Origin of the sequence: Amycolatopsis sp. MtRt-6, from assembly GCF_017308975.1 — a bacterium.
Taxonomy (GTDB): Bacteria; Actinomycetota; Actinomycetes; order Mycobacteriales; family Pseudonocardiaceae; genus Amycolatopsis.
On sequence record NZ_JADWPD010000001.1, the window covers coordinates 342,129 to 398,234 of the forward strand.

Annotated in this window: 56 protein-coding genes, 1 tRNA gene and 1 pseudogene (2 of these 58 running past the window's edge); 30 read left to right on the plus strand and 28 right to left on the minus strand. The window is 69.7% G+C overall.

Annotated elements, in window-relative coordinates:
- On the minus strand, positions 1 to 488 hold the beginning of the coding sequence (locus tag I4Q55_RS01775) for a hypothetical protein (RefSeq protein ID WP_242545109.1). It extends 883 nt beyond the left edge of the window; the window shows 488 of its 1,371 coding nt (coding positions 1-488); it begins with the start codon at positions 486 to 488; its stop codon lies beyond the left edge, outside the window.
- Between the two features lie 230 nt (positions 489 to 718).
- On the opposite strand from I4Q55_RS01775, the gene I4Q55_RS01780 reads away from it, so the two are divergent.
- On the plus strand, positions 719 to 919 hold the full coding sequence (locus I4Q55_RS01780; protein WP_206784216.1) for a hypothetical protein: 201 nt from the start codon (positions 719 to 721) through the stop codon (positions 917 to 919).
- On the opposite strand, the gene I4Q55_RS01785 is transcribed toward I4Q55_RS01780, so the two are convergent.
- Positions 916 to 1,269 (minus strand): GntR family transcriptional regulator, encoded by a 354-nt coding sequence (locus tag I4Q55_RS01785; protein WP_206784217.1) that lies wholly within the window; start codon positions 1,267 to 1,269, stop codon positions 916 to 918. The two genes, I4Q55_RS01780 and I4Q55_RS01785, sit on opposite strands and share 4 nt — an antisense overlap.
- Positions 1,270 to 1,412: 143 nt before the next feature.
- On the opposite strand from I4Q55_RS01785, the gene I4Q55_RS01790 reads away from it, so the two are divergent.
- From I4Q55_RS01790 to xerC, 8 genes are all read left to right on the plus strand, one after another.
- Positions 1,413 to 1,646 (plus strand): hypothetical protein, encoded by a 234-nt coding sequence (locus tag I4Q55_RS01790; RefSeq protein ID WP_206784218.1) that lies wholly within the window; start codon positions 1,413 to 1,415, stop codon positions 1,644 to 1,646.
- Between the two features lie 91 nt (positions 1,647 to 1,737).
- On the plus strand, positions 1,738 to 2,526 hold the full coding sequence (locus tag I4Q55_RS01795; RefSeq protein WP_206784219.1) for an ABC transporter permease: 789 nt from the start codon (positions 1,738 to 1,740) through the stop codon (positions 2,524 to 2,526).
- On the plus strand, positions 2,526 to 4,697 hold the full coding sequence (locus I4Q55_RS01800; protein WP_206784220.1) for a cell division protein FtsK: 2,172 nt from the start codon (positions 2,526 to 2,528) through the stop codon (positions 4,695 to 4,697). The genes I4Q55_RS01795 and I4Q55_RS01800 overlap by 1 nt, the downstream gene beginning before the upstream one ends.
- A gap of 138 nt (positions 4,698 to 4,835) precedes the next feature.
- Entirely contained in the window at positions 4,836 to 5,120 is a 285-nt protein-coding gene (locus tag I4Q55_RS01805; RefSeq protein WP_206784221.1) for a hypothetical protein, read from the plus strand.
- Between the two features lie 27 nt (positions 5,121 to 5,147).
- A complete protein-coding gene (locus tag I4Q55_RS01810) occupies positions 5,148 to 5,678 on the plus strand; it encodes a hypothetical protein (RefSeq protein ID WP_206784222.1) in 531 nt (176 codons plus the stop codon).
- Positions 5,678 to 7,234 (plus strand): DUF3631 domain-containing protein, encoded by a 1,557-nt coding sequence (locus I4Q55_RS01815; protein ID WP_206784223.1) that lies wholly within the window; start codon positions 5,678 to 5,680, stop codon positions 7,232 to 7,234. Before I4Q55_RS01810 ends, I4Q55_RS01815 begins: the two co-directional genes overlap by 1 nt.
- Positions 7,231 to 7,461: a helix-turn-helix domain-containing protein gene (locus I4Q55_RS01820; protein ID WP_242545110.1), complete on the plus strand. Its 231-nt coding sequence runs from the start codon at positions 7,231 to 7,233 to the stop codon at positions 7,459 to 7,461. The genes I4Q55_RS01815 and I4Q55_RS01820 overlap by 4 nt, the downstream gene beginning before the upstream one ends.
- Positions 7,445 to 8,632, plus strand: a complete 1,188-nt coding sequence (gene xerC / locus I4Q55_RS01825; protein WP_206784224.1) for a tyrosine recombinase XerC — start codon at positions 7,445 to 7,447, stop codon at positions 8,630 to 8,632. Before I4Q55_RS01820 ends, xerC begins: the two co-directional genes overlap by 17 nt.
- A 75-nt stretch (positions 8,633 to 8,707) precedes the next feature.
- Here the strand turns inward: xerC and I4Q55_RS01830 are convergent, their stop codons facing one another.
- From I4Q55_RS01830 to I4Q55_RS01855, 6 genes are all read right to left on the minus strand, one after another.
- On the minus strand, positions 8,708 to 9,343 hold the full coding sequence (locus I4Q55_RS01830) for a hypothetical protein (protein ID WP_206784225.1): 636 nt from the start codon (positions 9,341 to 9,343) through the stop codon (positions 8,708 to 8,710).
- The gene (locus tag I4Q55_RS01835) at positions 9,340 to 9,540 is read right to left on the minus strand and encodes a hypothetical protein (RefSeq protein WP_206784226.1); all 201 of its coding nucleotides are present in this window, start codon (positions 9,538 to 9,540) and stop codon (positions 9,340 to 9,342) included. The genes I4Q55_RS01830 and I4Q55_RS01835 overlap by 4 nt, the downstream gene beginning before the upstream one ends.
- Positions 9,541 to 9,681: 141 nt before the next feature.
- Positions 9,682 to 10,818: an ImmA/IrrE family metallo-endopeptidase gene (locus tag I4Q55_RS01840; protein ID WP_206784227.1), complete on the minus strand. Its 1,137-nt coding sequence runs from the start codon at positions 10,816 to 10,818 to the stop codon at positions 9,682 to 9,684.
- Positions 10,796 to 11,470 carry a hypothetical protein gene (locus I4Q55_RS01845; RefSeq protein ID WP_206784228.1) on the minus strand — a complete coding sequence of 225 codons (675 nt, stop codon included), beginning with the start codon at positions 11,468 to 11,470 and terminating at the stop codon, positions 10,796 to 10,798. The genes I4Q55_RS01840 and I4Q55_RS01845 overlap by 23 nt, the downstream gene beginning before the upstream one ends.
- Before the next feature lie 842 nt (positions 11,471 to 12,312).
- Positions 12,313 to 13,515, minus strand: a complete 1,203-nt coding sequence (locus I4Q55_RS01850) for a helix-turn-helix transcriptional regulator (protein WP_206784229.1) — start codon at positions 13,513 to 13,515, stop codon at positions 12,313 to 12,315.
- A complete protein-coding gene (locus I4Q55_RS01855; protein ID WP_206784230.1) occupies positions 13,508 to 13,822 on the minus strand; it encodes a putative quinol monooxygenase in 315 nt (104 codons plus the stop codon). Before I4Q55_RS01855 ends, I4Q55_RS01850 begins: the two co-directional genes overlap by 8 nt.
- 199 nt (positions 13,823 to 14,021) lie before the next feature.
- On the opposite strand from I4Q55_RS01855, the gene I4Q55_RS01860 reads away from it, so the two are divergent.
- Genes I4Q55_RS01860 through I4Q55_RS01885 form a run of 6 tightly spaced genes read left to right on the plus strand, consistent with a single transcriptional unit; the run spans position 14,022 to position 18,115 of the window.
- Positions 14,022 to 14,570, plus strand: a complete 549-nt coding sequence (locus I4Q55_RS01860) for a hypothetical protein (RefSeq protein ID WP_206784231.1) — start codon at positions 14,022 to 14,024, stop codon at positions 14,568 to 14,570.
- Positions 14,567 to 14,833, plus strand: a complete 267-nt coding sequence (locus I4Q55_RS01865) for a hypothetical protein (protein WP_206784232.1) — start codon at positions 14,567 to 14,569, stop codon at positions 14,831 to 14,833. Before I4Q55_RS01860 ends, I4Q55_RS01865 begins: the two co-directional genes overlap by 4 nt.
- Positions 14,833 to 15,156: a hypothetical protein gene (locus I4Q55_RS01870; RefSeq protein ID WP_206784233.1), complete on the plus strand. Its 324-nt coding sequence runs from the start codon at positions 14,833 to 14,835 to the stop codon at positions 15,154 to 15,156. The genes I4Q55_RS01865 and I4Q55_RS01870 overlap by 1 nt, the downstream gene beginning before the upstream one ends.
- Positions 15,156 to 16,544 (plus strand): replication initiator, encoded by a 1,389-nt coding sequence (locus I4Q55_RS01875; RefSeq protein WP_242545111.1) that lies wholly within the window; start codon positions 15,156 to 15,158, stop codon positions 16,542 to 16,544. The genes I4Q55_RS01870 and I4Q55_RS01875 overlap by 1 nt, the downstream gene beginning before the upstream one ends.
- A 42-nt stretch (positions 16,545 to 16,586) precedes the next feature.
- Positions 16,587 to 16,883: a helix-turn-helix domain-containing protein gene (locus I4Q55_RS48910; protein ID WP_242545112.1), complete on the plus strand. Its 297-nt coding sequence runs from the start codon at positions 16,587 to 16,589 to the stop codon at positions 16,881 to 16,883.
- Complete coding sequence (locus I4Q55_RS01885) at positions 16,850 to 18,115, plus strand: site-specific integrase (RefSeq protein ID WP_206784234.1); 1,266 nt, start codon at positions 16,850 to 16,852, stop codon at positions 18,113 to 18,115. The genes I4Q55_RS48910 and I4Q55_RS01885 overlap by 34 nt, the downstream gene beginning before the upstream one ends.
- Before the next feature lie 115 nt (positions 18,116 to 18,230).
- Here I4Q55_RS01885 and I4Q55_RS01890 read toward each other — a convergent pair.
- From I4Q55_RS01890 to dnaA, 9 genes are all read right to left on the minus strand, one after another.
- Positions 18,231 to 18,304, minus strand: a tRNA-Ile gene (locus tag I4Q55_RS01890).
- 49 nt (positions 18,305 to 18,353) lie between these two features.
- Entirely contained in the window at positions 18,354 to 18,995 is a 642-nt protein-coding gene (locus tag I4Q55_RS01895; RefSeq protein ID WP_206784235.1) for a DUF3566 domain-containing protein, read from the minus strand.
- Between the two features lie 48 nt (positions 18,996 to 19,043).
- Positions 19,044 to 21,581 carry a DNA gyrase subunit A gene (gyrA, locus tag I4Q55_RS01900; protein WP_206784236.1) on the minus strand — a complete coding sequence of 846 codons (2,538 nt, stop codon included), beginning with the start codon at positions 21,579 to 21,581 and terminating at the stop codon, positions 19,044 to 19,046.
- A 46-nt stretch (positions 21,582 to 21,627) separates the two neighbouring features.
- Positions 21,628 to 23,595: a DNA topoisomerase (ATP-hydrolyzing) subunit B gene (gene gyrB, locus I4Q55_RS01905; protein WP_206784237.1), complete on the minus strand. Its 1,968-nt coding sequence runs from the start codon at positions 23,593 to 23,595 to the stop codon at positions 21,628 to 21,630.
- A gap of 197 nt (positions 23,596 to 23,792) precedes the next feature.
- A complete protein-coding gene (locus tag I4Q55_RS01910) occupies positions 23,793 to 24,341 on the minus strand; it encodes a DciA family protein (protein ID WP_206784238.1) in 549 nt (182 codons plus the stop codon).
- Positions 24,342 to 24,504: 163 nt separating this feature from the next.
- Positions 24,505 to 25,659, minus strand: coding sequence for a DNA replication/repair protein RecF (gene recF, locus I4Q55_RS01915; RefSeq protein ID WP_206784239.1), 1,155 nt, complete (start codon positions 25,657 to 25,659; stop codon positions 24,505 to 24,507).
- A gap of 10 nt (positions 25,660 to 25,669) precedes the next feature.
- On the minus strand, positions 25,670 to 26,560 hold the full coding sequence (gene gnd, locus I4Q55_RS01920) for a phosphogluconate dehydrogenase (NAD(+)-dependent, decarboxylating) (RefSeq protein ID WP_206784240.1): 891 nt from the start codon (positions 26,558 to 26,560) through the stop codon (positions 25,670 to 25,672).
- Between the two features lie 33 nt (positions 26,561 to 26,593).
- On the minus strand, positions 26,594 to 27,727 hold the full coding sequence (dnaN, locus tag I4Q55_RS01925; RefSeq protein ID WP_072475326.1) for a DNA polymerase III subunit beta: 1,134 nt from the start codon (positions 27,725 to 27,727) through the stop codon (positions 26,594 to 26,596).
- Positions 27,728 to 28,573: 846 nt separating this feature from the next.
- Positions 28,574 to 30,193 carry a chromosomal replication initiator protein DnaA gene (gene dnaA / locus I4Q55_RS01930; RefSeq protein ID WP_206784241.1) on the minus strand — a complete coding sequence of 540 codons (1,620 nt, stop codon included), beginning with the start codon at positions 30,191 to 30,193 and terminating at the stop codon, positions 28,574 to 28,576.
- Positions 30,194 to 30,779: 586 nt separating this feature from the next.
- On the opposite strand from dnaA, the gene rpmH reads away from it, so the two are divergent.
- The 10 genes from rpmH to I4Q55_RS01980 all read left to right on the plus strand — a co-directional run bounded on the left by rpmH (position 30,780) and on the right by I4Q55_RS01980 (position 37,585).
- Positions 30,780 to 30,923: a 50S ribosomal protein L34 gene (gene rpmH, locus I4Q55_RS01935; protein WP_091288857.1), complete on the plus strand. Its 144-nt coding sequence runs from the start codon at positions 30,780 to 30,782 to the stop codon at positions 30,921 to 30,923.
- Between the two features lie 21 nt (positions 30,924 to 30,944).
- On the plus strand, positions 30,945 to 31,394 hold the full coding sequence (rnpA, locus tag I4Q55_RS01940) for a ribonuclease P protein component (RefSeq protein WP_206784242.1): 450 nt from the start codon (positions 30,945 to 30,947) through the stop codon (positions 31,392 to 31,394).
- A gap of 5 nt (positions 31,395 to 31,399) precedes the next feature.
- Complete coding sequence (yidD, locus tag I4Q55_RS01945; protein WP_206784243.1) at positions 31,400 to 31,723, plus strand: membrane protein insertion efficiency factor YidD; 324 nt, start codon at positions 31,400 to 31,402, stop codon at positions 31,721 to 31,723.
- Between the two features lie 5 nt (positions 31,724 to 31,728).
- A complete protein-coding gene (gene yidC, locus I4Q55_RS01950) occupies positions 31,729 to 32,859 on the plus strand; it encodes a membrane protein insertase YidC (protein WP_206784244.1) in 1,131 nt (376 codons plus the stop codon).
- A 27-nt stretch (positions 32,860 to 32,886) separates the two neighbouring features.
- Entirely contained in the window at positions 32,887 to 33,453 is a 567-nt protein-coding gene (locus I4Q55_RS01955) for a protein jag (protein ID WP_374194435.1), read from the plus strand.
- Positions 33,454 to 33,517: 64 nt separating this feature from the next.
- Positions 33,518 to 34,054: a DUF6886 family protein gene (locus I4Q55_RS01960; protein ID WP_206784246.1), complete on the plus strand. Its 537-nt coding sequence runs from the start codon at positions 33,518 to 33,520 to the stop codon at positions 34,052 to 34,054.
- A gap of 145 nt (positions 34,055 to 34,199) precedes the next feature.
- Complete coding sequence (gene rsmG / locus I4Q55_RS01965; protein WP_206784247.1) at positions 34,200 to 34,883, plus strand: 16S rRNA (guanine(527)-N(7))-methyltransferase RsmG; 684 nt, start codon at positions 34,200 to 34,202, stop codon at positions 34,881 to 34,883.
- A 77-nt stretch (positions 34,884 to 34,960) separates the two neighbouring features.
- Positions 34,961 to 35,887 carry a ParA family protein gene (locus I4Q55_RS01970; RefSeq protein WP_374194436.1) on the plus strand — a complete coding sequence of 309 codons (927 nt, stop codon included), beginning with the start codon at positions 34,961 to 34,963 and terminating at the stop codon, positions 35,885 to 35,887.
- Positions 35,884 to 36,885, plus strand: coding sequence for a ParB/RepB/Spo0J family partition protein (locus tag I4Q55_RS01975; RefSeq protein ID WP_206784248.1), 1,002 nt, complete (start codon positions 35,884 to 35,886; stop codon positions 36,883 to 36,885). The genes I4Q55_RS01970 and I4Q55_RS01975 overlap by 4 nt, the downstream gene beginning before the upstream one ends.
- Before the next feature lie 79 nt (positions 36,886 to 36,964).
- Positions 36,965 to 37,585, plus strand: coding sequence for a hypothetical protein (locus I4Q55_RS01980; RefSeq protein ID WP_206784249.1), 621 nt, complete (start codon positions 36,965 to 36,967; stop codon positions 37,583 to 37,585).
- Here the strand turns inward: I4Q55_RS01980 and I4Q55_RS01985 are convergent.
- Both I4Q55_RS01985 and I4Q55_RS01990 read right to left on the minus strand, forming a co-directional pair.
- Complete coding sequence (locus tag I4Q55_RS01985) at positions 37,582 to 38,526, minus strand: D-alanine--D-alanine ligase (protein ID WP_206784250.1); 945 nt, start codon at positions 38,524 to 38,526, stop codon at positions 37,582 to 37,584. The two genes, I4Q55_RS01980 and I4Q55_RS01985, sit on opposite strands and share 4 nt — an antisense overlap.
- A 28-nt stretch (positions 38,527 to 38,554) precedes the next feature.
- Positions 38,555 to 39,889, minus strand: a complete 1,335-nt coding sequence (locus tag I4Q55_RS01990) for a PLP-dependent aminotransferase family protein (protein ID WP_206784251.1) — start codon at positions 39,887 to 39,889, stop codon at positions 38,555 to 38,557.
- A 213-nt stretch (positions 39,890 to 40,102) separates the two neighbouring features.
- Between I4Q55_RS01990 and I4Q55_RS01995 the strand changes: the two genes are divergently transcribed.
- Positions 40,103 to 40,747: a GNAT family N-acetyltransferase gene (locus I4Q55_RS01995; protein WP_206784252.1), complete on the plus strand. Its 645-nt coding sequence runs from the start codon at positions 40,103 to 40,105 to the stop codon at positions 40,745 to 40,747.
- 210 nt (positions 40,748 to 40,957) lie between these two features.
- On the opposite strand, the gene I4Q55_RS02000 is transcribed toward I4Q55_RS01995, so the two are convergent.
- The 7 genes from I4Q55_RS02000 to murJ all read right to left on the minus strand — a co-directional run bounded on the left by I4Q55_RS02000 (position 40,958) and on the right by murJ (position 48,724).
- Positions 40,958 to 42,106, minus strand: a complete 1,149-nt coding sequence (locus I4Q55_RS02000; protein ID WP_206784253.1) for an N-acetylmuramoyl-L-alanine amidase — start codon at positions 42,104 to 42,106, stop codon at positions 40,958 to 40,960.
- Positions 42,107 to 42,387: 281 nt separating this feature from the next.
- A complete protein-coding gene (trxA, locus tag I4Q55_RS02005; RefSeq protein WP_003082899.1) occupies positions 42,388 to 42,711 on the minus strand; it encodes a thioredoxin in 324 nt (107 codons plus the stop codon).
- A gap of 34 nt (positions 42,712 to 42,745) precedes the next feature.
- Complete coding sequence (gene trxB, locus I4Q55_RS02010) at positions 42,746 to 43,738, minus strand: thioredoxin-disulfide reductase (RefSeq protein WP_206784254.1); 993 nt, start codon at positions 43,736 to 43,738, stop codon at positions 42,746 to 42,748.
- A 140-nt stretch (positions 43,739 to 43,878) separates the two neighbouring features.
- A complete protein-coding gene (locus I4Q55_RS02015; protein ID WP_206784255.1) occupies positions 43,879 to 44,673 on the minus strand; it encodes a hypothetical protein in 795 nt (264 codons plus the stop codon).
- Positions 44,670 to 45,293 carry an RNA polymerase sigma factor SigM gene (sigM, locus tag I4Q55_RS02020; protein ID WP_206784256.1) on the minus strand — a complete coding sequence of 208 codons (624 nt, stop codon included), beginning with the start codon at positions 45,291 to 45,293 and terminating at the stop codon, positions 44,670 to 44,672. Before sigM ends, I4Q55_RS02015 begins: the two co-directional genes overlap by 4 nt.
- A 31-nt stretch (positions 45,294 to 45,324) precedes the next feature.
- Entirely contained in the window at positions 45,325 to 46,917 is a 1,593-nt protein-coding gene (locus I4Q55_RS02025; RefSeq protein WP_206784257.1) for a protein kinase family protein, read from the minus strand.
- 79 nt (positions 46,918 to 46,996) lie between these two features.
- Positions 46,997 to 48,724 carry a murein biosynthesis integral membrane protein MurJ gene (gene murJ / locus I4Q55_RS02030; protein WP_242545211.1) on the minus strand — a complete coding sequence of 576 codons (1,728 nt, stop codon included), beginning with the start codon at positions 48,722 to 48,724 and terminating at the stop codon, positions 46,997 to 46,999.
- A gap of 429 nt (positions 48,725 to 49,153) precedes the next feature.
- Between murJ and I4Q55_RS02035 the strand changes: the two genes are divergently transcribed.
- Positions 49,154 to 50,002 carry a hypothetical protein gene (locus I4Q55_RS02035; RefSeq protein ID WP_206784258.1) on the plus strand — a complete coding sequence of 283 codons (849 nt, stop codon included), beginning with the start codon at positions 49,154 to 49,156 and terminating at the stop codon, positions 50,000 to 50,002.
- Between the two features lie 124 nt (positions 50,003 to 50,126).
- On the opposite strand, the gene I4Q55_RS02040 is transcribed toward I4Q55_RS02035, so the two are convergent.
- Positions 50,127 to 52,286, minus strand: a complete 2,160-nt coding sequence (locus I4Q55_RS02040) for a DUF6049 family protein (RefSeq protein WP_206784259.1) — start codon at positions 52,284 to 52,286, stop codon at positions 50,127 to 50,129.
- On the minus strand, positions 52,283 to 52,825 hold the full coding sequence (locus I4Q55_RS02045) for an NUDIX hydrolase (RefSeq protein WP_206784260.1): 543 nt from the start codon (positions 52,823 to 52,825) through the stop codon (positions 52,283 to 52,285). The genes I4Q55_RS02040 and I4Q55_RS02045 overlap by 4 nt, the downstream gene beginning before the upstream one ends.
- Positions 52,826 to 52,926: 101 nt before the next feature.
- Between I4Q55_RS02045 and I4Q55_RS02050 the strand changes: the two genes are divergently transcribed.
- From I4Q55_RS02050 to I4Q55_RS02060, 3 genes and pseudogenes are all read left to right on the plus strand, one after another.
- Positions 52,927 to 54,363: a CCA tRNA nucleotidyltransferase gene (locus tag I4Q55_RS02050; protein ID WP_206784261.1), complete on the plus strand. Its 1,437-nt coding sequence runs from the start codon at positions 52,927 to 52,929 to the stop codon at positions 54,361 to 54,363.
- 3 nt (positions 54,364 to 54,366) lie between these two features.
- Positions 54,367 to 55,673 (plus strand): annotated as a pseudogene (locus I4Q55_RS02055) (sensor histidine kinase).
- A 12-nt stretch (positions 55,674 to 55,685) separates the two neighbouring features.
- On the plus strand, positions 55,686 to 56,106 hold the beginning of the coding sequence (locus tag I4Q55_RS02060) for a class I SAM-dependent methyltransferase (protein ID WP_206784262.1). It continues 431 nt past the right edge of the window; only the first 421 of its 852 coding nucleotides appear in the window; the start codon lies at positions 55,686 to 55,688; its stop codon lies off the right edge, out of view.

Sequence of the window (56,106 nt, forward strand, 5' to 3'; positions counted from 1 at the left end):
AAGCTGCTGAACATGGCGGTTGCCTCGCGGACCGCTTCGACGTCCACGAGGGTGATCGAGCGCGGCTCGGACGGCGGCCGCGAGCCTTCGTCGTCGGAGTCGGTCAGCCACCGGACGAGCAGGCCGCTCCAGGCCTCCGGCACGACAGCCAGCGGACCGACCCGCTTCGGCGTCCGCAACTCGAGTTCGGTGATCGCGCCCAGCGCGACCAGGCTGTGGGCGACCTCCTCCGGGTACTCCAGGCCGACGTCATCCGAGGTGGTCTCGGACGCTGCTGCGAAGCCGATCTCATCGAGGCCGACAGGCCGGCCGAGCAATTCGCCGAGGACGGCGGCGATCAGCTGGCAGGTGCGCGGGTGCGGCTTCGTGCCGTCGAGCCAGCGCTTGACCGGCACGTGGTCCGCGCTGACCAGCTCACCGCCGTCTCTCTGGCTGCGTTCGCGCACCCGGCGGGCGAACCCCTTGTTCGTCGCCCCCGCCTGTCGCATAACCGCAGCTAGAAGTGCGTTCGGCTGCTTCCCCTTGTCGACCACCGGTACCTCCGAAGGTCATTAAAGCCCCCCCCGTGCACCCCCCACGTGCAGAAATGCACCCCCGCGTGCACACTGCTGCACCCCCGCCCCCGCGCGGTTTCCTGAATTCATCAGCGACAACGCCGGATCGAAAGCCCCGATCCGGACCGGCCTCCCGGCCCGTCGCAGAGCGAAAGGAGACCGCGATGGCGAAGAACAACTTCCCGGTTATGAAGAGCGGGGGCGGCCTGGTCGGCAAGGCGATCGGCCTGGTCGTCGGGCTCGCGATCGTCGTGCTGATCGTCAAGTACCCGGCCGACTCGGCGACGTGGGCCAGCGGAGCCGCACACGGAATCGGCGCGGTGATCGACGGCGTCGTGCAGTTCCTCCGCGCCCTGTTCGGCTAGTTCTCCCCCAGCTTCCGCTCGATCTCGCCGAGACGCTTCCTGATCTCGGCAATGGCCTGCCAGACCCGCTCGTCCCCTGAGGCCTCGGGACGAGTCACGGAGTCGCCTTCGGCCGGCTGGGTGCGGACGAACGAGCCCTTGCCGTGCCGGATCACCACCAGGCCCTCTTCCCTGAGGTGGGCAACGGCGCTCTTGGCCGTGTTCACCGCCACCCCCCAGGAATCGGCCAGTTCCTGGTAGGTCGGCAGCTGCGCCCCGGGGGCGTACTCCCCCGAGAGGATCGCGGCCCGGAGACCGCCGGCTACTTGCAAGAACGGCGCACGCGGGTCGTCCGGGTTCAGGGATGCCATACCACCAGCGTAGGCCAAGTCAGTTGGCTAAGTCAGTTCTCCCATGTCAGTTGACAGAGTTAATAGACAGGACTTACGTTGTGTTCCGGCCGACACCGGCCGCTCCCGAGCGGGAGACCTACAAGTCGTTGGAGTTCACACCAATGGATGACCTCATCCCTTTGCCCAGCTATGCCCCGGACGGACTGACCGAGTCGGACATCGACGCGATGATCGCCGAGTACTTCGTGACGGCTCACGACCAGGAAGCGGCGAGCACCAGCCTGGCGCCGAGCACGGACCGGACCGCGACGCATCGACACGTCCGGCGCATCAGCCGCCAGAACGTCAGCTCGGCCCTTCGGGGCCGGTCGGACAGTCCCGGCGCGGCCGCTTGAAGCCGCCCCGGCCCGGCGCACGGAACCGCCAAGAACCACCCGCCGGACCGGGCTTCTCCCAACCACTTCCAAGCCAGTCAGGAGAACACCCATGGTAGGGCTCGACACGCCTACGAACACCCGAAGCGCGTACCCGCCTTCGGTCGCCGACCTGCTGCCCCGTGTCCGTGAGTTCGCCGCGGACCTGGGCGAGTGCCCCTCCCGAAATCGGATCATGACCGAGTTCAAGGTGGGTGCGCCGAAGGCCCGCGCCATCCTCGCCGCGCTGAACGAGGAGGCCGACACCAAGCCCGTGCGGAAGCTGCACGCGGTGACGGAACCCGCCGAGGTCGCGGAACCGGATCAGGAGTCCGAGACCTCGGACGAACCGGCCTCGGAGGACGCAGAGCCGCAGGTCAACGTCACCGCAGACCCGGGCGCGACGCCGGAGAAGGTGCGGCGGATCAAGCTGTGGCCGGTGCTCCTCCTGGCACTGCCGGCGTTCGTCGCCGTCTGGAGCGGCTGGGTCGGTCTCGGCAGGCTGACCGGGTTCGGCCCGATCCAGCTCCTGCCGGGAATCTGGGACCACCTGACGATCAACTCGGCGATCACGCTCCCGATCGGGGTCGAGACGTACGCGGCGTTCGCCCTGCGGGTCTGGCTGTCCCCGGCGACCCGGACCCACCGGGTTCGCAGCTTCGCGAAGTGGTCGGCCCTGGGCTCGCTCGTCCTCGGGATGGTGGGCCAGGTCGCCTATCACCTGATGTCCGCCGCGGACGTCGAACGCGCTCCCTGGCCGGTGACCACGCTCGTCTCCTGCTTGCCGGTGGTCGTCCTCGGCTGCGGCGCAGCCCTCGCACACCTCGTACGCGACACCACCGACCAGGAGGTGAACGACTGATGAGCACCACCAACGAACCGCAGAGCGGCCGCGTGATCGCGTTCCCCAGCACGGCACCCGTCGAGGCCGACCCGTTCGTCATCGACACCGACTCCGTCGACGAGGCCGCGGAGCAGTCGCCGGCCGTACCGGTCGACCGCCCGGTCACGGACGGCTCGTCCTGGCTGGACCGACTCCGCTCGCAGAACCGCCAGGCGATCATCCCCAGCTACCTCAAGTCCACAGCCGACGCGAAGGACGCCGCGAAGTGGGTGGGGAAGCACTACGCGCATAAGGCCGGCTACCACGCGGCCCGGTCGCCGCTCTACGCGCTTCGGCTCGCGGTGCGTTCCCCTCGGGGCCTTTTCCTCCTGCTGGCAGCGACCGGCCGGTACGTGACCGACGCCGAAGGGCGCCCGGCCCGGTCGGAGACGGCCACGGCCGATAAGGCCGACCTGTACCTGAAGCTGTCGCAGCAGCGTGACCGGCGAGTCGTCCTCCGGCTGATTCAGCTCGGTCTCGTGTCGACGGTCGGCCTGGTCCTGGTGTTCACGCTGCCGAACGTCCTGCCGGAGTGGGTGATCTGGACCTGCGGCGCTATCGCGATTGGACTGCTCGGAAGGCTCGGGTCCACCCGGGACAACCCGGTGGTGTCCTCTCGCGCCGTCCTGTCCACGCAGGTCCAGAAGCTCACGAGTGACAACGTCGTTCAGGCGCTGTCGGTGCTCGGCGTCGCCGGCATCAACCAGGCCCTTGCCAAGAACCCGAACGCGATCGGGTTCACGGCGCCGATCACCCGCGACGGCCCCGGCTGGCGTGCCGACGTCGACCTTCCGCCGGGCGTAACGGTGTCCGAAGTGGTCGAGCGGCGCGCGAAGCTCGCGTCCGGCCTCGGTCGTCCCCTCGGGTGCGTCTGGCCGGAGGGCAACGCCGAGGTTCACCCCGGGCGGATGGTCCTGTGGGTCGGCGATCAGGACCTGTCCAAGTCGCGCCAGGCCGCATGGCCGCTGCGCAAGCCCGGCACCGTGGACCTGTTCAAGCCCCAGCCGTTCGGCACCGACCAGCGCGGCCGGTGGGTGGACATCACCCTGATGTTCATCTCGATGGTCATCGGCGCGATCCCGCGGATGGGAAAGACGTTCACGCTGCGAGAGCTGCTGCTGATCGCCGCACTTGACCCGCGGGCCGAGCTGCACTCGTTCGACCTCAAGGGAACCGGCGACCTCTCGCCGCTGGCGCCCGTGTCGCACCGGTACCGCGCCGGCGACGAGCCGGAGGACATCGTTTACGCCGTCGCCGACCTGCGAGCGCTCGCCGGTGAGCTGCGGCGGCGCGCGAAGGTGATCCGGGAGCTGCCGAAGGACCTGTGCCCGGAGAACAAGGTCACGCCGGAGTTGGCCGACAAGAAATCCCTTGGCCTGCACCCGATTGTGATCGGCGTCGACGAGTGTCAGAAGTGGTTCGAGCACCCGGAGTACGGCGCGGAGATCGAGGAGGTCTGCACCGACCTCGTGAAGCGCGGCCCGGCACTGGGCATCGTCATCATCCTCGCGACGCAGCGGCCGGACGCGAAGAGCATCCCGACCGCGATCAGCGACAACGCGGTGATGCGGTTCTGCCTCAAGGTCACCGGCCAGCAGGCCAACGACATGGTTCTCGGCACTTCGTCGTACCGGAACGGCATCCGCGCCACCACGCTGTCCTTTCGGGACAAGGGCATCGGATACCTGGCCGGCGAAGGCGACGAGCCGCGCATCACCCGCGGCGTGTACATCGACGGCCCGGACGCCGAGAAGATCGCCGCCCGCGCACGAACAGCGCGGCTGGCGGCCGGACGGCTGACCGGCTACGCCGCCGGCCTCGACCTCACGCCCGAGGAAGACGAGGACACAAGCACCTTGCTCGCCGACGTGCTGACCGCGATCGGCGACGCCGAAAAGGCGTGGTCGGAGCAGATCGTCGACCGGCTCGCCGAGCTGCGGCCGGCGGTCTACGGCCCGTGGGCCGAACTGCCGACCGGCGCGGCGAAGGCAACCCAGCTCTCCACCGCGCTGAAGCCGCTCGGGATCACCACCAAGCAGGTGTGGGGCAACGACGCCGACACCGGCAAGGGCGCCAACCGGATGGGCGTCAAGCGCGAATGGATCGCGGACGCGCTGACCGAACGTGATCAGAATCGCAAGAGCGGCTAGCTCCCGCAGGGCTCTAGGTCTAGAGCCTCGTCCCTCTAGACCTAGAGCCCTCCCTAGACCACTACAACACCGCTGATCAGCGCCCTAGCACCTAGAGGCGCGGGCCGAGTGCGGCCAAAAACAGCCCCGGAGGCTCCGTTGAACCCCCTCAGCAACCCGACCGTCCTGCTCCTGATCCTTCTGGCGATCGTCACTCTCGGCTACTCCTGGTCGTGCGCGGTCTACCCGTATAAGCCGTGCCGTTCCTGCCGAGGCTTCGGCTCTTTCCGCTCGCCGTTGCTCCGCGCGATCCGGCTCTGCCGCCGGTGCGGCGGCACCGGCCGCACGCTCCGCGCCGGCCGCCGCGCCTACAACTCCTGCCTCCGTGCTCGCCGGTCGTACCGCGATCTCCGCGACCGCGACCGCCGCGACAACAGCCGCTGACGCGCAGCTCAACTGAAAGGCCACCCCATGAAGACCACACTGCTCGACCCCGAGCGTCAGTTCCTGGGCTGCGTGATGCAGGTCCGGCTGACCGGAGCCCGCCGGCTGCTCGCCGGCATGCGCGCCGACGACTTCGGCTCGCCGATCGCCGCCCGCGTTCTCCAGCTGGTCATCGAGCTGACCGGCGCGGGCCAGGCCCCGACCCCGATGGCCGTGATGGACCACGCCCGGGAGCGGACGGCGACCGAACCGCGGTCCGGCGGCGCGCACCGCCTGCATAGCCTCGGCCTCTGGATCGCCGAGACCTACACCGACGGCCCGATCCTGCCGCCGCCGTACTACGGCGCCTGGCTGAAAGCCCTCGTGCTGAAGAACGCGTATCGCCGCGCCGTCCGAGAGCACGCGGCTCGACTGGTGCAGGCCGCCGAAGACGACTCGCCGACGGAGGTCCTTCGCCACCAGCTCGACGACACCGAGCGCCTTGACGACCTGTGGCGGCGCTACCGGGAGGCCGGAGGCGACGACGAACCGACCGCCCGCCTGGAGGTGGCTGCCTGATGTCCGGATTCGACGACACCCTGTCCGTGATCGACTTCGTGATCTCCGACGAGCCTGCACCGAACTGCCAGCAGTGCGGCCGGCCGCGCGGTGACTCGCCGTCCGGCGACTTCTGCTCCGAGAACTGCCAGCGCGTCTGGCGCGGCCGCCACATCGCGGCCACACCGGCAGAGGATGGCGGCGCCCACCCGAGCGAGCTGCCGGAGACCGCGCCGGTCACGCCGCTCAGCTGGCTCGGACCGGCCCCGGTCGGTGCCTTCGCGAAGCCGGGTCACGAGGTCCTCGACGCGGTCGTGACGTTCGTGTCGCGCTTCTCCGCCTTCGCCAACGAGCACGCCGCGCCGACGCTGGCGCTCTGGTACGCCCACACCCACGTGGCCGAGCGCCTGTACGTCACGCCGAGGCTGATCCTCGACTCGGCGGAGCCGGGGAGCGGCAAGACGCGTGTGCTGGAAGTCGCGCAGTACCTCGTGGCCAAGCCGGAGATGACGATCAGCATCACCCCGGCCGCGATCTTCCGGATGCTCGCCGACGGGCCGATGACGCTGTTATTCGACGAGATCGACGCCGTGTTCAACCCCAAGACGGGCGGTAACAACGAGGACCTTCGCGCGCTGCTGAACGCGGGCTACAAGCGGTCGGCGACGGTTACGCGGTGCGTCGGCGACGCCAAGAGCATGAACGTCACGCGGTTCCCGGTCTACGCGCCGGTCGCGCTCGCCGGGATCGCCGGCGGCATGCCGGACACGATCACGACGCGGGCGATCACCGTGCACATGCGCAAGCGCCGGTTTGACGAGGTGGTCGAGGAGTTCATCGAAGAGGACGTCGAACGCGAGTCGGCGCCGTTGCGCGCCGAGCTGGCGGAATGGGTCGGTCGCGTCGGCGACGACGTGAGCCGCGCCCGGCCGGAACGCCCGGACGGCGTCCGCGACCGTGCGGCCGAGATCTGGCGGCCGCTGCTCGCCATCGCGGACGCGGCCGGCGGGCACTGGCCGGAGACGGCTCGTCGGGCTTGCCGTCACTTCGTGCTCGAAGCCACCGCCCAACCCGTCTCGATCGGCGTGCGGCTGCTGGCCGACGTCCGGCAGATCTTCGCCGCGGAGAACACCGACCGGATGGTGACGGCCGAGCTGATCCGCGAGCTGCACGCCATCGAAGACGGCCCGTGGACTGACGTCCAAGGCAAGCCACTCGACAGCCGCCGCCTGGCGAAAGAACTGGACAGGTACCTGGTCCGGCCGAAGGACCTCAAGGTCAGCGGCAAGACGCTCAAGGGCTACCGCATCGACGGCGACGGCGGTCTGGCCGACGCCTGGAGCCGCTACCTCCCACCACCCGAAACGGGCGCGACCTCCGCGACAAACGCGACCCCGCAGGTCACCGCCACATCCGGCGCCGCGGAGGCGCCGGGCTCGTCCGCGACCTCCGCAACCCGGGTCGCGGACGGTCGCGGCACTCAACAGCCGCTCGCACCCGTGCTGACCAGGCCGGTCGCGGAGGTCGCGGACGTCGCCCCTGCCAAGCCGGATCACGACCACGAGGGGGATCGATGAACGCCGTACCCATGCCGGTCGCCGTGCCCGAACGGCACCTCTACCGGATCACCGAAGCGATGCGCCTGCTCTCGATGAGCCGCTCGGTCATCTACGAGCAGTTGCGCTCGGGGCGCTTGCGCTCGGTCAAGCAGGGCCGCGCCCGACTCGTGCCGGCCGTCGCCATCCAGCAGTACGTCGAGTTGCTCATCCAGGAAGCGGAGGTCAGCTATGGCGAGTCGGCGTAGCCGTGGCGACGGCGGCCTGTACTGGTCCGAGGACCGACAGCGCTGGATCGCGGAACTGACGATCGGCTACCGGCCGAATGGGAAGCGCATCACGCGCAAGGCCAGCGGCAAGACGAAGACGGAGGCGAAGGCTGCCCTCGACCGGCTCGTGGAGCGCAAGAAGGAAGGCACCGCTACGGCGGTCCGCGGGCTCACGGTCGAAAAGGCCGTTCGAGACTGGCTGCGGCACGGCCTCAACGGTCGCAGCGTCGCGACCGTCGAGAAGCTGACCATCCTGGCCGAGACGCACATCGTCCCCTCGCTCGGTGCGCGTGTGCTGCTGGACCCGAAGCAGTCGAAGGAACTAACCGCTGATGATGTTGATGCCTGGATGGAGGAGAAGGCAGAGGTTCTCGCCACGCGCACGCTCCAGGACCTCCGCTCGATTCTCCGGCGCGCGATCAACCGAGCGGCGAAACGGACCAAGGGCATCCGGAACGTGGTGCTGCTGTGCGACGAGTTGCCGGTTGGCCGCGACGGCCGGCCGTCGAAGTCGTTGACCTTCGCCCAGGCGGTATCGGTGCTCGCCGCCGCGGAGGCGGAAGACTCCACGTACGGCGACTACACGGTGGTTTCGCTCCTGACCGGCGCACGGACCGAGGAGGCGCGCCCACTGGCTTGGGCGGAGGTGGACGTGGTCGGGAAGCTGGAGGCGAAGCCGCCGGTTCCTCCGCACGTGAACGTGTGGCGATCGGTACGGGCGGGCGGGGACACGAAGACCAAGAAGTCGCGTCGTTCGCTCGCGCTTCCTGGTCGGGCGGTCGACGCGCTGGAGCGCCAGAAGCTCCGTCAAGAGCGTCAGCGCGAGTCGGCCGGCGACCGATGGCAAGAACTCGGGATCGTGTTCGGGTCGGACGTCGGGACGCAGCTCGACGCGGCCAACGTCCGGCGCGGCTTCCGGCGAATCCTCAAGCTCGCCGGCCTCGAACCGAAGGACTGGACGCCGCGCGAGTTGCGACACAGCTTCGTGTCGCTGCTCTCCGACAACGGACTCACCATCGAGGAGATCTCGCGGCTGGTGGGGCACTCGGACTCGAAGGTGACCGAGCTCGTCTACCGCCACCAGTTGCGGCCGGTGATCCAAGATGGAGCGAAAGCGATGGACTCGATCTTCCCAGATTCGGCGGCGTAGAAGGTCAATTGGCGACCGGTCTCAGGGCTGGTTCGCGGTTCGCGAACCAGCCCTGGCTCCGCCACGGCGATCGCTTCACTCGGAAACAGCGCCGGGCGGGAGCGGCTGGTGCGCTATCCGTTGAAACTCCTGCTCGCTCTCGGCGAGCACGGGCTCCCACACGTCTCTGGGCTTCGCAGCAGGTACGCCGAAATCAACTATCAGGAGCCGCAGGACGGCTTCCAGAGACACTCGTGCGGTCGGAAAATGAACTCGGGCCAGCGTTCGACCAGGTGCAAGGACTTCGCTGTGGTCAAGGGTGCCGTGCACGTTGATGTGCGCCGCTGGGTGCCCTGAGCTGTCGTGACGGAGATAGTCGTAGCGGAATACTTCCTGTTGCCCAGCCTCGTCACACTGATACTGGAGCGAAGTCTGGTCCACCTTGAGCCGCGACGAGCCGCCCTCATGAGGTGTCAGGCGAAGGGTCATCGCCAGGCGAAGCCATCGGTTGTTCCGCAGGCGAACAGGCGACGTAGGTCCTCCGATGCCTCCGAGCACCCTCGTAGCCTGGTCCGTGTACTGCCGCAGAGTGACGAACTGGTTATCTGCAAGAACCGTCACGCCCAAGAGCAGTTGAACCAGCTCTCGAAAGCTATCGAACGACCCGGCGCCGCCGGCCATGTACTGGCGTGTCAGGTCGCGCGCACTGGCGCGAAGTTGCTCTGTTGTCACGTAGCGGGCAGGAGCGAGTCATCAGGGTCAAGAAGGTCTGCCAGCACCAGCGCGTCGCCCACGGCACCAGGATCGGCCAGACGCCCCTCTCGATACGACGTGATCACCTCGGCAGCAGACTTGCCCAGCCGTGCCCGAGTCACCTTCTCGATCTCGGCCACAATCTCGTTCCGCGTCATCTGCACCGTGGTCGTCATCCGTCAGCCCTCCCGAGAGTCGATGACAGGTTCACCGACCGACCTCCCCATGGTAACTGGTCGGTACGACAAAACCCTCTCTCAAGGCTACGACCTGCGCAGATCGTGCCCCGCTGCTCCTTGCTTGCGGATCGGAACGCCCTAGTTCGTCAAGCCGATCCGGCGGACAGCTACCGAGGACGGCTCAGGAGGTTCCTGGCGACTCGGCTTGGACGTTTCGACCGGCGTCGGCGCGATCGACCGGAGCATCGTCGGCGGCACTGCAAGCGACTCCGCCGCCGGGCGATACGGACGCTGCCCGAACTTCCGACTTAGCAGCGTCCACAACAGCAATGGGGCCTCCCGTCCTACGTTGACCGGTTCTTGCTTGCGCCAGCCTTTCGATGACAGCTGGACGAACAGAGAGCGCCGGCGGGTTTCGCCGAGGAGGTCGAGACCATAGCCACGCTGGATCAAAGCCTGCATGGACACTCCCCAGGTGGCCTTCAGTCGCGCGTACTCCCGCAGTGTGGCGCGCTCGGAAATGTTCTCCTCAGCTCGCTCACGTGGCATCAGCAGCGCACCGGCGAATCGATCGGCTTCCCGCTCGGCGTCCGCGGCTCGGGGCCGGAATGTGTGCAGCACGAGATGGCCGACTTCGTGCGCGAGGGTGAACCGTTCCCGGTCGCCCTGGCTGCCCGGGAAATACCCGATCAGTGCAGGCTCACCGACTCCGCCCCAATAGGACACGCCGAAGTGTCCGCCCGCGACCGGCTGTTCTTCCGGGTCATCGGTCAGCACGAACGGCGCCACAGCGACACCGGATCGCTCCAAGGCCCTCGTCAAGTGCGGGATCGGCTTGTCCGGTGCGAGCCGCAGAGCTTCTCGGGTTTGGGCGGCTAACTCCTCGATGTCATCAGGTGACAGGTCCTCGGCTGTGGCATAGGGCAGTGGTGGCGTTGGGTAGCTTTCCGCTGTGACCAATGCTTCGTTGATCCGGTAGCTCTCGGCGTAGAAAGTGCGCACCCGCCGGGTCAGCACCTTGCTGGCCGAGGCACGCTTGCGAAACCTGAGCGAGTCCAGCGGCACCGTGGTTGGCTGGACGGCGAAGAACCCGAACGGCGTGTCGGTGGCCTCGGCGATCGCCCGTAGTCCGTCTTCGGTCGCGTCGCGAGACGCGGTCTCTACCTGAGAGATCCACGACTGCTTCACGCCAGAGATGTTCTCCAGCTGCTCCTGGGTGAGGCCAAGCAGATCCCGCAGGGTCCGCAGTCGCTCACCCGGTGATGCCGCCAGCATCGGAATCGCCCTCTTCTTGTTGGTCGTCGAGGGGCAGGTCCAGCCCCAAGCCTTCGTCTGTCGGTTCGAACGACAGGTCAGCCAGCTCGTCCGCTGTAGCGGGCAGCGGGAAGTCCAGGTCGGTCTTCTGGTGCTTTCCCCACTTCCACTCTCCGATCGTGCGCACGATCCGGAAGACCGGCGCAGCAGTCTCCGGGTCGATGCGCCACAAACCAAGCAGCTTGTCGCCCAAGTCGCCGAACATCGGGATCATGCCAGTTAACGGAGGGTTGCAGTAGAAGGCCCTCCGCGCGAGGTTGGACCCAGGCGGGGGAACCACGCCGCCATTAGGGCTGTGCAGCATCCGGACGCCGTAGTGGTCGTCAGTCAGCCACAGCTCGCCGTTGCGTGCGTGGTTGCCGCTCAGCTTCCAGTTGCCGAGTTCGTTTTTGAGCTGACGAAGACGGTGATGCGCGAAGGCGCGGACCGTATGCGTTCCGAACCACACGTAGTCAGGACCGTCGTCAAGGTGAGCGAGCAACTCCTGACGGCGCTGCTCCGCGAACGTAAAGGCGTCATGCAGCGGCTCGCAGAGGCCGAGCATCGCGGACCGGATCCGCTCCACATGGTCTTGAACCATGGGCGTGATAATATCACGCAGATAGTTAAACATCTCAGCTCACGGCCGCTCTACCTCGACGTGATCTGACTGTCCGACGTCCCAAGCTCGCGCGACAACGCAGCAGAGGAGACAGGCCAGACACGCGAGACTGGGAAGTCAAAACTTGCGCCGATCGGCGATCGACCGCTGAAACGAAGACACGGCAGTGCCGGCGACAAACGCGTCAGAACGAGATCTTCGAGAGCTGACAGTCACCCAGTTTGTCACCCAGGTCATGCAAAAAGCCCGGCTCGCGAGACGCGAACCGGGCTTGACCTGCGTGGGCCTACCAGGACTTGAACCTGGGACCTCTTCGTTATCAGTGATGATCCAGACTGCTGGGCCGTACCGTTCAGTGCCCCTGAGCTGCGGTGATGTGCTTTTGCGGATCATGGAAGACCGGTGAGTGACGTTGCGTTCGCTGCCTCTCCGCTGCCTGATCTCCCCCTACAAGTGGGTGGCCTCTTCGCCATCTCGTCGACCTGGCAACGCCCGATCGTGCCGGGTCAAGGGGGCACCTTCCGCCCGGCTGAGCGTACCCCTGCGAGTCGCCCCCTTGACGCGGTGCGATAGCCCTCCGGGAGGTCGACGAGATGGCGACAGGCCAGTCACGGACGCGACCGGTGCTCCCCCGCCGGCCATCTCGGAGACCTGCCCGTCCGGCGAGGACATTGGTTCTCCAGATCCGGCCCACCGTGGTCATCGGCCTTCCGCCCCGGCCGACTTGCCGGGGACCGGGCGCCAGCCCGCACGCCCCGGCAAGGGCTTGGCCGGGGCAAGGGACCGGGCCGAGCGGCCCCGCAGGGGCCGCCTTGATCCTGTAGAGAAAGTTCTCACCACTACGGACCTCACCGTCACCGACCGACCAGGGTCACTCCGGCTCGACGCGCGAACTCCTCAAGCGCGGGCGGCACATCGGACTCCATCCGGGCAAGATCGCGGACCATCGTATGCACAAGCCGGTGTCGGTAGACCTGCTCCGGAGCGATCTGCTCCGCATCCTCAAGCGCTGCAAGGGCTCGCTCGACGTTCCGCCGCTGCGTCCATGCCCGCGCTACGTCGATCAACAATCTGCCTCGACGCTCGGGAGAGAGCCTTGAGGCGTCAATCGTGGCGGCTCGCCGTACGGCCTCACCCGCGTCCCCGAGATCAACCGCCACGGCGACCTCGTGGAGCGCGACGTTCGTGGGACCGAATTCGGTGTGATAGTCGTTCCGGTCCTCACCGAGTCTTGAGGCGATCTCGCGCGCACGGCTCAGGTGCTGCCAAGCCTCTTCTGCCCTCTCGGTCCTCGCCGCGATGACGGCTCGCTGCAGCGTGAGGGCACCGCAGACGCTCAACGCCTCCGGGATTCCTTGCTCCACCAGCCCTTCCAGAGCCACGCTCGCCGTGGTGGCCGTGTGCTCCGCCTGATCGAGCTGCCGCGCCCCCTGGAACACCAGGGTCAGTCGGAAGGCTCCCTCTGCCATGAGCAGCGGATCACCTGCCCGGCCGGCATCGGATATTGCTCGGTCAGCCGCAACCCACGCCGCGTCGAACTGCTGCAACTTCGCGAGGGCGGCCGCACAGGCGTGGTAGCTCCGTGCGAGAAGCGCGAACACCTCGGACGCGTCGTCACTGCCTGCTGCCGCTTCGAGTCTCGGTAGAAGGGTCTCCAGGAGGCCAACAAGCTCCTCGTAGCGTGACTCGTGCGCGAGTACCCACACCTGGTCTGTGTCGTTGCGGAGCGCATCGAGGTCCGGCTGTGGCTGCTTCCCGAGAACAGCGCGAAGAGCGAAGTTCGCGCTCAAGAGCAGTCGGAGCGGCACTGCGCTCGCCGGTCGCTCGGTCGCCGCCACCGCTGGGGCCGTTGGCGCAAGCTCAGCCATGGGCACGTCAAGGACACGCGCGATGCGTTCCAGCACGTCCAGGCTCTTCGCGGCGCGCACGCCCCGCTCGACCTGCGACAACCAAGCTTCCGACCGGTCGATCAGCGGCGCGAACTCCCGTTGTGACAGGCCTCGCCGTCCTCTGTGGAACGCGATTTTCCTTCCGAGTTCGACGTCTTCCTCAGCCATCGGCGGGGAGACCCTTCGAGGTGGCCGGCGTGATGAACTCGACCCGCGTCGCTGCGATGAACTGATCACGCTCAGCAAGGAAGCGAAGCGTGTGCGGCTGGCGCTCGTGCTCCTCGAACGCGGCCCGGTCCCGGTACACCTCGTAGAAGACGCGCGCGAGCGGCGCACCGTCTACCCGGTGGGTGACGTAGACAAGCGTGCCGGGCTCGTCCTTGGCGATCCCCTTGCCGGTCTCCTCGACCAACCGGTCGAAGTCAACGGCGCTCGCGTCGTCCTTCAGATCGAACCGCACAACCAGTGCGTACATGGCGGGCTCCTCGCTGTCGTAGTCCCGCAACCATAGTACTCCATCCGGATTTAAGTACGGATGACCTGTCCGTATTTATGCAGGTCAGCGGGTTTCAACAGAACTTGACCGTATTAATCCGTACTTAAGTACTAGACACGTACTTCAGTATCACGTAGCGTCGTTGGCGTCAGGACAGGACTGGTCAGGGAGGGTTCCGATGACTGCGTTGATCGACAAAGCGGTGCCGACACAGGTCGCACCCGCCGGGCACGTACTGATCGTCAACTCGACGTCGTTCGGGGCCGTGAGCCTGTCCCTGGCGTGGGTCAACGACGGTGCGTTCGTCTTCACCGCCGACCAGCCGCCCACGCGCACGGTGCGTCTCGGTGGTGGCTGGTACCAGGAGTCTCGCTGGGGTGTCGCCCTCGCGGTGTCCCTTCCGGACGGCGTGCACGTCCTCGACTCCACCGAGGTCCAGGTGGCTCTCCACGCTGCCGGGGTCGCCTTCGAGCACCGCACGGCGGCGGACGTCCTCGCGGACCTGTTCCTGGTCGGCCTGGAGCGGCTCGGGGTGGAAGAGGTCCGCCGGATCGCTGCTGAATGGCGGGCAACCGAGGTGGCGTCGAGCCGCAAGAAGATCTCGGTTGCGTTGTGGCGCAAGGAGATGCGGCGCGTGTGGGGCTCCCGCAAGCAGATGGACCGCGCGTGCCTGGCCAAGTGCGACCTTCTGGACGCGGTGATGGCCGACACGAAGGTGGCCGCGTGATGGCCGCCGTGGAGCTGGTGCCCTGCGGTCACTGCGGCGTGACGCACGTTGTCGTCGAGGTCCGCATGGCGCGTTGCCCGTGCCAGGGGACCGGCCTGACGCTGGTCGACGGCGTGCCGGTCTACCCGTTCCGCCCGTGCGGCTTCTGCCCCGGCGACGGCCAGATCGCGACGTTCGACGAGGTCAGCGTTACCGCTCAGGAGTGCGCCTGCCGCAACGAGGCGTCGGCCCGCCCGCGTCACGCCGTGGGGGTGGCTGCCTGATGGCCGCCGACTCGCTCGTGACCTTCACCTTCGCCGACATCAACCCGATCACCGAACGGACCTACGCCCGGTCGACCTTCGCTGAGCTGCCCGGCTACGCCGCCGACGTCGTCACCGGCACCCTCGCTCTGGAGCCCGGCGAGTGGGACATCCTGGTCGCCGACGACGAGGCGTTCGACTTCACCGGGGAGGACGACGCCTACCCGATCCCCGGGGCCGTGCGCCGCGAACACGCTCACGGTGGCGGCTCCTACGTCGTGGTACCGGCCGCGCTGATGGCCCCGCGTGAGGTCCCCGAGTACACCATCGGGGTGATCGGCTGATGGTGGCCGCCCCGCACGGCTTCCGCGAGATGGTCGCCGAGTTCACCGAGTCCGGCACCCTGGACCCGGCGTTGGCGCACGTGCTCGCCCGCGCGAACTTCGACACCTGGGCCGAGAAGGTCAAGGCCGCTCGGGGCTGCGCGAAGCCGGTCCGGATGGCCGGGTCGTCCACTGTGGTCGACTCCTCCGGCAAGATCGTCTCCGAGCTGTCCGGCTCGGTGTTCGTCCCCTGCAAGAACCGCCGTGCTGCGGTGTGCGAGTCCTGCTCCGCCCACTACGCGCACGACACGTTCCACCTCATCCGCGCCGGGCTGGCCGGGGGCAAGGGCGTCCCCGAAACCGTCACCGGCCACCTGCGCGTGCTGGCCACGCTGACCGCGCCGTCGTTCGGGAAAGTCCACTCGCGACCCGTCCGCAACGGACACGTGCGCCGCTGCTCCTGCGGTGAGCTGCACTCCCAGTACGACGACGCCCTCGGCACCCCGATCGACCCGTCCACCTACGACTACGTCGGGTCGGTGCTGTGGCAGGCCCACGCCGGAGAGCTGTGGCGCCGCTTCACCATCGCCGTGGGCCGCAAGCTCGCCCGCGCCCTGGGCATCCGCCCCGGTGAACTGCGCGACGTCATGCGCCTGTCCTACGCGAAGGTGGCGGAGTACCAGCGCCGCGGGCTCATCCACTTCCACGCCGTCGTCCGCATCGACGGCCCGGACGGCCCCGAGGGACCGCGCCCGCCGGCCGCCGTGACTGAGGACGTCCTCACCGCCGTGATCCAGGCTGCCGCCGCGTCCGTCGTCGTCCGGACCCCGGAGTCCCCGGCCGTGGGCGTGGTCCCGCTGACCTGGGGTGAGCAGGTCGACGTCGAGCCGATCGCCGTGTCGGAGGGCACCTCGGAGGAGTCGGAGGGCGGCTGGCATGACCGGCGCGTGGCGGGCTACGTCGCCAAGTACGCCACCAAGGGCACCCGGCTGACCGAGGGCAGCGACTACCGGATCCGGTCGGCGGAGCACATCGAGCAGCTCCCCGTGACCGAGCACCACAAGCAGCTCATGCGGACCGCGTGGCGGCTCGGTGGCCTGCCGGAGTTCGAGGAGCTGAACCTCCGGAAGTGGGCGCACATGCTCGGGTTCCGGGGCCACTTCCTGACGAAGTCCCGCCGCTACTCGACCACCTTCGGCGAGATCCGCCGGACCCGTGCGGAGTACCGCCTCGATGAGCAGCGCGAAGCCCTGGGGATCGCCGATGACGAGGTGCTGACCGTCGTCAACGACTGGTCCATGACCGGGCTCGGCTACCTCAACGACGCTGAGCGCCGTCTCGCTGCGGTGTTCTCGGAGCTTCACCTCGCCAGACGTCGCCTGGACGGCCAGGACGACTCCCCCGGCTGACACACCCGTGTCGCCGGAAACCGTTGGTACGAAGGGAAAACCATGAACGGGCACTTGATCCACCTGCCGCGCTACGCCACCACCGACGCGCCCGCCGACCAGCTCCACGCGGAGCGCCACGGCGACGCGCCCTACACCGGGGACGTCCCGGTGATCGACCCGCACAAGGCCACGTACACCGTGCTGGAGGTTGCCTACCTGCTCAACCTGTCCCGGGGCGTCACCTACCAGTACGTCAAGGACGGCACGATCCCCGCGTTCCGGGTGGGCCGCCGCTGGGTGATCTCCCGCAAGCGGTTCGCCGAATGGCTGGACTCGCTGGCGACGGTGGGTGCCTGATGGGCTTCGTCAACCGCAGCGACTCGGGGAAGTGGAAGGCGTTCTGGCGCGAGCCCTCCGGCAAGCAGCGCTCGAAGACCTTCGCGACCAAGCGGGAAGCGCTGACCTTCCTCGCTCAGGCGGAGACGTCCAAGTCCGGGGGCGTCTACGTCTCGCCCCACGCCGGCCGGACGCTGTTCGGGGACCACGCGTGGGCCTGGATGGACTCGTGGAACAACGAGGCGACCACGGTTGCCCGGGACACCTCGATCATGCGCACGCACGTCCTGCCGAAGTGGGGCGACTGGCAGCTCGGCAAGATCGATCACCTGTCGGTCCAGGCGTGGGTCACCGAGCTGACCAAGACGACGCTCGCTCGGTCGACCGTTGCCGAGTGCAAGCGGCTGACCTCGGGCGTCCTGCGCTCCGCCGTCCGGAACCGCCTGATCGGGCACAACCCGGCCGACGACGTGAAGGTCCCACGTCGCCGCGTCCACGACACCGACGACAAGATCGCCACCCGGCGTGAGGTGCGGGACATGATCCTGCCCGCCACGCCGGACCGGTACCGGGCGCTGGTGGCCACGGCCGCGTTCTCCGGCCTGCGCTGGGGCGAGGTGATCGCCCTGTGCATGGACGCCGTCGACCTCGACGCCGGGAACCTCCAGGTCATCCGGACCGTGATCGAGGTGGCCGGGTCGACCTCGTTCAAGCCCTACCCGAAGTCCCGGGCCGGGCGTCGGACCGTGCCCCTGCCGGCGTGGGTGGTGAGCGAGATCCGCGCCCATCTGGAGCGCTACCCGGCGGAGGGACCGGCCCGGATGTTGTTCACCAACGAGGCCGGTGGCGCGCTGCGGCGCACCCTCTTCCGCGCCCGGATCTGGCGGCCGACGCTCGTCCGCGCTGGCCTGCTCGGGCACCTGGAGCGCAACGGCGACCGGTTCGAGGCCACCTGGACCGGCCGGGCCGGGGACGCCCACACGACCATCTGGGAGCGGGAGCGGGACGCCGTGATCGAGATCGCCCGCAACCAGTTCGGCGGGCTCACCTTCCACGACCTGCGACACAGCTACGGTACGTGGCTGGCCGACGACGGTGTCCCGGTGAACAAGCTCCAGCGCGTCATGGGGCACGAGAACGTCACCACCACGCTCAAGTTCTACGTGCGCAAGACCGAGGACCACGACGCCATCCTCAGCGCTCTGGACGACGACCCGGACGACGACGGTGGCGGAGTGCTCGCGGCCGTGTAGCGCCGGGCCATGCTGCCTTTTCGCTGCCTACGGCTCAGATCAGACCCAAAATTCCATAGTCCACAAACGACACAACCCCCGTGAACTTGCTGGTCACGGGGGTTGTTCTCGTGCGTGGGCCTACCAGGACTTGAACCTGGGACCTCTTCGTTATCAGCGAAGCGCTCTAACCGCCTGAGCTATAGGCCCTTGAACGAGGAGAACTTTACAGGACCCCCGAAGGGGCCCTGCAACCGGGTCACTCTCGTTCGGACAGGGTGACCTCCAGGCCTCCTGCCAGGTCTGCCGAGACGTTGTAGATGAACGCGCTCACCGTGGCCAGTGCCGAGACCAGGACGATGTTGATCGCGCCCAGGATGGCTGCGATGCCGAACACCCGGCCGGCGCTGATCAGGGGTTCTGCCGAGGCGTTCGCGCCCTCGCCGCCGACCAGGGACGAGTACGTTCCGTTCAGCTTGTCCCACACGCCCATGCCGTCCAGCACCGTGTACAGGACGCCGACCGCCACCAGCCAGACGAAGAACATCGCGACGCCGAGGACCAGGGACAGCTTCAGCACCGACCACGGGTCGAAGCGCTTCACCTGCAGGGATGCTCGGCGGGGGCCGCGGCCCGGGCGGCGCAGCGCGCTCGGGCGAGCGCGCTGCGTCGATGCCGATGGGACCTCGCCGGTTGATGCCGGTGGGGTGTCGCTCGCTCCGAACAGGCGGGGGGCCGCGCTGCCCGTCACGACCTGGCGCTCGGTGGCGGCAGGCTGCGCTTCCTCCGTGGCCAGCTTGACCGTCGCTTCGGAGTCGCCTTCCTTGTCGACCCGCTGCCAGGGTGGGCTCGCCGGAGTCCCGTTCGAACCCGCTGCCTCGGGATTCTCGGATGGTGTCACGAAGAGTCAGTCCTTACCCGTGCCGTGGGGCCGCCGTCGAGAGCAAACTTACTGCTCGGTCGGCGCCGTCGTTTCGTCACCCGTTTCGGGTGCTTCAGGAGCGTCACCATTGGCGACGTCCGAGGGCTCGTCCGCGTTGCGTGCGACCGCGAGAAGAGTGGTGCCTTCGCCGAGATTCATCAGCCGGACCCCCTTCGTCTGCCGTCCCGCCTTGCGGACGTCGCCCGCCGGCGTGCGGATCACGCCGCCGCTCGAGGTGATCGCGTACAGCTCGTCCTCGGCGTCGACGATGAGCGCACCCACCAGCCTGCCACGTTTCCGGTCGTGCTGAATGGTGAGCACGCCCTTGCCGCCGCGGCCCTGGACCGGGTAGTCCTCGATCGGCGTGCGCTTGGAGTACCCGCCGTCCGTGGCGACCAGCAGGAACTTGCCCTCCTTGACGACGCTGATGCCGAGCAGCTCGTCGCCGTCGTTGAAGCGCATGCCCATGACTCCGGACGTCGGGCGGCCCATCGGCCGCAGGGCCTCGTCCGTCGCGTGGAAGCGGATGGACTGGCCCTCGGCCGACACCAGCAGCAGGTCGTCCTCGGCGCCGGCCAGCACCGCGCCGACCAGCTCGTCGCCCTCGCGCAGGTTGATGGCGATGAGGCCGCCGGAGCGGTTGGAGTCGAAGTCGGTGAGCTTGGTCTTCTTCACCAGGCCGCGCTTGGTGGCGAGCACCAGGTACGGCGCCACCTCGTAGTTCTTGATCTCGATGACCTGGGCGATCTGCTCGTCCGGCTGGAACGCCATCAGGTTCGCCACGTGCTGGCCGCGCGCGTTGCGGTTGGCCTCGGGCAGCTCGTACGCCTTCGTCCGGTAAACCCTGCCCTTGTTCGTGAAGAACAGGATCCAGTCGTGGGTCGAGCAGACGAAGAAGTGCTGGACGATGTCGTCCTGCTTCAGCGTCGCGCCCTGCACCCCCTTGCCGCCGCGCTTCTGCGAGCGGTACAGGTCCGTTTTCGTCCGCTTGGCGTACCCCGTGCGGGTGATGGTGACGACGACGTCCTCGACCGCGATGAGCTCTTCGTCGGTGACGTCGCCGCTGAAGCCGATGATCTTCGTGCGCCGGTCGTCGCCGTACTTCTCGACGATCGCCATCAGCTCGTCGCGGATCAGCGCGCGCTGCCGCTCCGGCTTCTCGAGGATGTCCTTGAGGTCGGCGATCTCGAGCTCGATCTCGGCCAGCTGGTCGATGATCCGCTGCCGCTCCAGTGCGGCGAGGCGCCGCAGCTGCATGTCGAGGATCGCGGTCGCCTGGATCTCGTCGACGTCCAGCAGCTCCATCAGGGCCGGCCGGGCTTCGTCCGCCGAGGGCGACCGCCGGATGAGGGCGATGACCTCGTCGAGCATGTCGAGCGCCTTGACGTACCCACGCAGGATGTGGGCCCGCTCTTCGGCCTTCTTGAGGCGGAACTTGGTCCGCCGGACGATGACCTCGACCTGGTGCTTCACGTAGTGCCGGATGATCTGGTCGAGCCGCAGCGTGCGCGGCACGCCGTCGACCAGCGCCAGCATGTTGACGCCGAAGTTCTGCTGCAGCTGGGTGTGCTTGAACAGGTTGTTCAGCACGACCTTCGCGACCGCGTCCCGCTTGATCGTGACGACGATCCGCATGCCGGAGCGGCTGTTGGACTCGTCGGCGATGTCGGCGATGCCGGTGAGCTTGCCGTCGCGGACCAGGTTCGCGATGTTCTCGACCAGGTTGTCCGGGTTGACCTGGTACGGCAGCTCGGACACGACCAGGATCGTGCGGCCCTTCGCGTCCTCTTCGACCTCGACGACCGCGCGCATCCGGATCGAGCCGCGGCCCGTACGGTAGGCGTCCTCGATGCCGGACGTGCCGAGGATCATCGCCTTGGTCGGGAAGTCCGGGCCCTTGATGCGCACCAGCAGCGCGGCGAGCAGCTCGTCGTCGGTCGCGTCGGGGTTCTCCAGCGCCCAGACGACGCCATCGGAAACCTCGCGCAGGTTGTGCGGCGGGATGTTGGTCGCCATCCCGACCGCGATCCCGGAACCGCCGTTGACCAGCAGGTTCGGGAAGCGCGACGGCAGGACGTCGGGCTCCTGCGTGCGGCCGTCGTAGTTGTCGGAGAAGTCGACGGTGTCTTCTTCGATGTCGGCCAGCATCTGCATGGCCAGCGGCGCGAGCCGCGACTCCGTGTACCGCATGGCGGCCGCGGGGTCGTTGCCCGACGAGCCGAAGTTGCCCTGGCCGTCGATCAGCGGGTAGCGCAGCGACCACGGCTGCGCGAGCCGGACCAGCGCGTCGTAGATCGCCGAGTCACCGTGCGGGTGGTAGTTGCCCATCACGTCGCCGACGACGCGGGAGCACTTGTTGTACCCGCGGTCCGGCCGGAAGCCGGAGTCGAACATCGAGTACAGGATCCGGCGGGCGACCGGCTTGAGGCCGTCGCGCACGTCCGGCAGCGCGCGCGACACGATCACGCTCATCGCGTAGTCGATGTAGGAGCGCTGCATCTCCTGCTGGATGTCGACCGGTTCGATCCGGTCGTTTTCCGGAGCCGGCGGCAGGGTTTCCGTCATCTGGTCCTTCTCGGGTGAGTCCTGGCGGGACAAGGTCGGGGGACGCTCACACGTCCAGGAAGCGCACGTCCTTGGCGTTGCGCGTGATGAACGAGCGGCGCGCCTCGACGTCCTCGCCCATCAGGACGGAGAACAGGTCGTCCGCCTGGGCGGCGTCGTCCATCGTGACGCGGCCCAGCAGCCGGTTCGCCGGGTCCATGGTGGTCTCCCACAGCTCTTCGGCGTTCATCTCGCCGAGACCCTTGTAGCGCTGGATCGCGTCGTCCTTCGGCAGCTTCTTGCCCGCCTCGACGCCCGCCCTGATGACGGCGTCGCGCTCGCGGTCGGAGTAGGCGTACTCCGGCTCCGTCCGCGGCCACTTGATCTTGTACAGCGGCGGCCGCGACAGGAAGACGTGGCCGTGCTCGATCAGCGGCGTCATGAACCGGAACAGCAGGGTGAGCAGCAGCGTGGTGATGTGCTGGCCGTCGACGTCGGCGTCGGCCATCAGCACGATCTTGTGGTAGCGCAGCTTCTCGAGGTCGAACTCGTCGTGGATGCCGGTGCCCAGCGCGGTGATCAGCGACTGGACCTCGGTGTTCTTGAGGACGCGGTCGATGCGGGCCTTCTCGACGTTGATGATCTTGCCGCGGATCGGCAGGATCGCCTGGTACATCGAGTCCCGGCCCTCCTTGGCCGAGCCACCGGCCGAGTCACCCTCGACGATGTAGAGCTCGCACTCCGCCGGGTTGGTCGAGCGGCAGTCCTTGAGCTTGCCGGGCAGGCCGCCGATCTCCAGCGCGCCCTTGCGGCGGACCAGGTCACGCGCCTTGCGCGCGGCCATCCGGGCCTGCGCCGAGGAGATCGACTTGTTGATGATCGTCTTCGCCTCGGTGGGGTTGCGCTCGAACCAGTCGGCCAGCCACTCGTTCGACTGCTGCTGCACGAACGTCTTGGCTTCGCTGTTGCCCAGCTTGGTCTTGGTCTGGCCCTCGAACTGCGGCTCGCCCAGCTTGATCGAGACGATCGCGGCGAGGCCCTCGCGCACGTCGTCGCCGGTCAGGTTGGCGTCCTTCTCCTTGAGCAGCTTCTTGTCGCGCGCGTACGCGTTGACGACGCGGGTCAGCGCGGCGCGGAAGCCCTCTTCGTGGGTGCCGCCCTCGTGGGTGTTGATCGTGTTGGCGAACGTGTAGACCGACGGCGTGAACCCGGTGTTCCACTGCATCGCGACCTCGACCTCGAGGCCGGTGCCCTTGGCGTCGAAGGAGATGACGCTGGGGTGGATCGGGTCCTTGCTGCCGTTGATGTGCTTGACGAAGTCCTCGAGCCCGCCCGGGTAGCAGTAGACCTTCTCCTTGACGCGGGCGACCTTGCCCTCCGCGTCCTCCTCAGTCTCCTCGTCGGCGACGCGCTCGTCGCGCAGGGACAGCGTCAGCCCCTTGTTGAGGAACGCCATCTCCTGGAGCCGGCGCGAGATGGTCTCGAAGTTGTACGTCGTGGTCTCGAAGATCTCGCCGTCGGCCCAGAACGTCATCGTCGTGCCGGTCTCGGTCGCCGGGCCGAGGTCCTCGAGCGGGCCGGGCACCTGGTTCGTGTACTCCTGGCGCCAGCTGCGGCCGCCGTACTTGACCTCGGCCAGCAGCCTCGTCGAGAGCGCGTTCACCACGGAGATGCCGACGCCGTGCAGACCGCCGGACACCGCGTAGGAGTCGCTGTCGAACTTGCCGCCCGCGTGCAGCTGGGTGAGCACGACCTCGATGGTCGGCTTGTTCTCCTTGGGGTGCATGTCGACCGGGATGCCGCGGCCGTCGTCGACGACGCGCACCCCGCCGTCGGCGAGCAGGGTAACCTCGACCTTGGTGGCGTACCCCGCCATCGCCTCGTCGACGGAGTTGTCGACGACCTCCTGGACGAGGTGGTGCAGCCCGCGTTCACCGGTGGAACCGATGTACATGCCGGGGCGCTTGCGGACCGCTTCGAGGCCTTCGAGCACCGTGATCGACGACGCGTTGTACTCGCTCTTGTTCTCGGTCACCGGCGTTGTTTCTCCTCGTCTCGCCCGAGCGGACGCTCGCTCCCTCCCAGTGTACTTGGCCGCGTCCGCTGACATGCGGCAAGGACACCCCTGAACGCGTCACAGACGAACGAAATCGGTTCGAGCCGACTCTTGACGTATCTCGGGAGGTCTGGATGCGTTCTCGGGGCACTCAACCGAGCATCGCGCAACCCGGGTCAGCCGTACGTGTCACGGGGGCCGCGACCCGGCACGTGCCGGGGTCCTTTCCGCCAGCTCGGGGCGGTCGGGCCCTGGATCCGCATCCGCTTGACGACGCCGTTGCCGACCCCCGCCGCGATCTTGGCCAGCAGCTTTCCCTGCAGCAACCGGAGCTGGGTGGCCCACGCCGTCGAGCTGGCGCGGACGGTGAGCTCGCCGTCCTTGAGCGCGACCGGCTGCGCGTGCTCGGCGACGTCTTCGCCGACCAGCCGCGCCCACTGCGCGAAGACGCGGGCGGTCGTGACGCTCTCGTTCCAGCCTCGATCGCTGACCAACCGCGAGACGAGCCGGCCGAGCGGCTGCGGGTCGCGCGGGTCCGCACCCGGCCCCGACCAGCGGCGCCGCCGGGGGTTCTGCCCGCCACCGACCGCGGGGCGGCGGCGGCCGGGCGGGACGCCGCGCTCCTTCGCCTTCGCCTTGGCCGCTTCGAGCGCGGCGTGGGCGAGGTCGCGCCCGGTCGGGGCCGCCTCGTTCGGCCCAACGTCGTCGGCGCGTTCGGTACCCACAGTAGGTTCGGTGCCGTTTTTGGGCACTTTGTGCCACCCGTCTGGCCGCAGGGTCACGGGCAGCGATAACTCATTCACCGTGTTATCCACACTGTCCACAGGTTTGTCCCCAGATCGGGTGCGGTTTGCGCCTCCCGTCACACGGGGTGCCCGGTCGCCTTGCTCAGCCACGCGTGATCTCACCGTCCGCCACCAGGAACCGGTGGCCGGCCAGTTCCGCGGGCACGTCTTCGTCGACCGCGGCGGTCACCAGCACCTGTTCGGCGCTCGCGGCCACCTCGGCCAGCCGGGCCCGGCGCTTGCGGTCCAGCTCGGCGAACACGTCGTCGAGCAGCAGCACCGGCTCGCCCGCCTCCGCACGCAGCAGCTCGTAGCTGCCGAGCCGGAGAGCGAGGGCGAACGACCACGACTCGCCGTGGCTCGCGTAGCCCTTGGCCGGCGCCTGGCCCAGGATCAGCTCCAGCTCGTCCCGGTGCGGGCCGACCAGGCTGATGCCACGCTCGAGCTCGGCCTTGCGGGCTTCACCCAGCGCCTTGAGTAAGACGTCCTTCAGGACCTCGGGTTGCGCCCGCTCGCCATCCGGTACGCCGTACGTCTCCGGCAGGGCCGCGCCCAGCGACGACCGGTAGGCGATCTTCGCCGGTCGCGAGTCGGGCGCGACCCCCATGTACGCCGCGGCCGCGTACGGCGCGAGGTCGGCGACGAGGTTCAGGCGCGCGGCCAGCAGCTCCGCGCCCGCCACCGCCAGGTGGTCGTCCCAGACCTCGAGCGTCGACAGCGCGTACGGGTCTTCGCGACCCGTACGCCGTTTCCCGGCCGTCTTGAGCAGGGCGTTCCGCTGCTTCAGCACCTTCTCGTAGTCCGCCCGGACCCCCGCGTACCGCGGCGCGCGCAGCACCAGGAGCTCGTCGAGGAACCGGCGTCGCTCGCCCGGGTCGCCCCGCACGAGCGCGAGGTCCTCCGGGGAGAACAGCACCGTGCGCAGGATCCCGAGCACGTCACGCGGACGGCCGACCGCGCCGCGGTTGACCCGGGCGCGGTTCGCCCGGCCCGCGGTGATCTCCAGCTCGACAGTCAGCTCGCGGTCGTCGTTGACCACCGCGACCCGCACCAGCGCGCGCTCGCAGCCGTGCCGGATCAGCGGCGCATCCGTCGCGACGCGGTGTGAGCCCAGCGTCGCGACGTACCCGATCGCCTCCAGCAAGTTGGTCTTGCCGCGGCCGTTCTGGCCGACCAGCACGGCCGGCCCGGGTTCGAGGGCGAGATCGGCCTGCGGCCAGGAGCGGAAGTCGGTGACCTGCAGGTGTCGCAGATACACCAGGAACTCCCTACCCGCCGATCTTCTTCACGGCGTGCCCGCCGAACTGGTTGCGCAGCGCGGCGACCGCGCGCATCGCGGCCGAGTGCTCCTGCCGCGACGCGAACCGCGCGAACAGCGCGGCCGAGATGACCGGCGCCGGCACCGCGTTGTTGATCGCCTCTTCCAGCGTCCACCGGCCTTCGCCCGAATCCTCGACGTAGCCCTCGAGGTCGTCGAGCTCCGGGTCCTCGTCGAGCGCGCGCACGAGCAGGTCGAGCAGCCAGGACCGGACGACGGTGCCGCGCTGCCAGCCCTTGATCACCGCGGGCACGTCCTTGACGACCTTCGCGGCCTCGAGCAGTTCGAAGCCCTCCGCGAAGGCCTGCATCATGCCGTACTCGATGCCGTTGTGGATCATCTTCGCGTAGTGACCCGCGCCGACGTCGCCGGCGTGCGAGAAGCCCTCTTCGCGCGGGCCGTCCGGGCGCAGCGCGTCGAAGATCGGCATCGCCTTCTCGACGTCGGCGGCCGCGCCGCCGACCATCAGGCCGTAGCCGTTCTCCTTGCCCCACACGCCACCGGACACCCCGCAGTCGAGGTAGCCGATGTTCTTCGCCGCGAGCAGATCGGCGTTCAGCCTGTCGTCGGTGTACTTGGAGTTGCCGCCGTCGATCACCATGTCACCCGCGGACAGCAGGTTGCCCAGCTCGGTGACGGTCGCCCGGGTCGGCTCGCCGGCGGGCACCATGATCCAGACGATCCGCGGGGCGTCCAGTTTGGACACCAGGTCCTCGAGCGAGGTCGTGTCGCTGACGTCCGGGTTGCGGTCGTAGCCGACGACCTCGTGACCGGCCGCACGCAGCCGCTCACGCATGTTGAAGCCCATCTTGCCCAGGCCGATCAGACCGAGCTGAACCATGAGATCCCCTTACGTGCTAACGAGAAATGCGGGTCAGCCCGGGAGCCGGACCGGCATCAGGAGGTAGAGGTAGCCGGGGACGACGTTGCCCTCGGCGTCGGCGGGCTTGATGAGCGCGGGGCGGTTCGGCGTGGTGAACGTCAGCTCCGCCCGGTCGCTGTGGAGCGCGCCGAGGCCGTCGACGAGGTAACCCGGGTTGAACGCGATCGTCACCGGCTCACCTTCGTACTCGACCTGCAGCTCTTCTTCGGCGCTGCCCTCGTCGTCGCCGCCCGCGGACAACCGCAGCGTGTTGTCCCCGAACTCCAGTCGTACCTGAGTCCCCCGCTCGGCCACCAGTGAAACGCGCTTGATGGACTCGGTGAGCGCGGACACGTCGATGACCGCGCGCGAGGTGTGCGACGCCGGCAGCAGCTGCCGGTACGGCGGGAACTCCGCGTCGAGCAGGCGGGTGGTCGTGTAGCGCCCGGAACCGGACAGGCCGAGCAGGCCTTCGCCGCTGGCGAGGGCGAGGCGGATCGTGGCGCCGCTCGCGCCGAGCGTCTTGGCTGCCTCGGCGAGGGTGCGCGCGGGGACGAGCACCGCGGCGTCGGCCAGGCCCTCCGCGGGCTGCCAGGTGAACTCGCGCATGGCGAGCCGGAACCGGTCGGTGGCGACCAGGGTCAGCGAGCTGCCGGAGATCTCGAGCCGCATGCCGGTGAGCATCGGCAGCGTGTCGTCCTTGCCCGCGGCGACGACGACCTGGGTGACGGCCTGGCCGAACGCGTCGCCGGCGAGCTCGCCCGCGAAGGCGGGCTGGGACGGCAGCTGCGGGTAGTCCTCGACCGGCATGGTCGGCAGGGAGAACCGCGCGCTGCCGCACGTGATGGTGGCGCGCGCGCCGTCGACGGAGATCTCGACCGGCTGCGCGGGCAGCGCCTTGGTGATGTCGGCGAGCAGGCGCCCGGACACGAGGAGGCGGCCGCCGTCGGCGATCGTCGCCGGGACCCCGACCGTGGCCGAGACCTCGTAGTCGAAGCCGGAGACCGTCAGCGCGTCGGTGTCGCCGTCCGAACCGGCGTCGAGGAGGACACCGCCCAGCACCGGCACCGGCGGCCGGGAGGGGAGGCTTCTGGCCACCCACGCGACGGCGTCGGCGAGCCCGTCACGCTCGACGCGGATCTTCATGCGCGCATCCTTTCGACGATCGAGCCCCCTGCGGGCTCGGGCCAGGCCTCGTTCTCGCGGGGCAGTGACCGGCTGCCCCCTCCGGCAGGTCTGCTCTCCGCGTGAGCGGCCGGAGCGCGGACCAGGTGCAGGCGTCCACGTTAGGCCGTCGCGGGCGCCGCCGTCACCTCGGCCTCCCCTTGACTTTGTCGACATGACGACTCGATCTCGCGGCTGTCCCCAGCTTCGTCCATCGCCTGTTTTTGTTTTGTTCTCTCTTAGAAGAGATCTAAGGGCAGTAGCAGTAATAGGCGTTGTGGATTGTGTGGATTGAGCTCGTTCGCGCAGGTCGGACGGCTCGCGGGCATGTGGAGAACCGTGGTGGCAGACCTGTGGGTAGTTCGGGCGGTCCGTGGATGGTTTCGCCCATCCACGGATCCATCCACAGTTGTCCCCAGTTGTCCCCACGGTTGTCCCCAGGTGTGGGGCGATTTGTACCCAGGGTCTGGGGGTGCCGGACGGGCTCCGAACCCCTCTGCCGAGTGATCGGCTCCTCCTGTGCACAGCATGTGGGCAACCTGTGGAATCGACGTGGACAAGGGTGTGGATGCGCTGTGGATCGGCTGTGGGCGGGGTGTGGACGAAATCTGTGTCGTCGCTGGTGGGGGATCTGTTGGCACTGTGGGCAATCCGCCCACACCATGGGGAAACTTCCTTGTGTACAAACAATTTTCGCGAGTTTGGCGAAGCACGCGTACACGCCTTCGCTGCTTCGCGCGCGTACGTGTGCTTCGGACACTCCAAAGACGACAAAGGGGCGTCCACAGTGTGCGGACGCCCCGAAGTCGTTGGGAGGTAAGGGTTGTGCTACTGGCGGGCGCGCTGCTTGATGCGCGACGTCAGCTCCTGCACCTGGTCGTAGATGCGCCGGCGCTCGGCCATCTCCTTGCGGATCTTCTTGTCCGCGTGCATGACCGTCGTGTGGTCGCGGCCGCCGAACGTCTGCCCGATCTTCGGCAGCGACATGTCGGTCAGCTCGCGGCAGAGGTACATCGCGATCTGCCGGGCCGTGGCGAGCGCCTTCGTCTTGCCGGGGCCGCAGAGGTCGTCCAGCGTCACGTCGAAGAACTCGGAGATGACGCCCATGATGGTCGGCGCGGTGATTTCCGGGGCGTGGGAATCGGGGATCAGATCGCGCAGCACGATCTCGGCGAGTGCGCTGTCGACCGGCTGCTGGTTCAGCGACGCGAACGCGGTGACCCGGATCAGCGCGCCTTCGAGCTCCCGGATGTTCGCCTCGACCCGCGAGGCGATGAACTCCAGGACGTCACCCGGCACGGCGAGCCGATCCTGCGCCGCCTTCTTCCGCAGGATCGCGATGCGCGTCTCGAGCTCGGGCGGCTGGATGTCGGTGATCAGGCCCCACTCGAACCGCGTCCGCAGCCGGTCTTCCAGCGTTTCGAGGCGCTTGGGCGGCCGGTCGGAGCTGACGACGATCTGCTTGTTCGCGTTGTGGAGGGTGTTGAAGGTGTGGAAGAACTCTTCCTGCGTACCTTCTTTGCCTTCCAGGAACTGGATGTCGTCGACGAGCAGGATGTCGATGTCGCGGTAGCGGCGCTGGAAGGCGACCTTGCGGTCGTCGCGCAGCGAGTTGATGAAGTCGTTCGTGAACTCTTCGGTCGAGACGTACCGCACGCGCATGCCCGGGAAGAGCCGTTGCGCGTAGTGCCCGACCGCGTGCAGCAGGTGCGTCTTGCCGAGCCCGGACTCGCCCCAGATGAAGAGGGGGTTGTACGCGCGGGCGGGCGCTTCGGCGACGGCGACCGCGGCCGCGTGCGCGAAGCGGTTGGACGCGCCGATGACGAACGTGTCGAAGGTGTACTTCTCGTTCAGCTTCGTCTTCGACGTCTGCGGCTGGGCCGGCGCGGTGTACGGCTGGCCGGCGATCGGCTGGCCGGAGAACGTCGGCCAGATCTCGTGGACGGCGGCGAGCGCCTCGCCCTCTTCGTCGACTTCCTCGTCGGTGTCGTCGCCGTCGTCCGGCTTCGGCGCGACGGCCTGGTGCTGCGGCATCGGCAGGGGCGGCGCCGGCTCGGCGGGACGCGGCGGCGGCATCATCGGCGCGCCGTTGGCCGGCATCGGCGGGGCGGGCTCGGGGCTCGCGCCGTTTTCCACCCGGCCGGGTGACGGCGCGTAGCGGGGGGCGGGCGCCGGGGCGACGGCCTCGGTGTTGTCGACCTTCACCGCGAGGGAGATGACGCGGCCGAGCCGCCGGGAGAGCGCGTCGGTGATCGCGCCGCGCAGCCCGCGTTCGATCGCTTCCTTCGCGAAGTCACTGGGCGCGGCCAGGAGCGCGGTGCCGTCGAGCAGGCCGATGGGACGGGTCACGCGCATCCAGGCGCGCTGCTGGGGGGACAGGGTCCCGTCGGACAGTTCGCGTACCACCTGTTCCCAGATGACACCGAGATTGTGCTGGTGATCCGACACCTGTCTGGCTCCCCTCCCCTCGTCGGCGTGGACGGCGGATCCGCTTCCGGAACGCCTGGTCACTCCACCCGGCGATCACAGGAAGCCTGTCCGCGCACCGGCACAGCGAATATCCACATAGTTGTCCACAGCTGTGCACTAATGTACGGCGAGCCGCGGCGACGCCACTTGCGGGCTCGTCGTACGCCGGTGGGCACCCCACCACCCGGATACTCGTGCACCTCGACCGGTGACCCGAGAGGGGCACGCTAACAAGCCCCGCTCGCGGCCACAAGGCATCCTGGGCGGCCAGCATTTCACGGTGCACGGCCGGTTGCCATTCGGTGCCGCGGCGTCGAACTCACCGGGTGCGCCGACCGGTCGCGTACCGTGGTCGAGGGGGTGCTTACCGGCCGCCCGACGGGGGTGCGTACCCTCGTAAGGTCTCCCGTATGCGACGGGTGCGTTTCGCGTGCCCACGTTGTCGTCGCTCGTCGTGACGAGGCCACACGTTGGTAGGAGACACCAGAGACTGCCGTGCGCCCGCACGACACGCCAGGCGGGGGGAAGGAATTCTTCCCGCCCGACGCGACACACAGGAGAAGCAGTGAGCAAGGGTAAGCGCACCTTCCAGCCGAACAACCGCCGCCGCGCGAAGACCCACGGGTTCCGCCTGCGCATGCGGACCCGCGCCGGCCGGGCCATCCTGGCGGCCCGCCGTCGCAAGGGCCGCGAAGCGCTGTCCGCCTGATCGCGCCGATCGAGGCGCGCCGTGCTGCCCGCTGCCGCACGCCTGCGGCGGAGTGAGGATTTCCGCGTGGTTCTCCGTCGCGGGTCCCGGGCAGGCAGGCGCCGCCTCGTCGTCCACGCGCTGACCACGGACCCGTCCGAGGCCGCCGACGCTGTGCATTCCAACACCGTGTCGGCGGCCAGGGCGGGTTTTGTGGTGAGCAAGGCCGTCGGCAACTCGGTGGTCCGCCACCGCGTCAGCCGGCGGTTGCGTCATCTCGTTTCGGCCCGGCTCGGAACACTGCCCGCCGGCACTGCGTTGGTCGTACGGGCATTGCCGCCGTCGTCGACCGCGTCCAGCGCCGAGCTCGGGTCCGATCTCGACGCCGCGTTGCGTCGGCTGGGGCTTCTGTCGTCGCGCCGTCCGGCCGGGGATGCCCCCCGCCCGACGCGTCCCGCGGACGCGGCCCCCGACCACGGATCAGCGGTGTGACCGGCATGCGAGCCACCCCCGAGCACGACCACGAGCACGACGTGGCGCCCGAGCCCACGAAGCCCGGCCCCGTCGCCTGGGTGCTGTTGCTCCCCATCAAGCTCTACCGCAAGGCGATCTCGCCTTTCCTCCCGCCGGCTTGCCGGTTCTACCCGAGCTGCAGCGCGTACGCAGTCGAAGCCCTCACCCGGCACGGTGCCGGCCGCGGCTCCTACCTCGCGCTGCGCCGGCTGCTGCGCTGCGGCCCTTGGACGCCACCCGGCCGCGACCCCGTGCCCGAGACGTTCTCGTGGCGACACCGACGACCTGATACACCGATCGAGGAGTAGCAGCAGTGCTCGATTTCATCTACTACCCCGTGTCCTTCATCCTCTGGTGTTGGCACAAGGTCTTCGGGTTCGTCTTCGGGGAAGCAACAGCGGTCTCCTGGATCCTCGGCATCATCTTCCTGACGTTCACCGTCCGCGGCATCATGTTCAAGCCGTTCGTGAACCAGGTCCGGTCGATGAAGAAGATGCAGGACTTCGCGCCGGAGATGAAGAAGATCCAGAAGAAGTACGCGAACGATCGGCAGCGCCAGGCCGCGGAGATGCAGAAGCTCCAGCGCGAGCACGGCGTCAACCCGCTGGGCAGCTGCCTGCCGATGCTGCTTCAGATCCCGGTCTTCATCGGCCTGAACCACGTCCTGCGCGCGTTCACCATGCCGCCGCCCGGTGGCGGCCCGAAGACCGAGAACTACTTCTTCACCCAGGCCGACGTCCACTCCTACGTCAGCGCGAAGCTGTTCGGCGTCAACCTCGGTGAGGCCGTCTACAACGGTGTCGGTGTCGTCAGCGGTGGCGCCGCCAACGTCGGCTGGCAGTGGGGCGTCCTCCCGGTCGCGCTGCCGCTGATGATCGTCGCGTCGATCGCCACGCACCTCACCGCGCGGCACTCGGTGGCCCGGCAGAACGCCGCGTCGGCCACCCCGCAGACCGCGATCATGAACAAGCTGACGATGTACATCTTCCCGCTCGGTGTGCTCGTCTTCGGTGCCCTGTTCCCGCTCGGCCTCCTCTTCTACTGGCTGGCGAACAACGGCTGGACCCTGATGCAGCAGCGCCTCGTCTACACGAAGATCGACAAGGAAGAAGCGGCTGCCAAGGCGGAAGCCGCCGAGAAGCGCTCGACGCTCGGGCCGAAGCCGGGCCAGAAGCCGACCGCGCCGAAGGTCGGTCAGAAGCCGGTCCAGAAGAAGAAGAACCAGCCCGCCCAGTCCGGTGGCCAGAAGAAGGTCACGAAGGCGGGCTCGGCCCACGGCTTCGCGCAGACCGCCGCGTCTCCAGCGTCCGCTGCGTCCACGGACGGCGACGGCGACAAGGCTCCGGCCGACACGAGCGGCCAGAACGGATCGAAGGACAACGGCACGGGCGTGCCGGGCCTTCTCAAAGACTCGACCAGGAAGTCGGGCCGGAAGCGCCGCTGAGGCGCGACCGGTTCGGAGAGGAGACGAATGATGTCGGAGACGATCGACACGATCGACGCCGATAAGGACGACGTGACCCCGGAGGCGGCCGCGTCGGCGGACGCGGTCGACGAGCGCAAGGCGGGCGGTGACGACATCCTGGTCCAGGAGGGCGACATCGCCGGCGACTACCTCGAGCGCCTGCTGGACCTGCTCGACTACGACGGCGACATCGACCTCGACGTGGAAGCCGGCCGCGCGATCGTGAGCATCGACGGCGGCGAGGACCTCGAGAAGCTCGTCGGCCCGCGCGGCACGGTGCTCGAGGCGCTGCAGGAGCTGACCCGCCTGGCGGTCCAGCAGGAGACGGGCTCCCGCAGCCGCCTGATGCTGGACATCGCGGGCTGGCGCGCGGACCGCCGCGAGGAGCTGAAGGAGCTCGGCCGCTCGACGGCGGAGTCGGTCCTCAAGAGCGGCGAGCGGGTGCGGCTGCAGCCGATGAGCCCGTTCGAGCGCAAGGTGGTCCACGACGCGGTGGCGACGGTCTCGGGCGTCACCAGCGAGAGCGAGGGCGAGGACCCGAAGCGCCGCGTGGTGATCTTCCCGGAGGCGTGAGCCCCGGTTCGCTTCGGGAGCGGCCCCACTTGACTCGGTCAGGTGGGGCCGCTTTCTTGTGTGCATGCGCCCGGAACCCGGTGAGGTCATCCACTTCTCGGAGGATCCGACGATCACGCGCTTCGAACCGCACGTGGCCGCGACGGCTCAGCAGCCGGAGGCGTACGTGTGGGCGGTCGGTCCGGAGCGGGCGCCGGACTATTGGTTCCCCCGCCAGTGCCCGCGTGCGTTGGCGTGGGTGGTGCCGTCCGCGACGGAGGCGGACCGAGCTTGGCTCGGCGCCGACCGCACGCACGCGGTCGAGTACGGGTGGCTGGCGGCGATGCGGACGGTCCGGTTGTTCGCGTACCGCTTCTCGGCGGCGTCGTTCCGGTCGTTCGGCACCCACGCCCACGCGGTCGTGGCGACCGTGCCGGTCGAGCCACTCGGTCCGCCGGAGCGGGTCGGCGATCTGTTCGCGCTCCACGAGGAAGCGGGCATCGAGTTGCGGGTGATGCGGAACTTGTGGGCGTTCGTCGACACGGCCGCGGCGAGCACGCTCGGCTTCAGTGGCATCCGGTTGGCCAACGCGAACCCTCGGCCGAGCGAATTACACACGTGATGTTTCACGTGGAACCGTCCACAGCGGCGGCTGGCCGAGTGGAGTTGTCCACATCTTCGGACTGTCGGCTCGTCTTCTCCGGTTCATCGGGGACAATCGAACGAGCGCGGTTTCACGTGAAACCGGCGGACGAGGAGTAGGCGGAGTGAGCTTGGAGCAGGCCGCGGGGGCGGTGCGGGCCGCGGCGGAGCGGGTGTTCGGTGAGCACGTCGACCAAGCGGCTGGGTACGTCGAACTCCTGGAGCGCCACGGGGTCGAGCGGGGGCTGATCGGTCCGCGGGAAGTCGAGCGGCTGTGGGAACGGCACGTGCTCAACTCGGCGGTGATCGGCGAGCAGATGCCCGAAGGCACCCGTGTCGTCGACGTCGGGTCCGGCGCCGGGCTTCCGGGTGTACCGCTGGCGATCGCGCGACCGGACCTCGATATCGTCTTGCTCGAACCGATGGCCCGCCGGGTGGACTGGCTGGCCGAGGTGGCCGAGAAGCTGGAACTCCCGATCACCGTCGTCCGTGGACGCGCGGAGGAGCGGCCTGTGCGTGAGCAGCTCGGTGGCGCCGACATCGTCACCGCGCGCGCGGTCGCCCCGCTCGCTCGTCTCGCGGACTGGTGCCTGCCGCTGGTCCGTCCCGATGGCTTCCTGGTCGCCCTCAAGGGCGCCAGCGCGGCGGACGAAATCGAGCGGGACGGTGCCGCCATCCGCAAGGCCGGCGGGGCCGACCCGCTGATCGTCGAGTGCGGTGTGGCGGTGCTCGAGGTCCCCAGCACGGTTGTGAAGATCCGTCGCCTACCGACGGCCGCCAAGCCGAAGGCGCGGAGCAGGAAGCGATAACGGGCCGCGATGTTCCACGTGAAACGAAGCGACTCGACCACCGACCAGACGTCTAGATGGAGGAGGTGTCGAGACCGGTGAATCCCCCGCCGTCCGACTCCACGGAGACCAGCCACGACGTGGGCTGGACGCCGATCGCCGAAGAAGCCGCCCGCGCCGCGCGTCTGCTGCACCCCAAGGAAGGTTCGCTCCCCCGGCCCGGCCGTCGTCGCGTGATGACCGTCGCCAACCAGAAGGGCGGCGTCGGCAAGACCACCAGCACGGTCAACCTCGCCGCCGCGCTCGCTCTCCACGGGCTCAAGACGCTTGTCGTCGACCTCGACCCGCAGGGCAACGCGAGCACCGCGCTCGACGTCGACCACCGATCCGGGACGCCCTCCATCTACGAGGTGCTCATCGGCGAGGTGACGCTCGCCGAGGCCGCCCAGCCGACCGAGCAGTCCCCCAACCTCTTCTGCGTCCCCGCCACGATCGACCTCGCCGGCGCCGAGATCGAGCTCGTCTCGATGGCGTCCCGCGAGTCCCGGCTCAAGGAGGCCATCTCCTCGGAGATCCTCGACGAGATCGGCGTCGACTACGTCCTCATCGACTGCCCGCCGTCGCTCGGCCTGCTGACGGTCAACGCGATGGTCGCCGCGCAGGAGGTGCTCATCCCGATCCAGTGCGAGTACTACGCGCTCGAAGGTCTGGGGCAGCTGCTGAGCAACATCGAGCTCGTGCAGCAGCACCTCAACCGGGAACTCCGCGTCTCGACGATCCTCCTCACCATGTACGACGGCCGGACCAAGCTGGCCGACCAGGTGACGAACGAGGTGCGGAACCACTTCGGCGACACCGTCCTCAAGACGGTCATCCCCCGCAGCGTGAAGGTGTCCGAGGCGCCCGGGTACGGCCAGACCGTGCTCGCCTACGACCCCGGTTCACGCGGCGCGATGAGCTACGTCGACGCGGCCAAGGAGATCGCCGAGCGCGGCGCCCAGATGGAGAAGGGTAGTTCGACATGACCGAGCGTCGAGGAGGGCTGGGGCGCGGCCTCGCCGCCCTGATCCCGACCGGCCCCACCGGCGGTGGTCCGCTGCCCGCGCCCGCCGACGGCGCGGCGGCGGACAAGAAGGCGGCCGAGGACAAGGGCTGGTTCGCGGCGAACGGTCAGGCGCAGCAGCACGGCGGCGAGGTCGCCGGCGCGGTCTACCGCGAGATCCCCGTCAGCTCGATCAAGCCGAACCCGAAGCAGCCACGCCAGGTCTTCGACGAAGACGCGCTCGCCGAACTCGAGCACTCGATCCGCGAGTTCGGCCTCATGCAGCCCATCGTCGTCCGCGAGCTCGGCAACGACGAGTACGAGCTCGTCATGGGCGAGCGGCGGCTGCGTGCTTCGCAGCAGGCGGAGCTCGAGGCGATCCCCGCCATCGTCCGGCAGACCGCCGACGAGTCGATGCTGCGCGACGCGCTCCTGGAGAACATCCACCGCGTCCAGCTGAACCCGCTCGAAGAGGCGGCGGCGTACCAGCAGCTGCTCGACGAGTTCGCGGTCACCCACGAGGAACTGGCGAGCCGGATCGGCCGCAGCCGTCCGGTCATCACCAACACGATCCGGCTCCTCAAGCTCCCCCTGCCGGTGCAGCGCCGGGTCGCGGCGGGCGTCCTGTCCGCCGGGCACGCGCGGGCGTTGCTGTCGCTGGAGGACGCCGAAAGCCAGGAGGAGCTTGCCGCGCGCATCGTCGCGGAGGGCATGTCGGTCCGGGCGACCGAGGAAGCCGTCACGCTCAAGAAGAGCGAGAAGCCGGCCAAGCCGAAGCCCGCGCCGCGCAAGCCGATCCAGGCGCCGGGGTTGCAGGAGCTCGCGAACCGGCTCTCGGACCGCTTCGACACCCGCGTGAAGGTCGACCTCGGCCGCCGCAAGGGCCGGATCACGCTCGAGTTCGGGTCGGTCGACGACCTCGAGCGGATCGTCGCGATCATCGACGCGAATGGGACAAATCAGACACCGAAAACCGATTAGGGATCACCCCGGGGTGTTTCGTCACGGTGATGATTGCGGAGTGATCACCTCGGCGCAACGCTGAGCAACAGGGGGAAACGTGTGGGATCCGACGGGGTCGATCGGCCACGCGCTCTGGATCGGCGGCGCGCAGTGGGCGGGGAAGTCGACCGTCGCCCGGCTGCTCGCCGTCCGGTACGGGCTGACGGCGTACCAGTACGACTACCACGACGCGCGCGCCCACAACGATCGCTTGATCGCCGGCGGCGCGCCCGCGCGTGATCCCGAACGGCTGTGGGTGCGCACGACGCCGGAGGAGATGGCGGCCGCGGCGCGCGAGACCTTCGCGTTGCGGTTCGAGTGGGCACTCGACGACTTGCGCGCGCTCGTCTCGGGCCGCCCGATCATCGCGGAGGGCTGGGGGCTGCGGCCGGAGTTCGTGGCGCCCCTGCTCGACTCACCGCGCCGGATGGTGGTCATGGTGCCGACCGAGGAGTTCCGGCAGCACCAGCTGGCCACCTTGCCGCGCGCGGGAACCTTCTCCCCACGCGTCAGCGATCCCGTCCGGGCACAGCAGAACCGGATCGCGAGAGACCGCCTGCTCGCCGAGGACGCCGTCCGCAGCGCCCGCGAACACGGCATCCGGGTGCTGGAGATCGACGGGACGACGAACGCCGAAGGAGTGGCCGACACCGTGGCCGGCCACTTCGGCTTGGACTAGCGGGCGATCGCCCGCGCGATCAACTCGGCGAACACCGCGCCGAGCGACTTGCCGGCCGCCTCGATCGCCATCGGGACCGTCGACGTCTCGGTGAGACCCGGCGACGGGTTCACCTCCAGGAAGTGGACCGCGCCGTCCGGCGTGACGACCGCGTCGGTGCGGGAGATGTCGCGCAGGCCGAGCACGCGGTGCGCGGAGACCGCCAGCTCGGCCACCGCCTTGGCCGCGGCGTCGTCGAGCCGGGCCGGGGTGAAGAAGTCGGTCAGGCCGGCCGTGTAACGGGCCGTGTAGTCGTACACGCCGCTCTCCGGGACGATCTCGACCGCCGGGAGGGCCTCGGGCCCGTCTTCGCCCTCGATGACCGTCACGGCCACCTCGACGCCGTCCACGAACCGCTCGGCGAGCACCGTGTCGCCGTAGGCGAAGCAGCCGACCATCGCCGCCGGCAGCTCCGCCGCTTCGCGCACCACCTGCGTGCCGAGCGCGGAGCCGCCCTGGTCCGGCTTGAGGATCAGCGGGAGGCCGAGGCGCTCCACCATGGCGTCGAGCACCGCCTGGGCGCCGAGCTCCCGGAACGTGCTGTGCGGCAGCACCACCCAGCCCGGCGTCACGAAGCCGGCGTTCTGCAGCAACGCCTTCGCGGTCGGCTTGTCCCACGCGCGGCGGCAGCCCTGGGAGCCGGTGCCGACGAACGGCACGTCCAGCATCTCCAGCACCGTCTGCACCGAGCCGTTTTCGCCCTCGCCGCCGTGCAGCGCGACGACCACGGCGTCCGGCCGGTGGGTGCGCAGCCGCTCCAGCAGCCCGCCGTCGGTGTCCCACTCCTCGATGCCGAAGCTCTCGGACTTCAACGCCGCGGACAGCCGTCGCCCGGACCTCAGGGAGACGTCGCGTTCGTGCGAGAGCCCGCCGGCGAGCACGGCAACGGTACGGTCGACCACCGTGGAAACTCCTTAGCTGGAACGAATCTCAGAGCGTGTCCGGGGACGGGTTCTGCGGCCCCTGGATCCGGCGCGCGCTCACGCTACCGAAGGTGCGGGCGAGGTCCATTTCGGACTCCAGCACCGCCGCCAGCCGCCGCACGCCCTCACGGATGCGCTCCGGCGTCGGGTAGCAGTAGGACAGCCGCATCTGGCGGCTGCCGAACCCGTCGGCGTAGAAGCCGGTTCCGGACGCGTACGCCACCCGCGCTGTCACCGCGCGCGGCAGCATCGCCTTCGTGTCGACGCCTTCCGGCACCGTCACCCAGACGTAGAAGCCGCCGTCCGGCTTGGTCCACGAGCAGCCCGGGGGCAGGTACTGGTCGAGCGCGGACAGGATCGCGTCCCGCCGCTCGCGGTAGTTCTCGCGGAACTTCTTGATCTGGCCCTTCCAGTCGTGCGTGGCCAGGTAGCGCGACACGATCATCTGGTTGAACGTGGGCGGGCACAGCGTCGCCGACTCCGCGGCGAGCACCAGCTTCTCGCGCACCGCGTGCGGCGCGAGCACCCAGCCGACGCGCAGGCCGGAGGCGAACGTCTTCGAGAACGAGCCGAGGTACACGACGTTGTCGGGGTCGGTCGACCGCAGCGCCGGGTACGTCTGCCCGTCGAAGCCGAGCAATCCGTATGGGTTGTCTTCGACGACCAGGACGCCGTGCTCGCGGCAGATCTCGAGGATCTCCGCGCGGCGCTCGACGGCCAGCGTGACGCCGGCGGGGTTGTGGAAGTTCGGGATCGTGTAGAGGAACTTGACCCGGCGGCCGGCCTTCTTCGTCTGGTCGAGCGCTTCGCGGAGCAACGAAGGCACCAGGCCGCGGTCGTCCATCTCCACGTGCACGACCTGCGCCTGGTAAGCGGCGAACGAGCCCAGCGCGCCGACGTACGACGGGCCCTCGGCGATCACGACGTCACCCGGGTCGCAGAACAGCCGCGTGACCATGTCCAGGCCCATCTGCGAGCCGACGGTCACCACGACGTCGTCCGGGTGCGCCTTGATGCCCTCCAGAGCCATGATTTCGCAGATCTGCTCACGCAGCACCGGGATGCCGTGCGCCGAGCCGTACTGCAGCGCCACCAGGCCGTCTTCGGCGATGATCTCGGCCACCTGCGCCGACAGCGTGTCGAGCGGCAGCGCCGCCAGGTTCGGCATGCCGCCGGCCAGCGAAACCACCTCGGGCCGGCTGGCCACCGCGAACAGCGCCCGGATCTCGGAGGCGGTCATCCCCGCGGTGCGCGCGGCGTACCGCTCGAGGTGCGGGTCGAGGTTCTGGCGGCCACTGGTTTGTCGGCCACTGTGCGGCTTGCTGGGGCGGTTCTCGGTCATCGACGATTCACCCGGGGCTCGGTGGACACGGTCACTCCCGCGGGAGCTGGTAGATCCCATCGAGTGTAACCGGGCACCCATCAGGACCCCCTGGCCTTTCGGTGCTCGTCACATCGGCCTATCCTCGACCGTGGCTCCCGTGTTCGTGCCGTGGATCTCGCGCGGCCTGACGGGCGGGCAGCCCGTCGGGAGCGCAGGTCAGGGAGGTCGCGGGTGTCGCGTCGCGTCGTGGGCGTCACACTGGACAACCTCGAGCACCTGCCGAAGAGCTGCCGCCGGTGCGTGTACTGGGAGCTCGCCCCCCACCTGAAGCACCAGGCCGAGGAGTTCGGCGCCACCGAGGTCGAGAAGGAAGCCTGGGTCTCGAGCGTGCTGCTCGAGTGGGGTTCCTGCGGCCGCATCGTCTACAGCGACACGCTGCCGGTCGGGTTCGTGCTGTACGCCCCGCCGAACGCCGTCCCGCGTGCGCTGGCCTTCCCGACGTCGCCGCCGAGCGCGGACGCCGTCCTGCTGACCTCGTTCCAGGTGCTCCCGGAGTTCCGCGGCGGCGGGCTCGGCCGGATGCTCGTCCAGGCGGTCGCCAAGGACCTCACCAAGCGCGGCGTCCGCGCGATCGAGGCGTTCGGCGACGCGAAGCCCGACGAGCCGGACCCGGACGGCGGCCACAGCTGCGTCCTGCCGGCGGCCTTCCTGCAGAGCGTGGGCTTCAAGACGGTCCGCCCGCACCCGAAGTGGCCCCGGCTGCGCCTGGAGCTGCGCTCGGCGATCACCTGGAAGGAAGACGTCGAGGCGGCCCTGGAGCGGCTGCTCGGCCAGGTGACGATCACCACCGCCGAGCCGAGCCTCGGCCGCGCCTAATCCCTCACCGCAAACGTTTGCGCCAGTGCTTCCGCATGCCCGAAATCGAGGTGTGCACAACTGTGGAAGAAGTGCCGAGTTATCCACAGAGCGCTGATAGGAGCGGTGGAAAAGCTGTGGAGAACTACCCGTGAACCTGGGGACGCGGCGCGCGCGTCCCCAGGTGTGGTGGGGCAGGTGAAGGAGAGCCGCTAGGGGTTGTGGTCGGCTCTATTCGGCCTTGGCGAGCTCGTGCGCCAGGACGTCGGCGAACGTGAACGTGCCCGTCGGCTGGTCGCCCTCGCCGAGCAGGTACAGGCGCTTGACGGCGATCAGGATGCCCTCCGCGACGATGTCGCGGAACGCCGGATCGCCGAGCTTGCGGGCGTCGTCCGGGTTCGTCAGGTAGCCGATCTCGACCCGGACCGCCGGGCAGCGGGTGCGGGTGAAGATGTCCCACGACTTGTAGTGCGTGCGGCAGTCGAGCATGCCCGTGCGGGCCGCGACCTCGCGCTGGATGAAGCCGGCCAGCAGCTCGCCCACCGTGGACGTCGTGCCGTTGCCGTTGCCGAAGTGGAAGCTCGCGACACCCTGCGCGCGCGGCGAGGCGTTCTTGTCGCTGTGCAGCGAGAGGAACAGGTCGGCGCCGGCGTCGTTGGCGAACTTGGCGCGCTCCAGCTCGGTGGGGCTGTGGTTCGGGCCGCGGGAGATCAGCGCCTCCATGCCGGTGGCCTTCATCCGGCCCTCGAGCCGGCGGGCGAGGTCCCACGCGATGTCGGCCTCGCGCAGCCCGCCGGCGACCACGCCGAGGTCGTCGCCGCCGTGGCCGGGATCGATCACGATGCGCTTGCCGCGCAGGCGCGGACCGGCCTGGCGCACCTGCTCCTGCTCGCGCAGGAACACGGGGCGCCCGCCCCGGGCCCGCGGCGAGGACAGGCGGTGCAGCTCGCGGATGGTCGCCGGACCGCACACGCCGTCCGGCGTCAGGCGCATGTCGCGCTGGAACGTCTTGAGCGCGCGCTCGGTGGCCGGGCCGAAGTAGCCGTCGGGGCGGCCGGCGTCGAAGCCGAGCTCGGTGAGCCGCTCCTGCAGCGTGAAGACGTCGTCGCCGTGCACCGGCGAAGAGATCAGGTACGACAGCGGGCGGCTGCCCAGGTGGTAGCTGGCGCCCTTGAGCGCCTGGAACGTCGCCGGACCCACGATGCCGTCGGTCATCAGCCCACGACGCTGCTGGAAGGCACGGACGGCGTGCTCGACGGCGACGTCGAACGTGTCGTAGTCGTCGGTACCGGTGACCGGCGGGAGCAGGTCCATCCCGGCCAGGATGGACCTGATCTCGGCGACGTCCGGACCGACGTCACCGCGGCGGAGTACCCGCATGCACTCCTCGCTCTTTCCTAAGGCACCGATTCGGGGGTTCGGTGCGTGGCAGGACTTCGGAAAACCTTCGCTGGGACGAGCCCAGGTCCTCTATTGTGCCTTGCCAACTCTGGGTGACAGCGCAGGCCCGGTAGGTGCGTCAAGAACCTGTTAGTGGAGTACCCGCGGTGGCCGCCGTCACGCTCGATCGACCTACACCGGACAGATTCCCCCGAACGACAACGAACCCGGGGCCACGGGAGGGATTCCCGCAGGCCCCGGGTTCGCCGGGCTTGTTCGGTTCAGAGGACGTCGGCGAGGTCCGACAGCAGCGCGGCCTTCGGCTTCGCGCCCACGATCTGCTTCACCGGCTTGCCGCCCTGGAAGAGGATCAGCGTCGGGATGGACATCACCTGGTAGTCACGCGGCGTGTTCGGGTTCTCGTCGATGTCGATCTTGGCAATCGTCAGCTTCTCGCCGTTCTCGGCCGCGATCTCCTCGAGCACCGGGGCGACCATCTTGCACGGGCCGCACCAGGTGGCCCAGAAGTCGACGAGGACCGGCTTCTCGCTGGTCAGGACCTCGTCGACGAACGTCGCGTCGGTCACCTTGACGGTGTTGGCCATGGTTTCTCCTTCGAGTGGGTTGAACGCCGGAAAGTCAGTTGGTGCCTGCGCCGTAGCCGCCGCCGACGAGCTCGGCCGCCTCGTGCGCGTCGGCCTCGCCGTGCTCCGCGAGCCATCGTTCCGCGTCGATCGCCGCGCTGCACCCCGAACCCGCGGCCGTGATCGCCTGCCGGTAGGTGCGGTCCACCAGGTCACCGGCCGCGAAGACGCCGTCGAGGTTCGTGAAGGACGTCTTGCCCTTCGTGACGACGTAGCCGTCCTCGTCCAGGTCGACCTGGCCCTTCACCAGCTGGCTGCGCGGGTCGTGGCCGATCGCGACGAAGAAGCCCGTCACGTCCAGCGTCGACTCGGAGCCGTCCTTGGTGTCCTTGAGCTGCAGGCCTTCGACCTTGCCGTCGCCGAGCACCCCGGTGATCTGCGAGTTCAGCTGCCACTTGATCTTCTCGTTCGCACGGGCGCGCTCGAGCATGATCTTGGACGCGCGGAACTCGTCGCGCCGGTGGACGATCGTGACGGACTTCGCGAACTTCGTCAGGAAGGTCGCCTCCTCCATCGCCGAGTCGCCACCGCCGGCGACCACGATGTCGTGGTCGCGGAAGAAGAAGCCGTCACAGGTCGCACAGGCCGACACACCGCGGCCGAGCAGCTCCTGCTCGCCCGGCACGTTCAGGTACCGCGCCGCCGCGCCCATGGCGAGGATGACCGCGCGGGCGGCGTAGCGCTTGCCGTTCGCGTGGACGTACTTGACGTCCCCGGTCAGCTCCAGCGACTCGACGTCCTCCGCACGCAGCTCGGCGCCGAAGCGCTCGGCCTGCTTGCGCATCTCCTCCATCAGGTCCGGACCCATGATGCCGTCGCGGAACCCGGGGAAGTTCTCGACCTCGGTCGTCGTCATCAGCGCGCCGCCGAACTGCGTGCCCTCGAACACCAGCGGTTCAAGCTGGGCCCGCGCCGCGTAAACGGCAGCGGTGTATCCGGCAGGACCCGACCCGACGATGATCAGGTTCCTGATTTCCTCGGCAGCCACCCGTGACCTCCGCTCGTAGTGACCCGTGTACCAGGCTCAACACGATCGTAGGTGGCCATGTTCCCAGCCGTGACACCGCTCATGGGGGCTCCGGGTGGCGGAGCCCCCGGCCCGGGGCGAAGCCCCGGATGTCACAGCCGCTACTTCTCCCCGACGACCTTGTCGAAGAGCACAGCCGGATTCCCCGGTCCGCAGTCCGCGCCGAAGGCCACAAGCCGGAACTGGGCCAGCTTGCCGGTGGTCAGGATGATCATCACCCCGGCCTTGCCGCCGACGTTCACCGGGCGGATGCCCTCGGGACGCACCTTCGGGTCGAGTCCGGCGGCCGCGATGCACGCGTCCAGGCGGTCTTCGCTCTGCAGCGGGCCGAAGTCGCGGACGCCGATCGCCTTGCCGACCAGGGCCTGCGCACCGGCGCCGTCGTTGCCGACAGACGGGCCGGTCGGGGCGGCGACGTTCGGGGTGCCGGTCTGCTGCGAGGTGTCCGGGATCGCGACGGTCACCGCGACGACCGCCGCCGCGGCCGCGGTCAGGACGCCGGCGGCCCAGCCGAGCCGCTTGTTCCGGCGGCGCCGGGCCGCCGCGAGGTCCACCACCGGGGCGTTCCCGGTCCCGGTCTGCCGCGGTGCCGCCTGCGCGGCCGGCTGTGCTTTTCCAGGAAAGGCGGCCGCTGCTTCGGCGGCCAGCGCCGCGTCCAGCCGGGCGGCGAACTCCGCGGGCATCGGCGGGGCCGGCGCGGCCGCGAGCGAGGCGAGGTCGGCCTGGGTGGCGTCGAGGGCGTCCAGGATCGCGCGGGCTTCGGGATCGGCGTTGACCAGCGGCCACAGCTCGGCCGCCTGCGTGTCGTCCAGGACACCGGCGTGGAGGTCGGCGAGCACGTCGACAGACCAGGGCGGACCGATGGTCCCCCCGATCCCCCGGCTTTCGTCCGTCATCGTCCCTCCCCGCTACCCGGCTGACGCCCGGCCCGTTTGCTTTCGTGAGTTGGGACGTTCGCAATCGCATCGGGGTTCCGCAGGTGCCCGAGAACCTTCGCGAGTTTGCCGCGGCCCCGCGCGCACCGGCTCTTCACCGTGCCTTCGGCGATGCCGAGCATCTTCGCCGTCTCGGCGACGGAGTATCCCTCGACGTCGACCAACACGATCGGGGCACGTTGCTCCTCGGGCAGCTGGTCGAGCGCCTCGCGCACGAGCAGGCTGGTCTCGCGCTCGGACATCGAGTCGCGGGGGGCGGCGGGCTCGTTGAACCCGGTTTCCGGCAGCGGGACGGTCGGGCGCGCCTGGCGGCGGCGGATCCGGTCGAGGCAGGCGTTCACCACGATCCGGTGCAGCCACGTCGTGACCTGCGACTCCGCTCTGAAGTTGCCGGCCGCGCGGAACGCCGAGATGAACGCGTCCTGCAACGCGTCGGCGGCCTCTTCCGGATCGCGGACCGTGCGCAGGGCCACCGCCCACATGCGGTCGCGATGTCGCTGGACGAGTTCGCTGAACGCATGGGGGTCCCCCGCGGCGTGAGCCGCTATCAGATCCGCATCCGTGGGAGCTGCAGCTGTCACCCGGCAGAGCCTACTGACCCTGTCGGGTGCGTCACCCCGCAGGCAGGAAGGACAGGTCGCCTATTTCGGTCATGTACTGCCCGTCGGCGTCGCCCAGCTGGGTGATCCAGACGATGAAGTACTCGCCCTGCGTCGGCTGGGCCAGCGGGATCGTCGTCTCGCCGTCCTTCAGGTCGCCGTTGCCGACCACCTTCGTGTCGGCCAGGTCGGGGTTCTTCCCGGTCGCCGAGCGGATCTCGACCTTCGTGCCGGGAGTGCCCCCGATGACCTTCACCTGGCTGAGGTTGATCGGGTCGGCGAAGGTGACGATCAGCCCGACACCCGGCTTGATGGTGGGGAACTGCTGCTTGTACTTCTCGGTCCGCCACTCCGTGTCGGGCTTGCCGTCGATCGCGTACTTCGCCCGGCCGGTGTTGTCGCCCCGGCCCTCCGGGTTGTAGACGGCCGCCGACTGCGGGGCCACCGGTGCGCCCACGGTCGGCGAGGGCGGCGGTGCCGGAGCCGACGACGAGGGCGGCTGGGTTCCGCTCTGCTGGCTCGACGCCGGCGGCGCGGCGACGTTGAGCGACGGCCCGCTCGCCTTCGAATCGCCCTGGAAGACGTTGATCAGCATCAGGCCGCCCCAGGCGAGGATGACGACGGTCGCGACCACCAGCACGGTGACGCCGAGGGCGAGCTTGCGTCGCCGGGCGACGTCCTTGACCGGCTTCTTCGTCGTCCAGATCGTGCCGTCGGGCTCGGCGGTGTCACCGCCGACGGCCTTGATCAGCTGGGTGCGCTCCTCTTGTTCGGCCACCTGGTCGAGCACGCGGAGGATGGCCGCGCTGGTGCGGATGCCGCCGTTGCCACCGTCCTCGATCGTGCGCACGGCCAGCGACGACAGGTCGGCCGGGACCGTCGGCACCAGCTGCCGCGGTGGGACGATCCGGCCCTGCGGCGTCGTCGGCGCCGCCGGGATCGCGGGCGGCCCGCCGGGCAGCGCCCAGCGGCCGGTCAGCAGCAGGTACAGGACCGCGCCGAGCGCCTTGACGTCGTCGCGCAGCGTCGCCTCCGGCAGCGGGCCGGGGAACGCGAGCTTGAGCGCGCCGTTCGGCGTCAGCCGCAGCCGCTGGGGATGGTCGAGGCCGAGGACGAGCCCGTTCTGGTGCGCCTGCTCGACGGCCTCGGCCAGCGCCTGCACCATCCGCGCGGCCGCGGCGGGCGCCACCGGCCGCTGCGCGACGAGGTCGACCAGGTCACTGCCCTTGGTCCACTCCGCGACGACGACGCCGAGCAGGCCTTCGCTCGAGGTGATGCCGCTGCCGAGGGCGAGCACGTCCAGCACGCGGGCGACGCCACCGTGGCCGAACTTCGACGCGTGCGTGGCGCGTTCGAGCGTCCGCCGGGCCAGCCGGGCGGCTTCGGGGTCCGCCGGGTCGCCGACCAGCAGGGTCAGCGCGACGTCCCGCTTCAGCTGCCCGTCGCGCGCACGCCACAGGTGCGCGTCGCCCCGCTCGTCCACGCCGAACTGCGCGAGGAGGCGGTAGCGGCCGTCGCCGACCACACGCCCGGGGGCCAGCGATCCGACCTGGGCCTTGCCCACGTGGTTCGCACCCCCCGCCTGTTCGCTCCGCCTCGTGTCCACCCGCACTCTCCCGCTAGCTCCCCGCACCGAGGGTACCCAGAATACGACGCGGGAGTCGTCGCCTTCCGTACCGCAATCGTTACCCGCGCTTGATCAACCGGGTGAACCTCGAAGTGGCCGGCTTCAGTTCCTCGACCTTCAGCGCCATCAGCACGCCGAACGAGACCACAATCCCGACGATGCTCTGCAGCAACAGCTTCACCCAGGCGCCGAAAGTGGGCCCGAACGAGTCCGGCACGAGCTTGCCCGCGACCCACGCGGCGGCGACGCCCAGGACACTCGCGACGACCGTGAAGAGAATCACGCCGATCACCCGCTTGCTGCGGAGGTTGCCCAGCGTCACCCAGAGCCAAACCTGGCCGAGGATCGCGCCGACCACGAACGTCAGCGCGTTGACCATCATCACGCCGAGCACGACGTTGTCCGGCGACAGGAGTACCGGGCACAGGTACAGCAGCGGCACCTTGACCAGCGTCATCACGATCATGATCAGCGTCGGCGTGCGGGCGTCCTTCATCGCGTAGAACACGCGCATCTGCAGCATGACCAGCGCGTACGGCAGGAGCGCGAACGCCGAGATCGCGAGCGCGTCGCCGAGCCGCTCGGCCGTTTCGACCGTGCCCTTGCCGAAGGTGAACAGCGCGATGCCGATCGAGCCGCCGACCACGGTCATCACCGCGGAGATCGGCACGAGCATCACCGTCGAGATCCGGGACGCGTACGACAGGTCTCCGATCAGCTTCTTGTGGTCGCCGTCTGCGGCCGCGCGGCTCATCCGCGGCATGATCGCCGTCAGCAGCGAGACGCCGATGACGCCGTACGGCAGCTGGAAGAGCAGCCAGGCGTTGCTGTAGGCCGTCACACCACCGGGTGAACCGCTGGTCAGCACGCGCGTGTTGATCGTGTAGCCGATCTGGCTGACGGCGACGTAGCCGAGGATCCACAGTGCGAGGCCGCCGAACTCCTTCATCTGCTTGTCGATGCCCCAGCGCCACTTGAACCGGAAGCCGGACCGCAGCAGCGGCGGGATCAGCAGCAGCGCCTGGGCGACGATGCCGCCGGTGACGCCGATGCCCAGCGTCAGGACCTTGGGGTCGGTGATCGACACCTGCGTGGTGTTGATGTCGCCCGGCATGATCCAGACGACCAGGATCGTGAAGATGACCACCAGGTTGTTGATCACCGGCGCCCAGGCCGTCGGGCCGAAGATCTGCTTGGCGTTCAACACCGCCGAGAGCAGCGCGAACACGCCGTAGAAGAAGATCTCCGGCAGTAGCAGGTAGGCGAACGCGGTGGTGAGGTCCGCGCTGGCCTGACCGGACGAGTCGACATAGAGACTCGTGAACGCCGGTGCCGCGATCACCGCGACGACCGTGCCGACCAGCAGCAGCGAGAACGCCACCGTGATCAGGCGTTGCGTGTAGGCCGTGCCGCCGTCGGGGTCGTCCTGCGAGCGCACCAGCAGCGGCACCACCACGCTGGCGAGCACGCCACCCATCAGCAACTCGAAGATGATGTTCGGCATCGTGTTGGCGACGTTGAACGAGTCGTTCGCGATGCCCTGGCCGATCGCGCCGACCAGCAGCAGCTTCCACAGGAAGCCGGTGATCCGGCTGATCAGCGACGCGATGGCCATCCGCCCGGACGCCTTCGCCAGCGACGGCGCCTTGGCCGGCGCCTCCTCCGGCGCTTCCCCGTCCGGCCGGGGCTTGACCAGCGGCCCCTTGAGCGCCGGCATGACCTGGGTGGCCAGCGCGTCGTACGGCCGCATGACATCGGGGTCGGCGACCGGCCAGCGCGAGTTCATCGGCACGCCGGCGGTGCGCGGGATGAACCGCGTCGCCTCCGGGTCGGGCGCGCGCTGGACCTGGGTGGCCTCCTCCTGCCACGGCCGGACCGGCGCCGGACGGCGCGAGCCGCGGCCGCGCGGCGGGACGGGCGTGCCCGGAGGCGGGGTGCCGAGGGCCGGGTTGCCGGGCGGCGGGGTCAGCGGCGGGTTGGGCTGCGGGAGCCGCCCCTGGTGCGGACCCGGGGGGATCTGCTGTGGGCCGCTCTGCTGCGGAGGCGGCCCGGCTTGCGGGTTGCCTGGCGAGACGACTGGCTGGGCGCCGCTCAGTGGCTGGCCGGGTGGTGGCACGGCCGGTTTCGGTGGCGGTCCGGCCGGTGCGTTGGCCGGCGAGACCGCCGGCTGGGGGCCGCCGTGCGGAGGCGGCCCGGCCTGCGGAGGCGGTCCGGCTTGCGGGTTGCCCGGGGAGACGACTGGCTGGGCGCCGCTCAGCGGCTGGCCGGGTGGTGGCACGGCCGGCTGCACACCGCCGTGCGGTGGCGGGCCCGGCTGAGGGTTGCCCGGCTGCGCACCGCTCGGCGGCACGGGCTGGACCCGCGTCGGCGCCGGGCCGGCGCCGCGCGGCGGGCGGCCGCCCTGCGGCGGCGGCACCCGGCGCGGTGGCTGGTCCTCGCGGAAGGCGCGGTCGTCACGGGGGGCGCGGTCGTCACGGAAGGCTCGGTCGTCGTGTGGGCTGCGGTCGTCACGGGTAGCGCGGTCGTCGTGCGGGCCGCGGTCGTCACGGGGCCAGTCGTCGCGCGGCCGGTCGCCACGGGGGCTGCCCTCGCGCACCGGGTACTCCTCCGCGGCCGGGCGGGCGCGGGGCGCGTGGTCCTCCGGTGCGGGCCGGTCGCCGCGGGGAGGGCGGGGCGGGCGCTCGTCCGGGGCCGGGCGGTCGCCACGGGCGCGTTGGTCGCGGGGCGGGCCGCCGGCACGGGGGGCGCGCTCGCCCCGGACCGGGCGGTCGTCGCCGCGGGGGGCTCGGCCGTCGGGGGGTGGCTGGTCGGCTCGGCGGGGGCGGCCGTCGCGAACCGGGCCTTCCTCGCGGATCGGGCGCTGGTCGCGGACCGTCGCGTCGTCCGGCGGCGGGGTGGGCATCGCGCGCGTCTGGCCGTTGCGGGACGGCTGGCGGCGGCCGCGCTCCTGGGGCGGAGGCGGCTGCTGGCGGCGGACCGGCTGCGATGCCCGCGGTGGCCCGTCGCCCCGTTGCGGGGGCGGGGGGCCTTCGCGCCGAGGACGACCCGCACGCTCGGGTGGTAAGCCCGGCTCTCTCTCCAACGCGTGCCCAATCCTCGGTGCTCTACTCCGGTGCCGCGGCCCGGTGCCGCGCACGTGCGGACCAAGGGTAATCGCGAACCGCCCGGAACACTCGAAGGCCGACGGATCAGTCCACGACGTCGCGGCCCGCGCGGGCGTCCTTCACCCGCCGGTAGATCCGCCGGGAAGCGAGCAGAAGCAGGGCCACACCTGCGGCGACGGTCGCGATGATGGTGATCGCGCCGTACTCGGTCGACGTCAGCTCGAAGCGCGCGGATGACCCGAGCGGGGTACCGGTCGGCGTGCTCAACGACACATCGACGCTGAACCGGCCGGCCCGCAGCGCCTCCACCGGCAGGAAGTAGTTCTTGCCGCCGCTGGCCGGGAAGAACCAGTCCTTCGCGTCCTCCGGGCGCAGGCCCGTGTTGTTGTTCAAGGTGAACCGGGCGTTGATCCCGACCGGCAGGTCGTTGCTGACGTACACCGGCAGCGGCGAGTTGCCGGACGCCAGCGCGATGGTCTGCTTCGGCTGCGAGACGGTCACCCGCCCGCTGATCGCCGCCAGCTCGGCCTGGGCGTTCGTGGTCGCCGCCGCCGCGGGCAGCCCGCGCCACGCCAGCGACGCCCCGCGCAGCTCGGCCAGCCGGACCGGCTCCACCACGTCGTCGGGTTTCACCCGCTTGGTCGGGTCGATCTGCATCGCCGCCGCCAGCCCGGTGGCCTGGACGTCCAGGCCGGCCAGCGTCGAGACGACGCCGGCGTCGATGCCGCCCGCCGGGTCCTGGCCGCCGTCGCCGACCGAGCCGGACGTCGCCGGGCTGTCGGCGAGCAGGGCCGACAGGCCGGTCGAGGTGACCAGGCCGGCTTCGATGAACGCGCCGACCTGCTGCAGGTACGTGCCGAACTCCTCCGCGGACGCGTCCCAGCGCCGCGGCGGCGCGACCAGCAGGTGGTCCGGCCGCTGCTGGCCGGTGGGCTGGCCGAGCCCGGCGCGGAAGGCGAGGGCGCCGAGGCCGTTCTGGCTCGCGACCGCCCGCTCGGTCGTGGCGGCCACCGTGACCGAGTCCGGCACGCTCGGGACCCCGGTCATCGCGGCCGAGATCAGCGAGTCGGTCGGCTGCACGCGGACGGCGCTGCCCTGCACGGTGACGCCGCCGCCGGCCGCGGCGGGGGCGAGCTTGCCCGCGTCGGCGAGCACGGTCCGCACGCCGGCGTCGGTGAGCGCGGTGAGCACCGACGCGCTTGGCGTGCCGCCCGGCCAGAGCACGCCGGTCAGCGGCGTGGCGCCGGTCACCTGCTCGATGGTCTCGGCGCCGCCGGCGGCCCGGGTGGCCAGGCTGGTGTCGCCGGGCCGGACGCGGGTGAGCGCGTCGAGGTCGGCGTCGGCGAACGGCAGCGTCACCACGCAGCGGGTGCCGACCAGCGACCGCACCGCCGACAGCCACGCCTTCGCGGCGTCGACGCCCTTGCCGTCGACGTTCCCGGTGTCCGTGTGGACGAGGTAGCCGCGGCTCATCGCTTCGACGGTGGCGAGCAGGTCCGGGTCGAGCGCGAAGCACATCGACTTCGCGAGGTTCGAGTTGCTCCGCACGGCCGACGTCGCCGCGGTGACCAGCGCGTTCAGTCGCCCGTCGCCGCTGATCTCGGCGGTCAGCCGGTCGTCGGCCAGCACCATCGGGCTGCCGTACGGCGCCGCGTAGACGTGCGGGATGTTGCCGGTCAGCGGCCAGAGCAGGGTCATGCTCGGCGCGCCGCCGCGGTTCGAGGCCGCCTGCTTGCCCGGCCCGGCCAGCACCGGCATCAGCATGCTGACCGCGCCGAGCCGCGCCGGCCCGCCGAACTCCGGCGTGCCGTTGACGTTGACCAGCAGCGGGTAGACGCCGGGGCGGCTGAACCGGTCGGCCCGCGCCCCGGTCAGCGGCACGGTGATGTTCAGCGGCGCGCTCTGGCCCGGCTCGAGCACGTCGGCGACCGGGGTGAACTCGGTCAGCGGGGTGTCCTTGATGACGGCGCCGGACAGCACGTCACCGACCCCGCGCTCGGTCGTCGCCCGGTCCCCGACCTGCAGCCGGACCTGCGGCTTGGAGACCCTGCGGTCGCCGGTGTTGGTCACCGTGCCGGTGACGGTCAGCGTCGTCGTCGAGCTCGTGATCACGCGCGGGGCGAGCTGGGCCAGGTCGATGCGCAGGCGGGCGCCGCCCTCCTGCGCCTGGGCCACCGTGGCCCCGGCGAGGGCGGGGACGGCCAGGAAGAGGACGGACAGGAAGGCTGCGGCGAACCGCTTCACTCGGGGGCTCCCTCAGGGGCGTGCTCGTCTCGTCCGTGGACGTCCGGGCGCGCGAAAAGTTCCTTGGCCTTCCGGACGAGCTTGCGCTCGTCGGAGTAGGCGAGTTTGGACTCCAGCTCGGCCAGCGGGACCCAGGCCACCTCGGTGACCTCGACGTCTTCGTCGGAGAGCTCACCGCCGAGCGATTCGAGCAGGAAGTGGTGCACGGTCTTGTGGATGCGCCGCTTCTCGGCCACGAACCAGTAGTCGATGGTGCCGAGTGGCCGCATGACGCGCGCGGAGATGCCGGTTTCCTCCTTCACCTCGCGCACGGCCGTCTCTTCCACCGTTTCACCGTCCTCGATGTGGCCCTTGGGCAGCGACCACAGCAGTCTGCCGTGCCGGTCGAGCCGGCCGATCAGCACCGCCTGTTCGCGCTCGACGTCGACCACGAGACCACCGGCCGACGTTTCGTCGACCGTGGTCAGGCGCCTGCCGCGCTGACGCCTGCGCCGCCTGCGCGGCTTCGAGGCGCCGGGGCGGCCGGCTGATCCAGACATGCTGCGATGCTAGAGCAAACGGTTGCCCCGGTAGGCTGGCTCTCCGTGTCCGTGTCCGGCGGTGCCTGCAGCTATCGCACCTGGAACGTAGTGGGATTTTCGTGAACGACGTGGTCGATGAGCAGGTGGTGGAGCTGATGCGGGTCTCCCCACTGGCGACGGAGCTGGCGGAACGGTTCGCCAGGGCGGGGCACCGCCTGTACCTCGTGGGCGGCAGCGTGCGCGACGCACTGCTCGGCCGCGACTCCGGCGACCTCGACTTCACCACCGACGCGCGGCCCGACCGGGTGCTGAAGATCGTCAGCGGCTGGGGCGACGCGGTCTGGGACGTCGGGATCGCCTTCGGCACGGTCGGCGTGACGAAGAAGGGCATGCAGCTCGAGATCACCACGTTCCGCGCCGACAGCTACGACCGCGTCGGCCGCAACCCCGAGGTCACCTTCGGCGACAGCATCGAGGGCGACCTGCTGCGCCGCGACTTCACGGTCAACGCGATGGCCGTCGAGCTGGCGTCCAAGACGTTCATCGACCCCCACGACGGCCTCAGCGCCCTGCGCGAGCGGGTCCTGGACACGCCGGCGACGCCGCAGGAGTCCTTCGCCGACGACCCGCTGCGGATGCTGCGCGCCGCCCGGTTCGCCGCGCAGCTCGGCTTCACCGCCGCCCCGCGGGTGGTCGACGCGATGACGTCGATGGCGGAGGAGATCGACCGGATCACCGCCGAGCGGGTGCAGGCCGAGCTGTCGAAGCTGCTGCTGGCCGCCGACCCGCGGCCGGGGCTGGAGCTGCTGGTCGAGACCGGGCTGGCCGACCGGGTTGTGCCCGAAGTGTCCGGCATGCGGCTGGCGATCGACGAGCACCACCAGCACAAGGACGTCTACCAGCACTCGCTGACCGTGCTCGCCCAGGCGATCGAGCTGGAGAAGACGCACGAGCCGACGTCGGAGCCGGACCTGATCCTGCGGCTGGCGGCGCTGCTGCACGACATCGGCAAGCCGGCGACCCGGGAGTTCCAGCCGGGCGGCGGCGTCAGCTTCCACCACCACGAGGTGGTCGGCGCGCGGATGGCCCGCAAACGTTTGCGGGCGCTGAAGTTCTCGAAGGAGATCGTCGACGACGTCTCCCAGCTCGTGTTCCTCCACCTGCGGTTCCACGGCTACGGCAAGGGCGAGTGGACGGACTCGGCGGTGCGCCGGTACGTCACCGACGCCGGCCACCTGCTGACCCGGCTGCACAAGCTGGTCCGCGCCGACTGCACCACCCGCAACCGCCGGAAGGCGGCCGCGCTGCAGGCGACCTACGACGACCTCGAAGCCCGGATCGCCGCGCTCAAGGCCAAGGAGGACCTCGACCGCGTGCGGCCGGACCTCAACGGCGAGCAGATCATGGAGCTGCTCGGCCTCAAGCCGGGGCCGGACGTCGGGAAGGCGTGGAAGTTCCTCAAGGAGCTGCGCCTGGACCGCGGGCCGCTCGACCACGACGAAGCGGTCGCCGAGCTGAAGAAGTGGGCCGCGGAAAACGGCGTCGGGGACGCGTGAGCCGTGGCGGGCGGGGGCAGCTTCCTGGTGGCGCTGCTGAGGCGCGGCGCCCCCGCCATCGCCACCGCCACGAGTGAGCTGCCCGCCGAGATCGCCGACCCGGCCCCGATGCACGCGCTGCGCCGCATCGCGCGGATGTCGGGCCCGATCGACCCCACCGAGCGCGACGGCCTGCTGCTGCGCGCGACCCGCTACGTCGTGCTCATCCCGCTGGCGTACCGGCTGCTCGCGGTGCCGGGCCAGTTCGGCGTCTACGTCCTCGGGCACGGCACGGCCGGGCTCCTGCCGGTCGGGGTGTTCACCCTGCTGTCGGTGGCGCTGAACGTCGCCGGCCTCCGCTGGATGTTCCGCTCGGCGCCGTTCCGCGGCCGGAACGCCGGGAAGCTCCTCGCCGTCGATCTGACCTTCACGGTGCTTTCGCCGCTGGTCATCGCGGCGACCGTGCCGACGCCGGGGTACTTCGACGCGCTCGCGGTCACCAGCGTCCACCTGTACGGCGAGATCGGGCTGCTGACCCTCGCGCTGGGCCTCCCGAGCGGCGTGGTGTCCGGGCTGCTCAGCTTCCCGCTCCGGATGCTGGCGAACCGGCTGAACACCGGCGGGTTCGAGGTCGGGCCGCGTTCTCGACGTACTCCGTCCTGCTCGCGGAGCTGTTCCTGGCCACCGCCGCGCTGGTGCTGACCGGGCTCGGCACGCGCCTGGCCCTGGCCTACGGCACACGCAACGGGCGCCTCGCCGAGCGCGCCCAGCAGCACCGGAGGCTGCACGACACCGTGCTGCAGACGCTGGAAGCGATGGCGCTGTCCGGCCCCGGCGACCCCGGAGAACGCCTCGCCGAGATCCAGCGGCTGGCGCGGGCGCAGGCGGTCGAGATCCGGCAGACGATCGAGACGGCGGCGTCCGAGCGGGCCGAGGCCGGCGCGCGGCCGCTGGGCGAGAAGCTCGCCGCGCTCGCCGCCGAAATGGCCCGCGACGGCCTGCGTGCGCAGCTCGTGGTGGCCGAACTCGACGACGACACGCTGTCGGAGGTCCGCCAGATCGCCATCCGCGACGCCGTCCGCGAGGCGATGCGGAACACGATGAAACACTCCGGCACCGACCGGGTCGTGGTCCGCGTCGAGGAACGCGACGGCGGCATCGCGGTGATCACCCGCGACCACGGGAGCGGGTTCAGCGCGGCCGACCACCCGGCCGGGTTCGGCATCAGCGAGTCGATCACCGCGCGGCTGGCCGAGGTCGGCGGGACGTCGCTGGTCGAGTCGGGACTCGCCGGGGGTGGCACGCGAGTGACGTTGTGGGTCCCGTTCTGATATCTCCTGTCCATGACCTCGATCGAGCTGCTCGCCGACGCTCTCGCCGCCTACCGCTCCGGTGACCGCGACCAGGCCGCCGACCTCGCCGCCCAGGCCGGCCGCGCCGGTTCCACGCTGGCGGACGAGCTGCGGGCCTACCTGGCCGGCGACGGCTCGGCACCGGTCTACGACCAGCCGAGCGCGTTCACGGCGTTCATCCGCGGCGGCGGCAACGTCGAGCTGTACCGGGCGCTGAGCGCCGAGCTGGCCGCCCGCTACGACGCCGCCAAGCCGGAGTCGCTGCTCGACCTGGGCTGCGGCGACGGGCTCGCCGTGGTGCCCGCGCTGGAGCAGGCGTCGCACCTCCCGCCGCGGATCGACCTGGTCGAACCGTCGGCCGCGCTGCTCGAAGGCGTCCACGAGCGGGTGCCGTCGGCCCAGTGCTGGCAGT

Coding starts and splice junctions, on each gene's coding strand:
- I4Q55_RS01780 (WP_206784216.1), top strand. CDS start 719: ATGGCGAAGAACAACTTCCCGGTTATGAAGAGCGGGGGCGGCCTGGTC.
- I4Q55_RS01785 (WP_206784217.1), bottom strand. CDS start 1,269: ATGGCATCCCTGAACCCGGACGACCCGCGTGCGCCGTTCTTGCAAGTA.
- I4Q55_RS01790 (WP_206784218.1), top strand. CDS start 1,413: ATGGATGACCTCATCCCTTTGCCCAGCTATGCCCCGGACGGACTGACC.
- I4Q55_RS01795 (WP_206784219.1), top strand. CDS start 1,738: ATGGTAGGGCTCGACACGCCTACGAACACCCGAAGCGCGTACCCGCCT.
- I4Q55_RS01800 (WP_206784220.1), top strand. CDS start 2,526: ATGAGCACCACCAACGAACCGCAGAGCGGCCGCGTGATCGCGTTCCCC.
- I4Q55_RS01810 (WP_206784222.1), top strand. CDS start 5,148: ATGAAGACCACACTGCTCGACCCCGAGCGTCAGTTCCTGGGCTGCGTG.
- I4Q55_RS01815 (WP_206784223.1), top strand. CDS start 5,678: ATGTCCGGATTCGACGACACCCTGTCCGTGATCGACTTCGTGATCTCC.
- I4Q55_RS01820 (WP_242545110.1), top strand. CDS start 7,231: ATGAACGCCGTACCCATGCCGGTCGCCGTGCCCGAACGGCACCTCTAC.
- xerC (WP_206784224.1), top strand. CDS start 7,445: ATGGCGAGTCGGCGTAGCCGTGGCGACGGCGGCCTGTACTGGTCCGAG.
- I4Q55_RS01835 (WP_206784226.1), bottom strand. CDS start 9,540: ATGACGACCACGGTGCAGATGACGCGGAACGAGATTGTGGCCGAGATC.
- I4Q55_RS01840 (WP_206784227.1), bottom strand. CDS start 10,818: ATGCTGGCGGCATCACCGGGTGAGCGACTGCGGACCCTGCGGGATCTG.
- I4Q55_RS01845 (WP_206784228.1), bottom strand. CDS start 11,470: ATGTTTAACTATCTGCGTGATATTATCACGCCCATGGTTCAAGACCAT.
- I4Q55_RS01850 (WP_206784229.1), bottom strand. CDS start 13,515: ATGGCTGAGGAAGACGTCGAACTCGGAAGGAAAATCGCGTTCCACAGA.
- I4Q55_RS01855 (WP_206784230.1), bottom strand. CDS start 13,822: ATGTACGCACTGGTTGTGCGGTTCGATCTGAAGGACGACGCGAGCGCC.
- I4Q55_RS01860 (WP_206784231.1), top strand. CDS start 14,022: ATGACTGCGTTGATCGACAAAGCGGTGCCGACACAGGTCGCACCCGCC.
- I4Q55_RS01870 (WP_206784233.1), top strand. CDS start 14,833: ATGGCCGCCGACTCGCTCGTGACCTTCACCTTCGCCGACATCAACCCG.
- I4Q55_RS01875 (WP_242545111.1), top strand. CDS start 15,156: ATGGTGGCCGCCCCGCACGGCTTCCGCGAGATGGTCGCCGAGTTCACC.
- I4Q55_RS48910 (WP_242545112.1), top strand. CDS start 16,587: ATGAACGGGCACTTGATCCACCTGCCGCGCTACGCCACCACCGACGCG.
- I4Q55_RS01885 (WP_206784234.1), top strand. CDS start 16,850: ATGGCTGGACTCGCTGGCGACGGTGGGTGCCTGATGGGCTTCGTCAAC.
- gyrA (WP_206784236.1), bottom strand. CDS start 21,581: ATGACGGAAACCCTGCCGCCGGCTCCGGAAAACGACCGGATCGAACCG.
- gnd (WP_206784240.1), bottom strand. CDS start 26,560: ATGGTTCAGCTCGGTCTGATCGGCCTGGGCAAGATGGGCTTCAACATG.
- dnaN (WP_072475326.1), bottom strand. CDS start 27,727: ATGAAGATCCGCGTCGAGCGTGACGGGCTCGCCGACGCCGTCGCGTGG.
- yidD (WP_206784243.1), top strand. CDS start 31,400: ATGCGAGCCACCCCCGAGCACGACCACGAGCACGACGTGGCGCCCGAG.
- I4Q55_RS01955 (WP_374194435.1), top strand. CDS start 32,887: ATGATGTCGGAGACGATCGACACGATCGACGCCGATAAGGACGACGTG.
- I4Q55_RS01960 (WP_206784246.1), top strand. CDS start 33,518: ATGCGCCCGGAACCCGGTGAGGTCATCCACTTCTCGGAGGATCCGACG.
- I4Q55_RS01975 (WP_206784248.1), top strand. CDS start 35,884: ATGACCGAGCGTCGAGGAGGGCTGGGGCGCGGCCTCGCCGCCCTGATC.
- I4Q55_RS01990 (WP_206784251.1), bottom strand. CDS start 39,889: ATGACCGAGAACCGCCCCAGCAAGCCGCACAGTGGCCGACAAACCAGT.
- I4Q55_RS02000 (WP_206784253.1), bottom strand. CDS start 42,106: ATGCGGGTACTCCGCCGCGGTGACGTCGGTCCGGACGTCGCCGAGATC.
- trxA (WP_003082899.1), bottom strand. CDS start 42,711: ATGGCCAACACCGTCAAGGTGACCGACGCGACGTTCGTCGACGAGGTC.
- I4Q55_RS02015 (WP_206784255.1), bottom strand. CDS start 44,673: ATGACGGACGAAAGCCGGGGGATCGGGGGGACCATCGGTCCGCCCTGG.
- murJ (WP_242545211.1), bottom strand. CDS start 48,724: ATGAACTCGCGCTGGCCGGTCGCCGACCCCGATGTCATGCGGCCGTAC.
- I4Q55_RS02045 (WP_206784260.1), bottom strand. CDS start 52,825: ATGTCTGGATCAGCCGGCCGCCCCGGCGCCTCGAAGCCGCGCAGGCGG.